Source organism: Mesorhizobium sp. ES1-4 (genome assembly GCF_020164745.1).
Classification (GTDB): domain Bacteria; phylum Pseudomonadota; class Alphaproteobacteria; order Rhizobiales; family Rhizobiaceae; genus Mesorhizobium.
Genome location: NZ_JAIUGV010000008.1, coordinates 57,672 through 114,431, shown reverse-complemented (window position 1 = coordinate 114,431; position 56,760 = coordinate 57,672). Strand labels below are relative to the sequence as shown.

Annotated in this window: 53 protein-coding genes (1 of these 53 cut by a window edge); 25 read left to right on the top strand and 28 right to left on the bottom strand. The window is 63.7% G+C overall.

Annotated elements, in window-relative coordinates; genetic code table 11:
- From LB556_RS16890 to LB556_RS16865, 6 genes are all read left to right on the top strand, one after another.
- A protein-coding gene (locus tag LB556_RS16890; protein ID WP_224569084.1) for an extracellular solute-binding protein crosses the window boundary here: on the top strand, window positions 1-584 show its 3' portion. 562 nt of this gene lie to the left of the window's left edge; 584 of the gene's 1,146 nt are visible here — the last part of the coding sequence; its start codon lies off the left edge, out of view; the stop codon is at window positions 582-584.
- Between the two features lie 26 nt (window positions 585-610).
- Entirely contained in the window at window positions 611-1,798 is a 1,188-nt protein-coding gene (locus tag LB556_RS16885) for an ABC transporter substrate-binding protein (protein ID WP_224568864.1), read from the top strand.
- A gap of 71 nt (window positions 1,799-1,869) precedes the next feature.
- Complete coding sequence (locus tag LB556_RS16880) at window positions 1,870-2,607, top strand: ATP-binding cassette domain-containing protein (RefSeq protein ID WP_224568863.1); 738 nt, start codon at window positions 1,870-1,872, stop codon at window positions 2,605-2,607.
- The gene (locus LB556_RS16875) at window positions 2,600-3,343 is read left to right on the top strand and encodes an ATP-binding cassette domain-containing protein (RefSeq protein WP_224568862.1); all 744 of its coding nucleotides are present in this window, start codon (window positions 2,600-2,602) and stop codon (window positions 3,341-3,343) included. The genes LB556_RS16880 and LB556_RS16875 overlap by 8 nt, the downstream gene beginning before the upstream one ends.
- 29 nt (window positions 3,344-3,372) lie before the next feature.
- Window positions 3,373-4,317, top strand: coding sequence for an ABC transporter permease (locus LB556_RS16870; protein WP_224569083.1), 945 nt, complete (start codon window positions 3,373-3,375; stop codon window positions 4,315-4,317).
- A 1-nt stretch (window position 4,318) separates the two neighbouring features.
- Window positions 4,319-5,287 (top strand): ABC transporter permease, encoded by a 969-nt coding sequence (locus tag LB556_RS16865; protein ID WP_224568861.1) that lies wholly within the window; start codon window positions 4,319-4,321, stop codon window positions 5,285-5,287.
- A 6-nt stretch (window positions 5,288-5,293) separates the two neighbouring features.
- Here the strand turns inward: LB556_RS16865 and LB556_RS16860 are convergent, their stop codons facing one another.
- Complete coding sequence (locus LB556_RS16860; RefSeq protein ID WP_224568860.1) at window positions 5,294-6,133, bottom strand: amidohydrolase family protein; 840 nt, start codon at window positions 6,131-6,133, stop codon at window positions 5,294-5,296.
- 65 nt (window positions 6,134-6,198) lie between these two features.
- Window positions 6,199-6,984: an IclR family transcriptional regulator gene (locus LB556_RS16855; RefSeq protein WP_224569082.1), complete on the bottom strand. Its 786-nt coding sequence runs from the start codon at window positions 6,982-6,984 to the stop codon at window positions 6,199-6,201.
- Between the two features lie 170 nt (window positions 6,985-7,154).
- On the opposite strand from LB556_RS16855, the gene LB556_RS16850 reads away from it, so the two are divergent.
- From LB556_RS16850 to LB556_RS16815, 8 genes are all read left to right on the top strand, one after another.
- A complete protein-coding gene (locus tag LB556_RS16850; RefSeq protein ID WP_224568859.1) occupies window positions 7,155-8,474 on the top strand; it encodes an ABC transporter substrate-binding protein in 1,320 nt (439 codons plus the stop codon).
- Between the two features lie 135 nt (window positions 8,475-8,609).
- The gene (locus LB556_RS16845; protein WP_224568858.1) at window positions 8,610-9,506 is read left to right on the top strand and encodes a carbohydrate ABC transporter permease; all 897 of its coding nucleotides are present in this window, start codon (window positions 8,610-8,612) and stop codon (window positions 9,504-9,506) included.
- 2 nt (window positions 9,507-9,508) lie between these two features.
- Window positions 9,509-10,375: a carbohydrate ABC transporter permease gene (locus LB556_RS16840; RefSeq protein ID WP_224568857.1), complete on the top strand. Its 867-nt coding sequence runs from the start codon at window positions 9,509-9,511 to the stop codon at window positions 10,373-10,375.
- A gap of 4 nt (window positions 10,376-10,379) precedes the next feature.
- Entirely contained in the window at window positions 10,380-11,477 is a 1,098-nt protein-coding gene (locus LB556_RS16835; protein WP_224568856.1) for an ABC transporter ATP-binding protein, read from the top strand.
- A gap of 5 nt (window positions 11,478-11,482) precedes the next feature.
- Window positions 11,483-12,604, top strand: a complete 1,122-nt coding sequence (locus LB556_RS16830; protein WP_224568855.1) for a mandelate racemase/muconate lactonizing enzyme family protein — start codon at window positions 11,483-11,485, stop codon at window positions 12,602-12,604.
- A gap of 1 nt (window position 12,605) precedes the next feature.
- Complete coding sequence (locus LB556_RS16825) at window positions 12,606-12,935, top strand: L-rhamnose mutarotase (protein ID WP_224568854.1); 330 nt, start codon at window positions 12,606-12,608, stop codon at window positions 12,933-12,935.
- On the top strand, window positions 12,928-14,004 hold the full coding sequence (locus LB556_RS16820; protein ID WP_224568853.1) for a Gfo/Idh/MocA family protein: 1,077 nt from the start codon (window positions 12,928-12,930) through the stop codon (window positions 14,002-14,004). The genes LB556_RS16825 and LB556_RS16820 overlap by 8 nt, the downstream gene beginning before the upstream one ends.
- Window positions 14,001-14,450 (top strand): MaoC/PaaZ C-terminal domain-containing protein, encoded by a 450-nt coding sequence (locus LB556_RS16815; RefSeq protein ID WP_224569081.1) that lies wholly within the window; start codon window positions 14,001-14,003, stop codon window positions 14,448-14,450. Before LB556_RS16820 ends, LB556_RS16815 begins: the two co-directional genes overlap by 4 nt.
- Window positions 14,451-14,461: 11 nt before the next feature.
- Here LB556_RS16815 and LB556_RS16810 read toward each other — a convergent pair whose 3' ends face one another.
- The 9 genes from LB556_RS16810 to LB556_RS16770 form a co-directional block, all read right to left on the bottom strand.
- Window positions 14,462-15,259, bottom strand: a complete 798-nt coding sequence (locus LB556_RS16810) for an ABC transporter permease subunit (protein ID WP_224568852.1) — start codon at window positions 15,257-15,259, stop codon at window positions 14,462-14,464.
- A 2-nt stretch (window positions 15,260-15,261) separates the two neighbouring features.
- Window positions 15,262-16,122: a 2-aminoethylphosphonate ABC transporter permease subunit gene (locus LB556_RS16805; RefSeq protein ID WP_224568851.1), complete on the bottom strand. Its 861-nt coding sequence runs from the start codon at window positions 16,120-16,122 to the stop codon at window positions 15,262-15,264.
- Window positions 16,115-17,260 carry an ABC transporter ATP-binding protein gene (locus LB556_RS16800; protein ID WP_224568850.1) on the bottom strand — a complete coding sequence of 382 codons (1,146 nt, stop codon included), beginning with the start codon at window positions 17,258-17,260 and terminating at the stop codon, window positions 16,115-16,117. Before LB556_RS16800 ends, LB556_RS16805 begins: the two co-directional genes overlap by 8 nt.
- Before the next feature lie 32 nt (window positions 17,261-17,292).
- On the bottom strand, window positions 17,293-18,324 hold the full coding sequence (locus LB556_RS16795) for a 2-aminoethylphosphonate ABC transporter substrate-binding protein (protein ID WP_224568849.1): 1,032 nt from the start codon (window positions 18,322-18,324) through the stop codon (window positions 17,293-17,295).
- A gap of 255 nt (window positions 18,325-18,579) precedes the next feature.
- The gene (locus tag LB556_RS16790; protein WP_224568848.1) at window positions 18,580-19,590 is read right to left on the bottom strand and encodes a 2-hydroxyacid dehydrogenase; all 1,011 of its coding nucleotides are present in this window, start codon (window positions 19,588-19,590) and stop codon (window positions 18,580-18,582) included.
- Between the two features lie 2 nt (window positions 19,591-19,592).
- Window positions 19,593-20,951 carry an aspartate aminotransferase family protein gene (locus LB556_RS16785; RefSeq protein ID WP_411908596.1) on the bottom strand — a complete coding sequence of 453 codons (1,359 nt, stop codon included), beginning with the start codon at window positions 20,949-20,951 and terminating at the stop codon, window positions 19,593-19,595.
- A gap of 73 nt (window positions 20,952-21,024) precedes the next feature.
- A complete protein-coding gene (gene phnY, locus LB556_RS16780) occupies window positions 21,025-22,482 on the bottom strand; it encodes a phosphonoacetaldehyde dehydrogenase (RefSeq protein WP_224568846.1) in 1,458 nt (485 codons plus the stop codon).
- Window positions 22,483-22,718: 236 nt separating this feature from the next.
- On the bottom strand, window positions 22,719-23,975 hold the full coding sequence (phnA, locus tag LB556_RS16775) for a phosphonoacetate hydrolase (protein ID WP_224568845.1): 1,257 nt from the start codon (window positions 23,973-23,975) through the stop codon (window positions 22,719-22,721).
- A 23-nt stretch (window positions 23,976-23,998) separates the two neighbouring features.
- Complete coding sequence (locus LB556_RS16770; RefSeq protein ID WP_224568844.1) at window positions 23,999-25,198, bottom strand: 2-aminoethylphosphonate--pyruvate transaminase; 1,200 nt, start codon at window positions 25,196-25,198, stop codon at window positions 23,999-24,001.
- 263 nt (window positions 25,199-25,461) lie between these two features.
- On the opposite strand from LB556_RS16770, the gene LB556_RS16765 reads away from it, so the two are divergent.
- Entirely contained in the window at window positions 25,462-26,331 is an 870-nt protein-coding gene (locus tag LB556_RS16765) for a LysR substrate-binding domain-containing protein (protein ID WP_224568843.1), read from the top strand.
- Between the two features lie 5 nt (window positions 26,332-26,336).
- Here LB556_RS16765 and LB556_RS16760 read toward each other — a convergent pair whose 3' ends face one another.
- From LB556_RS16760 to LB556_RS16700, 13 genes are all read right to left on the bottom strand, one after another.
- Window positions 26,337-28,814, bottom strand: coding sequence for an FAD-dependent oxidoreductase (locus tag LB556_RS16760; RefSeq protein ID WP_224568842.1), 2,478 nt, complete (start codon window positions 28,812-28,814; stop codon window positions 26,337-26,339).
- Between the two features lie 92 nt (window positions 28,815-28,906).
- Window positions 28,907-29,695: a DeoR/GlpR family DNA-binding transcription regulator gene (locus LB556_RS16755; protein WP_224568841.1), complete on the bottom strand. Its 789-nt coding sequence runs from the start codon at window positions 29,693-29,695 to the stop codon at window positions 28,907-28,909.
- Window positions 29,696-29,852: 157 nt separating this feature from the next.
- Entirely contained in the window at window positions 29,853-30,995 is a 1,143-nt protein-coding gene (locus tag LB556_RS16750; protein WP_224568840.1) for an acyltransferase family protein, read from the bottom strand.
- 281 nt (window positions 30,996-31,276) lie between these two features.
- The gene (gene doeB, locus LB556_RS16745; protein WP_224568839.1) at window positions 31,277-32,278 is read right to left on the bottom strand and encodes a N(2)-acetyl-L-2,4-diaminobutanoate deacetylase DoeB; all 1,002 of its coding nucleotides are present in this window, start codon (window positions 32,276-32,278) and stop codon (window positions 31,277-31,279) included.
- 5 nt (window positions 32,279-32,283) lie between these two features.
- On the bottom strand, window positions 32,284-33,462 hold the full coding sequence (gene doeA, locus LB556_RS16740) for an ectoine hydrolase DoeA (protein WP_224568838.1): 1,179 nt from the start codon (window positions 33,460-33,462) through the stop codon (window positions 32,284-32,286).
- 131 nt (window positions 33,463-33,593) lie between these two features.
- The gene (eutC, locus tag LB556_RS16735; protein WP_224568837.1) at window positions 33,594-34,586 is read right to left on the bottom strand and encodes an ectoine utilization protein EutC; all 993 of its coding nucleotides are present in this window, start codon (window positions 34,584-34,586) and stop codon (window positions 33,594-33,596) included.
- Window positions 34,583-35,575 carry a hydroxyectoine utilization dehydratase EutB gene (gene eutB / locus LB556_RS16730; protein ID WP_224568836.1) on the bottom strand — a complete coding sequence of 331 codons (993 nt, stop codon included), beginning with the start codon at window positions 35,573-35,575 and terminating at the stop codon, window positions 34,583-34,585. The genes eutC and eutB overlap by 4 nt, the downstream gene beginning before the upstream one ends.
- Window positions 35,576-35,580: 5 nt before the next feature.
- Entirely contained in the window at window positions 35,581-36,360 is a 780-nt protein-coding gene (gene eutA / locus LB556_RS16725; protein WP_224568835.1) for an ectoine utilization protein EutA, read from the bottom strand.
- Between the two features lie 3 nt (window positions 36,361-36,363).
- On the bottom strand, window positions 36,364-37,023 hold the full coding sequence (gene ehuD, locus LB556_RS16720; protein ID WP_224568834.1) for an ectoine/hydroxyectoine ABC transporter permease subunit EhuD: 660 nt from the start codon (window positions 37,021-37,023) through the stop codon (window positions 36,364-36,366).
- A 34-nt stretch (window positions 37,024-37,057) separates the two neighbouring features.
- Window positions 37,058-37,717, bottom strand: coding sequence for an ectoine/hydroxyectoine ABC transporter permease subunit EhuC (gene ehuC / locus LB556_RS16715; protein ID WP_224568833.1), 660 nt, complete (start codon window positions 37,715-37,717; stop codon window positions 37,058-37,060).
- 73 nt (window positions 37,718-37,790) lie between these two features.
- Window positions 37,791-38,642 (bottom strand): ectoine/hydroxyectoine ABC transporter substrate-binding protein EhuB, encoded by an 852-nt coding sequence (ehuB, locus tag LB556_RS16710; RefSeq protein WP_224568832.1) that lies wholly within the window; start codon window positions 38,640-38,642, stop codon window positions 37,791-37,793.
- A gap of 69 nt (window positions 38,643-38,711) precedes the next feature.
- Window positions 38,712-39,503 (bottom strand): ectoine/hydroxyectoine ABC transporter ATP-binding protein EhuA, encoded by a 792-nt coding sequence (gene ehuA / locus LB556_RS16705; RefSeq protein WP_263485315.1) that lies wholly within the window; start codon window positions 39,501-39,503, stop codon window positions 38,712-38,714.
- A 178-nt stretch (window positions 39,504-39,681) separates the two neighbouring features.
- Complete coding sequence (locus LB556_RS16700; RefSeq protein ID WP_224568831.1) at window positions 39,682-41,067, bottom strand: PLP-dependent aminotransferase family protein; 1,386 nt, start codon at window positions 41,065-41,067, stop codon at window positions 39,682-39,684.
- Between the two features lie 83 nt (window positions 41,068-41,150).
- Between LB556_RS16700 and LB556_RS16695 the strand changes: the two genes are divergently transcribed.
- From LB556_RS16695 to hutH, 5 genes are all read left to right on the top strand, one after another.
- Complete coding sequence (locus LB556_RS16695; protein WP_224568830.1) at window positions 41,151-41,642, top strand: Lrp/AsnC family transcriptional regulator; 492 nt, start codon at window positions 41,151-41,153, stop codon at window positions 41,640-41,642.
- 129 nt (window positions 41,643-41,771) lie between these two features.
- Complete coding sequence (locus LB556_RS16690) at window positions 41,772-43,265, top strand: NAD-dependent succinate-semialdehyde dehydrogenase (RefSeq protein WP_224568829.1); 1,494 nt, start codon at window positions 41,772-41,774, stop codon at window positions 43,263-43,265.
- Window positions 43,266-43,299: 34 nt separating this feature from the next.
- Window positions 43,300-44,679 carry an aspartate aminotransferase family protein gene (locus LB556_RS16685; RefSeq protein ID WP_224568828.1) on the top strand — a complete coding sequence of 460 codons (1,380 nt, stop codon included), beginning with the start codon at window positions 43,300-43,302 and terminating at the stop codon, window positions 44,677-44,679.
- A gap of 18 nt (window positions 44,680-44,697) precedes the next feature.
- Window positions 44,698-45,792 (top strand): alcohol dehydrogenase family protein, encoded by a 1,095-nt coding sequence (locus LB556_RS16680; RefSeq protein WP_224568827.1) that lies wholly within the window; start codon window positions 44,698-44,700, stop codon window positions 45,790-45,792.
- A 149-nt stretch (window positions 45,793-45,941) separates the two neighbouring features.
- Window positions 45,942-47,438, top strand: coding sequence for a histidine ammonia-lyase (hutH, locus tag LB556_RS16675; protein ID WP_224568826.1), 1,497 nt, complete (start codon window positions 45,942-45,944; stop codon window positions 47,436-47,438).
- Between the two features lie 10 nt (window positions 47,439-47,448).
- On the opposite strand, the gene LB556_RS16670 is transcribed toward hutH, so the two are convergent.
- The 4 genes from LB556_RS16670 to fghA form a co-directional block, all read right to left on the bottom strand.
- Window positions 47,449-48,891, bottom strand: a complete 1,443-nt coding sequence (locus LB556_RS16670) for an NAD(P)-dependent oxidoreductase (protein WP_224568825.1) — start codon at window positions 48,889-48,891, stop codon at window positions 47,449-47,451.
- Between the two features lie 56 nt (window positions 48,892-48,947).
- A complete protein-coding gene (locus LB556_RS16665) occupies window positions 48,948-49,097 on the bottom strand; it encodes a hypothetical protein (RefSeq protein WP_224568824.1) in 150 nt (49 codons plus the stop codon).
- A gap of 118 nt (window positions 49,098-49,215) precedes the next feature.
- Entirely contained in the window at window positions 49,216-50,661 is a 1,446-nt protein-coding gene (locus tag LB556_RS16660) for a DHA2 family efflux MFS transporter permease subunit (RefSeq protein ID WP_224568822.1), read from the bottom strand.
- Window positions 50,662-50,826: 165 nt separating this feature from the next.
- Window positions 50,827-51,678: an S-formylglutathione hydrolase gene (gene fghA, locus LB556_RS16655; protein ID WP_224568820.1), complete on the bottom strand. Its 852-nt coding sequence runs from the start codon at window positions 51,676-51,678 to the stop codon at window positions 50,827-50,829.
- A gap of 630 nt (window positions 51,679-52,308) precedes the next feature.
- Here fghA and LB556_RS16650 point away from each other — a divergent pair.
- The 5 genes from LB556_RS16650 (at window position 52,309) to LB556_RS16630 (ending at window position 56,454) form a co-directional block, all read left to right on the top strand.
- Window positions 52,309-53,277: an SDR family oxidoreductase gene (locus LB556_RS16650; protein WP_224568818.1), complete on the top strand. Its 969-nt coding sequence runs from the start codon at window positions 52,309-52,311 to the stop codon at window positions 53,275-53,277.
- 10 nt (window positions 53,278-53,287) lie between these two features.
- A complete protein-coding gene (locus LB556_RS16645) occupies window positions 53,288-55,000 on the top strand; it encodes an HAD-IIB family hydrolase (RefSeq protein WP_224568816.1) in 1,713 nt (570 codons plus the stop codon).
- Between the two features lie 102 nt (window positions 55,001-55,102).
- Window positions 55,103-55,420: a plasmid stabilization protein gene (locus tag LB556_RS16640; RefSeq protein WP_224568814.1), complete on the top strand. Its 318-nt coding sequence runs from the start codon at window positions 55,103-55,105 to the stop codon at window positions 55,418-55,420.
- A gap of 170 nt (window positions 55,421-55,590) precedes the next feature.
- Complete coding sequence (locus LB556_RS16635; protein ID WP_224568812.1) at window positions 55,591-56,109, top strand: ferritin-like domain-containing protein; 519 nt, start codon at window positions 55,591-55,593, stop codon at window positions 56,107-56,109.
- A 66-nt stretch (window positions 56,110-56,175) separates the two neighbouring features.
- Complete coding sequence (locus LB556_RS16630; RefSeq protein WP_224568810.1) at window positions 56,176-56,454, top strand: hypothetical protein; 279 nt, start codon at window positions 56,176-56,178, stop codon at window positions 56,452-56,454.
- The last annotated feature ends 306 nt before the right edge of the window (window positions 56,455-56,760 follow it).

The following is a 56,760-nucleotide window of genomic DNA, read 5'->3' as shown; positions in this document are numbered from 1 at the left end:
CCGCGCTGCTCGATCCGGCCTGTTTCGAGATGGATCCGATTGCCGTCTCCGAGCGCATGGCGGAAGCCGGCTCCCGGATTGTCTGCGCGCCGCTCATCTATGGTTACGTCTCCTATGCGATGGCCGGGTTTCGCCCAAATCGGCTGGCCTTTGCCGACATCCCGGTCATCGGGAATGCTGGCCCGGTCGGCTCGGCGCTCGGCGGTACCGGGATCGCGGTATCGGCGTTTTCGAAGGCCAGGAAAACCGCGATCGACTTCGCCTACTGGATCGCCAGCGGCGACGTGCAGCGCGGTCCTTATGCCGCTGCGGGTGGTCAACCCGGCCACGCCGCCGCATGGGAGGACCGGGCCGTCAACGAAGCGACCGGCAATTTCTACAGGGATACGCGGGCGACGCTCGAGGGCGCATGGGTGCGGCCGCGCCATGACGGCTACATGGCGTTCCAGCAGGCGGCATCCGACCGCATCAATTCCGGCATGACTTCAGGCCATCCGGCCCGCCAGGTCGTCGCCGATCTCATCAGCCTGTTCCGGGAAAGTAACCCGGTGCAGGTGTCCGGCACTGCCGGTGGAGGAGCCTGAACCAGAACCGAACGGAGGAGACAAGAATGAAAAACACGATCCGCGGCCTGCTGGCCGCAACCGCACTCGCCTCAGTTGCAACGACCGCCTTCGCCGAGGATGTCCAGGGTGTCATCGGCGGACTGCCGACCGAACTCAAGGCGCAGTACGATGGCGCGCCGCAGAAGGTGCTGCCTTCGGCGTGGGACAATTTCAACCCGCCGCCGAAGCCGTGGAAATGGTGCCACTCGGAGTCCTATCAGGGCAATCCCTGGCGGGTCACCGTCACCAAGGAGTTGAAGCGTCTGGTCGACGGCCTGATTGCCGACGGCACGGTATCCAGCTTCGAAGTCTCGGATTCCAACAACGACGCCAGCCAGCAGATCAACCAGATCCGCGCCTTCATCGACAAGAAGTGCTCGATCATCACCTCGATCCCGGGCTCGGCGACGGCGCTCGACGATGCCATTGACGCGGCTGCCAAGGCCGGCATCCCGTTCATCACGGCTGCTGGCTCCGTGACCAGCCCGAACGCGATCAATGTCGATTCCAACTATGCGCGCTGGGGTTATGACATGATGACGGCGATCGGCAAGGCCGAGCCGAACGGCGCCAGCATCCTCCTCGTCGAAGGCATTGCAGGCCACCCGATCGTCGTGCAGGAGCGGCAGGGCGCGGACAAGGCGCTTGCCGAAAATCCGAAGCTGAAGGTCTCGCGCACCGTCAACGGCAACTGGACGGCCAATGTCACCAAGACGGTCGTGCTGCAGGCGATCGCCACCAATCCCGCGCCGATCGATGCGGTGTGGACCACCGGCAGCGAAAGCCGCGTCGTCGCCGAGGCCTTCGCCGAAGCCGGCCGGCCGGCGCCGCTGATCACCGGTTCGATCACGGGTGACGCGCTCGGCTACTGGAAAGCCAATCCCGACAAGTACCGTTTCGAAGGCCACGCGGTGCTGCCGCACTGGACCGCCGAGACGCTGTTCCGGGTCGGCGAGCGTATGCTCGACGGCCAGAAGCCGAAGCTGAACACGCTGCTGATCCCGATCCCGCCGGTGCACAACGCCGATCTCGGTGCCTGGTACAAGGACTGCATGACGACGGATGCCGTCTCGATCTTCCCGATCCCGCCGAAGGACCCGATGCCGGAGGAATGGCTCGACGCCTATTTCTCGAACCCGGCGCCGACCAAGGGCTGGGATTATTCGAAGGTACCCGACGCCTGCGCAAAGTGACGCTTGCGACAGACAAACTCAACGAGCCGGCTCCTTCCAGGGGAGCCGGCTTGCCAGCTTTGAAACACGGCATGCTTGAAATCAGGAACATATCCAAACGCTATGGCGAGACGGTCGCGCTCGCGGAAGCTTCGATCGCATTCCGGGCGGGAACCATCCACACCATCCTGGGCGAGAACGGCTCGGGCAAGAGCACCATGGTCAAGCTCTTGTCCGGTATCGTCCAGCCGGACGGCGGTACGATCCTGCTGCAGGGCAAGCCGTTTTCGGGCAGCATCCCTTCGGCCTTCCGGGCACAAGGTTTCGCCACGGTCTTTCAGGAGGTGCTGATCGCACCGGATCGTAGCGTCACGGACAACATATTGCTCGGCCTTGACGGGCTGGTGCGGCGCACAGTGCCGCGCAGCGAACGCCGCGACAAGGCGGCAGCCGCGCTGAAACGCTTTGCCGTTACCGACGTGCCTCTCGACAAGCCAGCCGGCCTGTTGCCGCTCGCCGCGCAGCAACTCGTCGTTCTCGCCCGCGCGGTTGTGCGCAACCCCAAGATCCTGATCCTTGACGAAGTTACCGCCGCGCTGGACTTCGCCGACCGTGAATCCGTTTTCTCGCTGATGCGTACCTTGGCCGGTGAAGGCTGCCTCATCCTGTTCATCACCCATCGCATGGACGAGGTGATGTCGCTTTCGGATCGTATCTCGATCCTTCGCGGCGGCACCGTGGTGCGCACCGAGGAGCGCGGCGCCTCGACACCGGCGGAACTGTTGAAGGCCATGGCGCCACGCACGGCAGCGGAGCTGGCGCATGGCTGATCGCTCCGCCCTTACGGTCCGCGACCTCGTCATTGCGCCGGGTGCCAGCGCGGTCACGCAAACGATCGCTTCGGGCGAGATCGTCGGCCTTGCCGGCCTCGACGGTCATGGCCAGGAACTGTTCCTCAAGATGCTCGCTGGCCTCGCGCCGCCGCTCAGTGGCTCGATCGAGTCGGCCGTGCCCGGCTCGTCGCACAAGATCACAGGGTTCCGCGGGGCCGTCGCCAGCGGCATCGCCTATCTGCCACGCGACCGGCGCGCGAACGGCATTTTTCCCACGCAGTCGGTGCTTGACAATTTCGCGGTCTCGACGCTTTCGCGCGACACACGCTTCGGCCTGATCAGTCCAGCGGCGCGCAAGGCACGCTACGATGCCTATCGCGAGAAACTTTCGATCGTCGCGCCCCGTCCCGACGCGCCGATCACCACTTTGTCGGGCGGTAACCAGCAAAAGGTGCTACTGGCGCGAGCGCTGGCGTTGGAGCCCGCCATCCTGCTGCTCAACGACCCCACACGCGGCGTCGACGTGGCGACGCGGCATGTTCTCTATGATGTCTTTCGCGGGCTTGCCGCCGACGGCATGGGGCTCGTCATCCTGTCCAGCGAGATCGAGGAGATTCTTCTGCTTTGTCGTCGCGTGCTGGTGTTCAGGGAAAACGAGGTTGCGGCGGAAATCTCGGGGGAAGCGATGAATACCGATAGCGTGATAACGGCCATGTTCGGGCGCGCGGCATGAACCCGCGCCTTTTGGTTCGGGCGCGCGGCATGAACCCGCGCCTTTTGTCGCTTTCGCGAAGCGTCGGCTTCGCTGTCGTGCTGCTGGTGATCCTGCTTGCGGTCAATCTAATCCTCAGCCCGGCGCGATTCACGCCGGGATCATGGGGCGCGCTGGTCGGACTGGCCGCTCCGCTGATTGGCGCCGCAATCGCTTCGACACCGGTGATCCTCGCCGGCCGTGGCGGCATCGACATTTCGGTCGGGCCGCTGATGGGTTTCGTCAACGCTGTCGTGATCCAGGTGCTTTTCCTCAAGGCCGGCATTTCGTCGCCCCTGTTGCTGGTTCCGGCTGCCCTGCTTATCGGCGCGCTGGTCGGCGCGGCCAACGGTTTCCTGGCGACCGTCGTGCGCATCCAGCCGATCGTCGCCACGCTCGGCACCTATCTGATCCTCACCGGCGTGACGCTGACGATCCTGCCGGCGCCGATCGGCCCGGCGCCCGCCTGGCTCAAGGCGCTGGCTGGTCCCTGGTCAATACTGCCGCTGGCGGTGATGTTCCTCGTCTGGTGGCTGGTGCGACGGCTCCCCTACTATGACCAACTGATGGCGGTCGGCAGCGACGACCGCGCGGCCTACACCGCCGGCGTCGATGTCACGCGGGTGCGCTTCATCGCCTATGTCATAGCAGGCATCTTTGGCGGCTGCGCCGGGCTGATGCTGACCGCGCTGATCGGCTCCGCCGACCCCAATATCGGACCGACCTACACGCTGATCGCCATAGCCGCCGTCGCGCTTGGCGGCGTCAGCCTGGCCGGCGGCCGTGGCGGCGTCGCGGGTGCCGCGATCGGCGCCATCGACATCTTCCTGCTGCAGAGCGTGCTGACGACGTTCAACGTCTCGACCTTCGTGCTGCAGATCGCCTATGGCGCCATCCTGGTCCTCGCCGTGATGCTGACCGCGCTGCAGGAACGTCTAGCCATGAGGGCACGCTGACATGGCCGGCCGGAACCTGTTCGCGACAACCAATGCCCGCGTCATCGGCGCCTTTTGCGTTGCGACCCTCTTGCATCTTGCGGGTGCCGTTCTCATTCCAGGCTATTCCTCGCCATTTGCGGTGCGCGCCATGCTGGTGCTGGCGTCGCTGCTCGCGGTCGCCTCGATCGGACAGACACTGGTCGTCATCATGGGCGGCATCGACCTGTCCATTCCCTTCGTCATCGGCTTTGCCAACGTCGTGGCGGCGCAGCTCTATGGCGATGGCTGGAATTTTGTCCTCGTCTGCGGCCTCGTCGGCGTGCTGGCGCTCGTCATCGGCGGGCTGAACGGGTTGATCTCGCGCAGCCTCGACATCCAGCCGCTCATCGTCACGCTCGGTATCGGCATGGTCGTGCAGGGGCTGGTGCTGTTGTGGACGGCCGGTTTCCCGTCAGGCTCAGCACCTCAGGCTGTTTCCAGCTTCGTGTCGATCGGCGGCTCGGCCGGGCCGCTGCCGGTTCCGTGGCTGGTGCCAAGTCTTGTCGTGCTGTCGGCACTCGTCGTTCTGGTGCTGGAGCGGACGCCCTATGGACGGCGGCTCTACGCACTGGGCAGCAATCCTGGCGCGGCGCCGCTGGCGCTGATCGATCCCGTCCGCATGTGGATCGTAACTTATGCGGCGAGCGCCTTCTTCGCAGCCGTCGCGGGTGTGCTGCTGCTCGGCTTCACCGGCTCGGCCTATGGCGATGTCGGCCAACCCTATCTGTTCCAGACCATCGCCGCCGTGGTCGTCGGCGGCGCCGCGCTGGTCGGCGGGCGTGGCAGCTATCTCGGCACGATTGCCGGGGTGCTGGTGCTGACCGAAATCAACACACTGCTGATCGGGCTTGGCTTCCAGCCTTCGGCGGTGCAGGCAGCACTCGGCCTCATCATCGTGCTGCTGGTCTCGCTCTACGGCCGAGAGCGGCACGTCTCGACGACGATATAAGGGCGGCTACTGCAACCGCCACAGCTTGCGGGCATTCCCGGACAGCAAACCGTCCCGCTCCGCCGTGCTGCAGCCTGAAAGCAACGCATGGGTAGCCCCTACCCATGTGGAGAGGCCACCGCCGAGCGTGCACACCGGCCAATCGCTGCCCCAGACGACGCGATCCCAGCCGAACGAACCGATCGTGTGTTCGACATAGGGCCGCAGCGTCTCGACGGTCCAACTGCCGGGGTCGGCATAGGCGATGACGCCGGAAACCTTGGCCATGACGTTCGGGCGCCGCGCGATCTCGCTCATGTGTTCGCGCCAGGGATGCTCGGTCTTGCCTTTGATGTCGGGGACGCCGCAGTGGTCGAGCACGAACTGGACGTCGGGCGCCAGATCGGCAAGGGCAATCGCCCTGGGAATCTGATGCGGCAGCACGACGAGATCGAATGTCAGGCCAGTGCCGCCAAGCCGCTTGATGTTCTGGCGAAACAGCGCCCCTTCGGAGAGGTCGTCCGGCACGACATGGAGCACGCGGCGGAAGCCTTTGACGAAGCGATTTGCCTGCTGGCGTTCGAGATAGGCAGGGAAATCCGCCGCTTCGGGCCGGCAGGATGCGATCGCTCCGGTGAGCATGCTGCCGGCCTGCCGCGACAGGTCCTCGACGCGGGCGGTCTCCGCCTCGATGTCGGCGGGATCGACATCGACCTCCATATGCAGCACGCGTTCGACACCGACCCGCTGCGCCTCCGTGGCGTACTCCTCATAGGAAAAATCGCGGTCGAGCGTCGGCACGCCGGCAAGCCAGGGGTAGCGCAGGGCCGAGCGATCGATCAGATGCAGATGGGTGTCGACGATCATGGCGAACTTCCTCCGGTAGCTTTCTCAAATCATCTCACGGAGGAATTCTTCATTCAAATAAGAATTCACTCTGATGGACCGACGGCCGACCCGGCCAGATGCGACAGCTGTTCACAAGTTACCAGCAACAGCTCGATGGTCCGGGTGATATCGGGCGCCGACGGCGTGTTGATCACGGTGATATAGGGGATCGACAGCGCCGCAATGGCCTTGCCGTCGGAACCGCGCAGCGGGGCGGACAGATTGAAGACGCCGGCCGTCTGCATGGAAGCCATCATCTCGTAGCCGCGGCCGCGAATCTGGTCGAGGCGGGCGAAGAACTCGGGCGACTGCGCGGTCTTGTCGGTGCTGCGGACATGTTCGGAAATCATCATCCGCCGTTCTTCCGGCGAACGGAAGGCGAGCAGAACATGGCCTGAACCGGTGTCGAACAAACTGATGTGGGAACCGACCCGGATCGATATGCCCCAGTAATTCGGGGCCTCCTGCTGGGCGATCACCACGGCGGAACCGCGATCAAAAACAACGAGTTGGTTGGCCTGCTGCGAGGTCTCGGCCAGCTCGCGCATCAGCGGTGTCGCATAGGAAACCAACCTGCGCACCGGCGCATGTAACTGCGCTAGGCCGAACAGCTTTAGCGTCAGCGAATAGCGGTCACCGTCGAGCCGCGTGACATAGCCACGCCGCACCAGCCGGTCGAGCATGCGGTAGAATTCGTTGGGACTGCGGTCGAGCTTCTTGGCGATTTCGGCTTGAGTCAGGCCGCCATCGACGCCGGCCAGCAGTTCAAGGATGTCGAGCCCCTTGTCGAGCGCCGGCGCGCGATAACGCTCATCTTCGCTGTCGTCCATAAAGGCATCCCTCCAGTGAATTCGATTCTTCATATACGCAGGAACGCAGTCTACGGAAACAAATTTCGGCTTGACGTATGTGTGAATGTTTTGTTTGTATATGAATGTAGCACTTCTTGTCACGCGGACAAGTTGCGGTCGCGCCAAGGCGCACCCAGGGAGGAAACCAAATGAACAGACTGCTGTCCGGCGTATGCGCCGGTGCATTGGTGCTTGCGTCAGGTGCAGGCACTGCCCTTGCCGGCGACCTGCCCGGCAAGTTCGAAGGCGTGACCGTCGACGTGAAGCTGATCGGCGGCCAGCAATATGAAAAGCTCTACGAGCGGATCCCCGAATGGGAGAAGGCGACCGGAGCCAAGGTCAACATCCTGACCAAGAAGAACGGCTTCGATATCGACAAGGAGCTGAAGTCCGACATCGCCTCGGGCAGCACCAACTGGTGTGTCGGCTGGAACCATTCCTCGTTCGCGCCGCAATATACCGGCCTCTATACCGACCTCAGCAAGCTGTTGCCGAAGTCCGAGATCGACGCCTTCGTACCCTCGACGATCAAGGCGGCGACCATCGACGGTAAGCTGGAGATGCTGCCGCGCGCGCAGTTCGATGTCTCTGCGCTCTACTACCAGAAGAGCCTCTACGAGAACGTCGACAACAAGACCAAGTTCAAGGCCAAATATGGCTATGATCTGGTGCCGCCGGACACCTGGAAGGAAGTGACAGACCAGGCCGAGTTCTTCGCCAACCCGCCGAATTTCTACGGCACCCAGTTCGCCGGCAAGGAAGAGGCCATCAACGGCCGCTTCTACGAGATGGTTGTCGCCGAGGGCGGCGAATATCTCGACAAGGACGGCAAGCCCGTCTTCAATTCCGAAGCCGGCATCCGCGCGCTCGACTGGTTCGTCAACCTCTACAAGGCAAAGGCTGTGCCGGTCGGAACCACCAACTATCTCTGGGACGATCTCGGCCAAGGCTTTGCTTCGGGCACCGTCGCCATCAATTTGGACTGGCCGGGCTGGGCCGGTTTCTTCAACGATCCGAAGTCGTCGAAGGTGGCGGGCAATGTCGGCGTCAAGGTGGCGCCGAAAGGCTCCGCGGGAGTACGCACCGGCTGGTCGGGCTTCCATGGCTTCTCGGTGACGGAGAACTGCCCGAACAAGGAGGCAGCCGCATCGCTCGTGTGGTGGCTGACCAACGAGGACAGCCAGAAGCTCGAGGCAGCCGCCGGCCCGCTGCCGACCCGCACCGCGGTTTGGGACTGGGACCTGCAGCAGGCGGCGAACGATCCTTACAAGAAGGAGGTTCTGTCGGCTTTCCAGGAAGAAGCCAAGCACGCTTTTGCCGTGCCGCAGACGCCTGAATGGATCGAAATCTCGAACGCCGTCTATCCCGAGTTGCAGGCCGCGATCCTCGGCGACAAGACCTCCAAGCAGGCGCTGGATGAAGCCGCCGCCAAGGCGACGCAGATCCTGCAGGACGCCGGCAAATTCTAACAGCACTCCCAAGGCTGCCTCCCCCATCAGGAATGGGGGAGGCGATCGCGTCTTGAGTGGATGCGCCGCATTGTCCTCCGTCGCCGCGTTCGACAAGGACGCGGGCAACGAAAACAACATGTCATGGAATCCTGGATGAAGGGCTTCAAGCCATCCGCACCATTCCTGCTGTTGCTTCCGGCCATCATTGTGCTGGCGGCGGTCGTCGTGGTGCCGCTGATTCTGTCGCTCTATTCCAGCTTCACGCCCTTCCGCCTGACCAAGCCCGAAACATTCTTCGTCTTTATCGGCTTCCGGAACTATCTTTCGATCCTGTCCAATACCGATTTCTGGTGGGCCTTCGGGCGCACGGTTCTGCTTTTGACGATCGCGCTCAATCTTGAAATGTTGCTCGGCCTCGGCCTTGCCATGCTGGTCGAGAAGGCCACACGCGGCCAGCGCATCCTGCGCACGCTGATGATGTTTCCGATGATGTTCTCGCCGATCCTCGTCGGCTTCCAGTTCAAGTTCATGTTCAACGACAATATCGGCCTCGTGAACAATGCCTTGCAGTCACTCGGCATCACCAGGGAGGCCATACCGTGGCTGATCGAAGGTCACCTCGCCTTCATCGCCATTTCGGTTGCCGAGATCTGGTCGTCGACGGCGATCTTCGCCATCCTGATCCTCGCAGGGCTGCTCGCCATGCCCAAGGAGCCGATCGAGGCTGCGCGCGTCGATGGCTGCACACCGTGGCAGACATTCCGCTATGTGACCTGGCCGTTCGTCATGCCCTTCGCCTACATCGCCATGACCATCCGCTCGCTCGACGTCGCGCGCGCCTACGACATCGTCAAGATCATGACCGATGGCGGACCCGCCGGCCGCACCGAGCTGTTGTGGACGCTGGTGGCGCGCACCGCCTACAGCGACGGACGCATGGGCATGGCCAATGCCATGGCCTATTTCTCCATCCTGCTGTCGATCGCCTTCACCGTCTATTTCTTCAACAAGCTCGCCGCGGCGCGCACGCAGATCGGCGCGGAGTGGTGAAGATGGACGAGAATTCTTCCGCCCGCCTGAAGCGCCGGCTGCTTGATATCGTCTATCGCATCGGCCTGTTCCTGGCGATGCTGACGATCTGCCTGCCGGGCCTGTGGATCGTGCTGTCGTCGCTCAGGCCAACGGTCGAGATCATGGCCAAGCCGCCGGTGTGGATCCCGCAGGAGGTTTCGTTCGACGCCTATGTCGCGATGTTCTCAGGGATCGGCAAAGGCGGCATTCCGGTCATCGAATATTTCCGCAACTCGCTGATCATCTCGGTGACCTCGACGGTGATCGCGGTCGCCATCGGCATGGCCGGCGGCTATGCCTTCGCGCGCTACCGTTTCCGCGGCAAATCGGGCGTTTTCCTCGGCCTGATGCTGACGCGCACGGTGCCCGGAATCGCGCTGTCGCTGCCGCTGTTCTTCCTCTATGTGCGGCTGGGCGTCATCGATACGCATTTCGGGCTGATCCTCGCCTATATCGCGCTCAACGTGCCCTTCACCATCTGGCTGATCGACGGCTTCTTCCGCCAGGTGCCGAAGGACCTCGCCGAGGCGGCGCAAATCGACGGCTGCACGCGCTGGCAGGCCTTCTGGCAGGTCGAGTTCCCACTCGCCGGGCCAGGCATAGCCTCGGCAGCGATCTTCGCCTTCCTGACCTGTTGGAACGAGTTCGCGCTGGCCTCGCAGCTGACCCGCTCCGTCAGCGCCAAGACGCTGCCGGTCGGGCTGCTCGACTACACGGCCGAATTCACCATCGACTGGCGCGGCATGTGCGCGCTTGCCGTGGTGATGATCATCCCGGCGCTCACACTTACCTTTATCGTCCAGAAACACCTTGTCGGCGGCCTGACATCCGGCGCGGTGAAAGGCTGATCCCATGGCAACGGTTTCCCTCAAAAAGCTGACCAAGCGCTACGGCAACATCGAGATCGTGCATGGCATCGGCCTCGACATCGCCGACCGCGAATTCATCGCGCTGGTCGGGCCATCCGGCTGCGGCAAGTCGACCACGTTGCGCATGATCGCCGGGCTGGAGGAGATCAGCGCCGGTTCGATCGAGATTGGCGGGCACGTCGTCAACGATTTGCCGCCGCGCTCGCGCAACATCTCGATGGTTTTCCAGTCCTATGCGCTCTACCCTCACATGACGGTGCGCGAAAATCTCGGCTTCTCCCTGAAGATCGCGGGCGCAGCCAAGGAGGACATGGATCGCCGCGTCGCCGAGGCCTCGGCCATCCTCGGCCTCGACACGCTGCTCGACCGTCGGCCGTCGCAATTGTCCGGCGGGCAACGCCAGCGTGTCGCCATGGGCCGTGCCATCGTGCGCGATCCCGATGTCTTCCTGTTCGACGAACCGCTTTCCAATCTCGATGCCAAGCTGCGCACGCAGATGCGCACCGAGATCAAGAAGCTGCATGCCAAGGTGCGCTCGACGGTGATCTACGTCACCCACGACCAGGTCGAGGCGATGACGCTCGCCGACCGCATCGTCATCATGCGCGACGGCCATATCGAACAGGTCGGCACGCCGGACGAAGTCTTCCGGCGGCCGGCGACGCGCTTCGTTGCAGGGTTCATCGGCTCGCCGCCGATGAACCTGCACGAGGCGGTGATCGACGACGGCCAGCTGGTTTTCACCAGCGGCGCCAAGCTGCCTTTGCCCGGCCAGTTCAAGGCCAATGTCGCCGCCAGCGACAAGGTCGTGTTCGGGCTGCGGCCGGACGACATCTATCCGACCGGCCATGGCATCAGCTCCGGCGGTGCCGCCGAGGTGCACCAGATCGAACTGCCGATCACCGTCACCGAACCGCTCGGCAACGAGACTTTGGTGTTCGTCGAGTTCAACGGCAGCGACTGGGTCTCGCGCATGCTGAACCCCCGCCCGCTGCGGTCCGGGGAGCGCGTCGCCATGAGCCTGGACCTGTCGCAGGCGCATCTGTTTGCCACCGAGACCGGAAAGACATTGCGGAGCTGACCGACATGGCCAAGATCGAAAAGATAGAATTGCGGATGGTGGACCTTGTGCCCAAGGTCAAGCGCACCGACGCGATCCAGAGCTTCGTCAGCCAGGAAACCCCGATCGTCACCATCACCGATTCCGACGGCGCGGTCGGAACCGGTTACAGCTACACGATCGGCACCGGCGGTTCGTCGGTGATGCGGCTCTTGTCCGATCATCTGGCGCCGCGCCTGATCGGCCGCGATCCGGACATGATCGAGGCAATCTGGCACGACCTCGAGTTCGCCACGCACGCCACCACGATCGGCGCGATCACGGCCATCGCCATCGCGGCGGTCGACACGGCACTTTGGGATCTCCGGGCTAAAAAACAGAACCTGCCGCTATGGAAACTTGCCGGCGGCGCCAAGGACCGCTGCCCGCTCTACACGACCGAAGGCGGCTGGCTGCATATCGAGACGGCAGCGCTGGTCGACGATGCGCTGGCCGCCAAGGCCAAGGGGTTTCGCGGCTCGAAGGTCAAGATCGGCAGGCCGCATGGATCGGAGGACCTTGCGCGACTGTCGGCGGTGCGCAAGGCCGTCGGCGACGGCTATGAGATCATGACCGACGCCAATCAGGGATTCTCCGTCGACGAGGCGATCCGGCGTGCGGCGAGGTTGCGCGAACTCGACCTCGCCTGGATCGAGGAGCCGCTGCCGGCCGACGACATAGACGGGCATATCAGGTTGTCGAATTCGACGCCGACGCCGATCGCCATCGGCGAGTCGCTCTATTCGATGCGCCATTTCCGCGAATACATGCAGAAAGGAGCCTGCTCGATCGTGCAGGTCGATGTCGGCCGCATCGGCGGCATAACCCCCTGGCTCAAGATCGCCCATGCGGCGGAGGCCTTCGACATTCCGGTCTGCCCGCATTTCCTGATGGAACTGCATGTCAGCCTGACCTGTGCTGTTCAGAACGGCCGATATGTCGAGTACATTCCGCAACTCGACCAGTTGACCGGCAGGCATATGCGCATCGAGGATGGGCATGCGCTGGCGCCCGACGAGCCGGGTATCGGCATCGACTGGGATTGGGACGCGGTCAAGGCCATGAGCATCGCCGAATTCACCACGGCGATCACCAAACAGGGGAACTGACATGCAGCGGATGGGAATGATTCTGGGGCTGAAGCCGGAGAAGGTCGAGGAGTATGTCCGCCTCCACGCCGCCGTCTGGCCCGACGTGCTGGCCACGATCTCGGCCTGCAACATCAAGAACTACTCCATCTACCTGAAGCGGCCGGAGAACCTGCTGTTTTCCTATTTCGAGTATCACGGCACCGACTACGCGGCCGACATGGCCAAGATGGCGGCCGACCCGAAGACGCAGGAATGGTGGTCTGTCTGCATGCCCTGCCAGGAGCCCTTGGCGAGCCGAAAGGATGGTGAGTGGTGGGCTTCGATGGACGAGGTCTTCCATCATGACTGAGGCCGGTTTCGACCCTGCCTCGCTCGTTCAAACCTGGCCGAAACCCTCGATCCCCCGGCCGATCGTCACCTTCGGCGCCGGCTCGATCGTCGGCGACGCGCATTTTCCTGCCTACCGCAAGGCGGGATTTCCGATCGCGGGCCTCTACGATCCGGACCAGGCTAAGGCGCGGGCCCTGGCCGACAAATGGGGCGTGACGGCGTTCCGCTCGGTGGAAGAAGCCGCTGGCGTCAAGGACGCGATCTTCGATCTGGCAACGCCACCGGGGCGGCACGCCGAGATCTTGAAGGCTCTGCCCGACGATGCGTTCGCACTGATCCAGAAGCCGATGGGCAACTATCTCGGCGAGGCAACCGAAATCCTCGAAATCTGCCGTGCCAAGAAACTCAATGCAGCCGTGAATTTCCAGTTGCGCTTCGCGCCGATGATGCTGGCGCTCAAGGACGCCGTCGCCAGGGGCTGGCTCGGCGAGGTCGTCGATTTCGATGCCTGGCTGGCGCTGGCGACGCCGTGGCAACTGTGGGAATTCCTGCTCAAGGCGCCGCGTGTCGAGATCGCCATGCATTCGATCCATTATCTCGACCTGATAAGGCAATTGCTCGGCGATCCCAAAGGGGTGCATGCCAAGACACTCGGGCATCCCAACCACAAGGTGGCGCAGACGCGCACCAGCGCCATTCTCGACTATGGCGACACCGTGCGCTGCGCGCTGTCGATCAACCACGACCATAAATTCGGCCGCCGGCACCAGGCCTGCGAATTCCGTATCTGCGGCACCGAGGGTGCCGCGTACCTAAAGCTCGGTCTCAACCTCGACTACCCCAAAGGTGAACCGGACATCCTGGAGATCTATCCGAAAGGCGGGACTGATTGGATTGCGGTGCCTTTAGACGGTGAATGGTTTCCGGACGCCTTCGTCGGGCGCATGTCCAATGTCCAGCGCTTTGCATCTGGTGAAGACGACGAGCTCGTCAGCTCGGTCGAGGATGCCTGGAACACGATGGCGCTGGTGGAAGCCGCCTACAAATCGAGCGCGGCGCCGGCGACGCCGATCCCGGAAAGACCCTGATGGAACAGATCACCTATTTCGACGACTACGAGATCGGCTCGACGCGGCTGACCAGCGGCCGCACCATTACCGAAACCGACTTCATCGTGCATGCCGGCCACACCGGCGACTTCTTCCCGCACCACATGGACGCCGAGTACATGAAGACGACGCCGTTCGGCCAGCGCATCGCGCATGGCACGCTGGTGTTCTCGGTCGGCATCGGGCTCACGGCGAGCGTGGTGAACCCCGTCGCCTTCTCCTATGGCTATGACCGGCTGCGCTTCATCAAGCCGGTGTTCATCGGCGACACGATCCGCACACGCACCACCATCGCCGCCAAGGAGGACGACCCGAAGCGACCGGGTTCAGGGCGGGTGATCGAGCGCTGCGAGGTGATCAACCAGCGTGGCGAGGTTGTGCTGGCTGCCGACCATATCTACATCGTCGAACGCAAGCCGGTCTGAGGCAGTGTCCGTTATGCGCCGGTGGCGCGCTTGGTGACACGTTCGAGCCCGAGCAGCAGGATCAGCGTCGCCGCCACCAGGATCATGGTTAGTGCGGCTCCTGCAAAGATGTCGCCGCGATCGGTCAGGGAGAAAATCGACACCGGCAGCGTCACCCAGCCCGGCGGATAGACCATCACGGTCGCGCCGAGTTCACCCATGGAGAGCGCGAAGCTCAAGCCGAAGGCGGCGACCAGGTAAGGTGCAAGCAAGGGCAGCGTGACGTGCCAGAGCCGGTAGGCTGGCCGCGCGCCAAGGCTTGACGCGACCTGTTCGAAGTCGGGCGACAGCCGTGCCAACCCGGCCGAGACATTGCCGAAGGTGAAAGCCGAGATCAGCACGAAATGCGAGATCATGACGATTGCGATTGTGCCGTTGAGCAGCAGCGGCGGATGGCTGAACGCGACCAGTAGCCCGAGGCCGACGGATACCGAAGGCACCGCGCTGGGGATGAAGAACAGCAGGCCGAGCAGCCGCTTCAATGCAGGCCCTTGAAGACGAAGCGACAATGCCGCCCAGGTGCCGCTGACCAGCGCCAATGCGCTTGCCGCGAATCCGGTGATGAGGCTCGCCTTGACCGAATTCCATGCTGCGCCCCTAGCGACGTCGGCGTAATGCGCTGTCGTCAGCCCCCTGGGCAGCACGCCATTCCACTGGTCTGCGAGGCTGGACAGAAGGATGACCGCCAGCGGCGCCAGGAACAGCACGCCGAAGATCAGCGCGAAGAGCATCCACAGCACGATGCGACCAGGGCGCGACCAGACCAGCACGGCTAGGCTCCCAACCGGCCGGCGGCGAACCGGTACAGACCGAACAGACCGAGCGAGAGCGCGATGTTGACCACCGCGATGATGCAGGCGACCTGATAGGCCGATTCCTGGATCGCCTTGCCGTAGATCAGCAGCGGCAGCGTGATGACGCCCTTGGCGCCGATGAACAGCACGATGCCGAATTCGTTGACGGTGAGCAGCAGGCACAGGCTCCCGCCGGCGATCATCGCGGGAACGGCGGCAGGCAGGATGACCTGGCGGACGATGCGGAACGGCCGGGCGCCAAGCACGCTTGCGGTTTCGATCTGGCCCCGATCGACCAGCGAAAAGGCGGCGAGCAGCGGCCGCAGGATGAAGGGCGTGTAGACGGTAACCTCGGCCAGAACCACGCCCCAGGTCGAATAGAGGAAATCGACAGGCGGCAGCGGCAGCGAAAAGGCCTCCATCAGTCCGGAGTTGAGCATGCCGGCGGAACCGTAGAGGAAGGTGAAAGCCAGCGTCACCAGGAAGGTCGGCAGGGCGATGAAAGTGTCGATCAGCCTGGCGATGAAACCGCTGCCGGGGAACGGCACGAAGGCAAGGATCAGCGCCAGCACGAGGCCGACGATCAGGCATCCGGCGGTTGCCGCGACCGAGATCGTCACCGTGTTGACCAGCGCGTTGAGGAAGAAACGCGAATTGAGGACGCGGATGATCTCGGCGACATTGGCGACGCCGCTGTCGTCAAGGAAGGCTTGCCGAGCGATCAGCGCCAGCGGATAGAAGAACAGCAGCGCCAGCAGGGCCGCCGGCGGCACGATCCACAGTCGGCCCGGCTCTCGCTTCCTGACTGTCGGCGCACCAATGGCAAGCGCTTCAGACACCGGCGTCTTCCGGAAGAAGCGAGGTGTCGGTCGGCGCGAAGAACAGCGGCACCCTGGCGCCGGGTTCCGGCAACGCCGTGGGCAGTTTCGTTGCCGAGACGCGCACCGGCGTGCCGCCGACATCGAGCACCAGATGCGTGAGTTCACCCTGCCAGTGCACTTCCCTGAGCGTGCCGACGATGCGGTTGGTGTGCTCGCTGTCCGCTGTCAGGCTCAGATGCTGCGGCCTGATGCAGAGCAGGCTCTTGTCGCCGGCCCTCTCGTCGCGGCCGGCCCCGGTAAGCACGACGTCGCCATGCCTAGCCGTGGCGAAGCCCTTCGGCCCGGCCCCCTCGACGACCGTCACCGGCAGAAGATTGGCGCGGCCGAGGAACTCGGCGGTGAAGCGGTTTGGCGGACGGCGGTAGAGTTCCGTCGTCGGTCCGTGAGAACAGACCCTGCCGTCGCGCATGATGGCGATCTTGTCGGCAAGCGTCAGTGCTTCGGTCTGGTCATGGGTGACATAGAGGATGGTCAGGCCCGGCAGGCTGCGATGCAGCCGGGCGATCTCCTCGACCATGTTGCGGCGGATCTGCGCGTCGAGCGCCGAAAGCGGCTCGTCGAGCAGGAGCACGCGGGGCCGCACGGCAAGCGCCCGCGCAATCGCGACGCGCTGCTGCTGGCCGCCCGAAAGCTCGCGAGGATACCGCCGGGCAAACGTCGCCATGCCGACGGTGGCGAGCGCATCTTTCACCCGTTCGCCGATCAGCGGCTTGTCGGCGCCTTGTGCCCGCAGGCCAAAGGCGACGTTGTCCTCGACCCTCATATGCGGGAACAACGCGTAGTTCTGCACCACCATGCCGAGACCGCGCTCGTAAGGCGGCAGGTCGGTGACGTCGGTGGCACCGATGCGGATGCGGCCGCTCGCCGGCCGCACGAAACCGGCCACCGCCCGCAAGGCGGTGGTCTTGCCCGAACCTGAGGGGCCGATCATCGCCAGGATTTCGCCAGGAGCGATATCGAGCGTCAGCGGGTGCAGGACGACATGCGTGCCATACGCGACGCTGACCTTGTCGAAGTAGACGTTGGAACCGGCGCCGCGAACCTTCGCGGCGTCGATATCCATGACACTGTTACCCGTGAAGGTGACGGCCGACATGGCGTTGTCCTCCGGATCCTGTCCCTTGGGGATCAACTTCCGGTCGCTTCGTTCCACTTCTTGACGTAGGCGGGAAGCTTGGCCAGCGCGTCGTCCCAGTTCGGCGACCAGATGGTCAGGCCCTTCATCGCCGCCTGCAACTTGGCGAAATTGGCGTCGGACGGCGTCACGTCCTTGCGGGCGGGCATACCGATGGCAATCGAGCTTACGGTCGACTGGGCTTCCTTGGACAGCAGGAAGTCGATCAGCTTCTTGCCATTGTCGCCATTGGGCGCACCGGTGACCAGACCGATTTCATAAGGCAGCGCGAAGGTGGAGCGGGTGCCGTCGGGTCCCGCCGGCCAGAACACCTTGATGTTCGGGTTGTCGGCCATCTGCGACATGTTCATCTGCAGATCGCCATTGGCGACATGCAGTTCACCCTTGTTGACCAGAGCGGTCAGCTTGCCGGTCGAGGCGGACGGGCCGACATTGTTGTCCTGCAGCTTCTTCATGAAGGCGAAGCCCGCATCCTCGCCGCCGAAAGCATGAATGATCTGCAGCATCACGGCAGTGCCGTCGCCGGCCTGGCCGGGCGTCGAATACTGGATCTTGCCCTTGAACTTCGGATCGAGCAGGTCGTCGTAGGTCTTAGGTGCTTCCGACAGCACCTGGCTATTGTAGATGAAGTTCATGTAGTTGTTGACCAGCGGCCGGTACTTGTCGGTGCCGCCGTCAATCTGGGACGCGGCCTCCGGCTTGTAGTCCTGCAGCAGGCCGTCCGCGGCGGCGCGCTGGATGAAAGGCGGCAAGGTCACCAGCACGTCGGCCTGCGGGTTCGACTTCTCCTTCGCGACGCGCTCGACGACGCCGCCCGAGCCTGCCTCGATATACTGAACGGTGATGCCCGTGGCCTTGGTGAAGGCGGCGAATTCGGTCTCGTACCAGCTGCCGTTGCCGTCATGGAGGCCATCGGCGGAATATATGGTGACGACGCCGTCGGCGAGCGCCGGTCCGATAAGAGCCGACGAGGCCAGCAGCGATGCGGCAAAAGTCATGGCAATGGTTGCAGTTCGCGATTTCATAACGAGTTCCCCTTTTGATTGAAGGCACATTCTGCGATGCACTAGGACCAACCGGCCTTGGATCTCTGACGGACGTTGAGCCGGTTGGATGTCGTCGTTGTGACAACTCTGGGGATCGGCGATCGATAAGTAAAATCTATTTATTTTATGAGAGCCAAACTTCCTCTGATATTTGTCATGGAACTGTCGCATCCATGTCGTGGACGCGGCCGTGGCAGAACGCAGGCCGGCTATCCGCTTGAAGAATATTGGTTATCAGCGGAACGCAATGCCTGCCGTCTGTGCCCGCAATCGCGGATCATGCGAGCGGATGGTCACCGGGCGGCCCTCGAGTATCTCGAAACAGCGCGCGAGCGTATCGTCCTCAAGCCGGTGCATCGCCTCACGCGTGAAGAAAGTGAGATGCGGAAGAAGGATCACATTGTCGCGACCGAACAGCTCGCTCATCGGATGGCCCGACTTTGCCAGCGGCTCCACCGAATAGACATCGAGCCCGGCGCCACCGATGCGCCCGGCCACGATCGCCGCGACGAGCGCAGCCTCATCTATCAGCGCGCCGCGTGAGACATTGACGATGATCGCGGAAGGCTTGAGGCAAGCGAGCTCCGCCTCGCCGATCAGCCCGCGTGTCCTGTCGTTCAACACGCAATGGATGGAAACGAAATCACAGGCACGCAACATGGCATGGAGGTCGCCGGCTTTCTCGATGCCGGAGGCGTGCATCGCCGCGGCATCCACACCGGGGTCAAAGCCAAGGACGCGCGCGCGAAATCCCTGGCCTGCCATGCGGGCCATGCTGCGGCCGATCTTGCCGCAACCGACGAGCCCAAGCGTGGCCCCTGCTATATCGCGCCCCAGCCAGGTTTGCTCGGGCCAGATCCAGCCATCGCGCGACATTGCCCGTGTGATCGCCGGCAGCCGCTTGGCGAGCGCGATCATCAAAGCGAAGGCACCTTCGGCGACGGTCTCTTCGGCATAGTCGGGCACGTTGACCACGGGAATGCCGCGTCGCATCGCGGCGGGGATGTCGATGGCATCGATGCCGACGCCATATTTGACGATCCCCTTCAGCCTCGGCGCCGCGTCGATCACCCGCGCCGTGATCGGCGTGTAGCACATGAGCAGAAGATCCGCGTCGGCGACCGCATCGGCGAGATCGGCTTCGGGGATGCCGTCCGGAAGCGTCACCAGGTCGACGCCCCTCGCCCGCAAGCCGGCGTCAATACCCGGACATTCGAGTTCCCGGTCGGTACGGACGGCCTTCATGGTCAGGCCGCCAGCACCGCGGCTTCGACGATGTCGAGCGCGCGATCGAGATCGGCCTTCGAAATGACCAGCGGCGGCGAGAGCGTCAGCACGTTGCCTTGGCTGATCTTGAAGCTCAGGCCTTGCTCGAGACAGGCATAGAAGACACGCTCGGCAAGATCGCGCGCGGGTTGACGCGTGGCGCGATCCTCGACGAGTTCGACACCGACCATCAGCCCCCTGCCCCTGACGTCGCCGACATGGGGCGAGCGCGCCATCAGATCCTGCATGCGCCCCAGCATATGCCGACCGAGTTCGGCCGACCGTTCGACCAATCCCTCTTCCAAAATGATGTCGATCGTCGTCAGCGCGGCGCGCGTCGTTACCGGGTTCTTCTCGTGGGTGTAATGGCCGATGGCAAAGCCGCCCGTGACGTCGAGGTCGCGGCGCGCGATGACGGCGGCGATCGGCAAGATGCCGCCGCCGAGCGATTTGCCGAGGACGACGATGTCGGGCGTGACGCCGTCATGCTCATGGGCAAAGAATTTGCCGGTCTTGCCGAGGCCGGTCGGGATCTCGTCGAAGATCAGCAGCGTGCCATAGCGGTCGCAGGCCTCGCGCACCCGCTTCCAGAAACCGGGCGGCGGTGGATTGGGCGTCGCCCGCATCGGCTCGGCGACGACCGCCGCCACGTCCTGTTCGCGGCCGAGCACATAGGCGATCATGTTGACACAGGCGAGCCCCGATGCCTCCAGGGAATGGTGACCGTAAGGGCAGCGATAGCCGTCCCAGGGAGCGACGTGCTCGGTGCCGGTCATCATCGGGCCTGCGATATGCGAGCGGAACGTCGCCTCGCCGCCGACGCTGGCCGCGCCGAAGCCGGCACCGTGGAAAGCATCCCAGAACGACACGGTCTTGAAACGGCCGGTGGCGGCGCGCGCGATCTTCAGCGCGACCTCGATGGCATCGGAGCCGCCGGTGGTGAACAGCACCTTGCCGAGATCGCCTGGCGCGAGGGCCGCCAGTCTCTCCGCCAGTTCGACGGCAGGCTCGCAGGTGAAGCGGCGCGGCGCGAAGCAGAGGTCGTCGAGCTGCTTCTTGATCGCCGCCACCAGTTTTGGGTGGCCGTAGCCGAGGTGATGCACGCTGTTGCCGTGGAAGTCCATGAAACGGCGACCGGCGGTGTCCTCGATCCAGATGCCCTCGGCCTTGGCGATCGTCGAAAGGCAGGGGCTGGACAGGCTCTGGTGCATGAAGGCGGCCGCGTCGCGATCGAGCAGGCCGCGGATGCGGGGATCGTCCTGGCCGGCATCCCAGCGGCCGCGGGCCGCCGTGGTGTTGGAATCGCCCTCGGTATGCACAAGCTCGGTTATCGCGGCCATCATTGTCTCCGAAACGCGAATGAGGGAGCGCGAAACGCCCCCTCGATTTGTCCTGCCAGCCAGTGTGATCCGGTCAGGACCAGGGCAGCGAAAACGTCTTCACATTGGTGTAGCTCTTCATCGCCTCGATGACGCCTTCCTTGTAGCCATTGCCCGAATCCTTGATACCGCCGAAGGGCGACATCTCGATGCGGTAGCCCGGCACTTCCCAGATGTTGACCGTGCCGACCTGCAGGCCGGCGATGTATTTCTGCATGCGGGGAAACGAGTTGGTGCAGACGCCCGACGACAGTCCGAAGGCGGTCGAGTTGGACAACGCGATCAGCGCCTCGTCATCGTCGGGCGCGCGCACGATGGGGATGATCGGCCCGAAGGTCTCTTCCATCACCAGTTCGGATGTGTGCGGCACACGATCGACAACGATCGGCGGCAGCAGCGCGCCCTGGCGGCCGGGATTGTAGAGAATCTCGGCGCCCTGCTCGGCGGCCATGTGGACGCGGGTTTCGAACAGCGCCGCCGCCTTCTCGTGCACAACGGTGCCGAGATCGGTCGCGCGGTCCATCGGGTCGCCGAAGCGGATTTTCTTCGCCCGCTCCAGCACCAACGGCACGAAGCGATCGGCGACGCTCTCCTGGACCAGGATTCGCTTGACCGCGGTACAGCGCTGGCCGGAGTTTTTGGTCGCACCCGCCAGGGCGAGATCGGCGGCCTTGGCCAGATCCTCGTCGGAGAGATCGTTGAGAATGATCAGCGGATCGTTACCGCCGAGCTCCAGCACCTGACGCTTGTAGCCGGCGGTGCGCGCGATCATCTTGCCGACCGGCACGCCGCCGGTGAAGGTGATGAGATCGATGTTGTCGTTGGTGATCATCTCGTTGCCGATATCGGCCGGCCAGCCGGTCACCACCGAGAGCATTTCCGGCGGCAGGCCGGCTTCGTAAAGGATGTCGGCGAGCAGCAGTGCCGTCATAGGCGTCAACTCGGTCGGCTTCACCACAACGCAATTGTTGGTGGCGATCGCCGGGGCCACCTTGTGCGAGACCATGTTGAGCGGGTGGTTGAACGGCGTGATCGCCGATATCGCCTTCAGCGGCTCGCGCGTGGTGAAGATCTTGCGCGCCTTGCCGTGGGGGGTGAGATCGCACGAGAATATCTGGCCATCGTCCTGGATGCACATCTGCGCCGACAGCGTGAACACGTCATAGGCGCGGCCGACTTCGTAGAGCGAGTCCGTCTTGGAGATGCCGAGCTCGAGCGTGATCAGATCGGATATCTCCTCCCGGCGCGACGCCAGGGCTTCGGCGGTGCGAAACAGGATCTGCTGACGCTCGTAGCGGGTCAGCTTCGATTTGTAGCCGGCGGCAATCTCGAAGGCTTTTCGCGCATGCTCGGCGCGGCCGGCGGGAACGGTTCCGATGACGGTGTCGTTCCAGGGGTAACGCACCTCGACTATGCTGTCGGCATCGACTTTCTTGCCGGCAATGCGCATCGGCTCGTGGCGAACTTTGATGGCAGGGTCAAGTTTGGTCATGGGCTCTGCTCCAGCAGCTTCTTGGGTCCGTTGGGGCACAGGGTCGACCCCCACTCCGGCCCTCCGGGCCACCTCTCCCCCGATCGACGGGGGAGAGGAAGTTCGGCAACGTCAGCGCCCCATTGTTTCCCAACCAACACGCTGCGGGATCGGCTTGGCGCCTTTCCTCTCCCCCGTCGATCGGGGGAGAGGTGCCGAGCAAAGCGAGGCGGAGTGGGGGTCGACATTGGCTCAGCCTATGCCAGCGCGGCCGCCATGGTGGCGTAGTAAAATGCGTCGAAGTTCCTCAGCACGGGCTCGTTGGGCAGATCCGGCAGCACGCGGTTGACGATGAACGGCACTTCCTGCTCGGTCAGTCCGCCATGCGAGCGCAGCGGTTCGTTGAGGGCCGCGAGATCGTGGCGGTGTTCGCTGGTGCCGATCGTCTTGTTCTCGGTCGAGATCAGCACGATGTCGCCGATGCGGTCGGCCGGCAGTTCGAAGCGCTCGCACGCCGTCGGGCTGTCGACGACCAGCATGATGCCGTCGGTCGCGGCCAGCCGCGCCATGATGCCGGCCTGGTCGGCGCCGTCAGGCAGATAGGCGGTGGCGAAGGAACCCAGCGCGCCGTGATGCACCACATAGGGGTCGGTGATCGGCAGGATGACGCGGGCGGCGTCCTTGCCCAGCCATTCGTCGAGCAGGTCCTGGACGTAGACGACGTCGGGCGACCCGTCCGGCTTGTGCTTGGGCTTCATGCCATGGTCGGCGGTGACGACGATCGCGGCACCCAGCGCGTCGAGCTCTGTCAGGTACTTGTCGAACATTTCGTAGAAGGCGTTGGCCTGGGGCACGCCGGGCGCATATTTATGCTGCACATAGTCGGTGGTCGTCAGGTACATGATGTCAGGATGGAATTCCCTGAGCAGCTGGACGCCAGCGGCGAAGACGAATTCCGACAGTTCCGCCGAATAGACTTCCGGCACTGGAAGCCCAAAGTGCTTCGAGGCATTGTCGATGCCGTGCTCGGCGACCGTCGTGGTGTCCGATTTTTCCGCCGAAAAGCACAGCGCGCGACCCTCGTCGAAGGCAAGCGCCTTGCCGAGCAGCGCACGCAGCTTGTCCTTGGCGGTCACCACGGCGACCTTGGCACCGGCGTCGTAGAAGGCCTGAAAGATGGTCGGCGCGCGCAGGAAGCGCGGGTCGTTCATCATCACTTCCTTGCCGGTCTCACGCTCGTAGAGATAGTTGCCGCAGATGCCGTGCACCGACGGCGGCCGGCCGGTGGCGATCGACAGATTGTTGGGATTGGTGAAGCTCGGGATGACCGAGTGCGCCATGCGCACCGTGCCCTTCTGCTTGATCCTGACCAGGGCCGGCATCAGCCCGGCCTGAATAGCCTCGTCCAGATAGGCCGGCTCACAGCCGTCGAGGCAGATGGCGATCGCCGGCACGCGTGGCCAGGCGTAGGTGCGGCCGTTGACGGCGACGTTGACGGGAGACATCTGGTTCATGGAAATCCTCGAAATCTGCCGCTTCAGGCGGCGAGTTTGGCGCGCTCGGCGATTGCTGCGGCGGGTGGAGCGGCGGTGTCGACGCCCATTTCCTTCAGCGATTGCGCCGCCGCCTCGACGACGCGGCGCATGACATGTTCATCCATCTGGCCGATGCAGCCGACGCGGAAACTGTCCACGACAGTGAGCTTGCCTGGATAGATGATGAAGCCCTTCTCTTTCATCAGTTCATAGAAGCGGTCGAAAGCGAAGTTGGCATGGGCCGGGTTGAAGAAGGTGACGATGATCGGCGACAGCCAGCGATCCCTGAGCAGGGTTTCGAAGCCGAGTTCGCGCATGCCGGCCACCATGACGTCGCGATTCCTGCTGTAGCGGGCGCCGCGACCGGCGACGCCGCCTTCGGCTTCGTGCTGGCGCAGCGCCTCCAGAAAGGCGGCGACGACGTGTGTCGGCGGCGTGTAGCGCCACTGGCCGGTCTTGTTCATGTGCGCCCATTGCGCATGGACGTCGAGCGACAGCGAGTGGCTGCGGCCCTTGGCGGCTTCAAGCTCGCTCTTGCGCGCAATGATGAAGCCGAAACCCGGCACGCCCTCGATGCATTTGTTGGCCGACGAGACCATTGCCTCGTAACGGATCTCGTTGACGTCGAGCGCAACGGCGCCGAACGCACTCATGGAATCGACGAGCAGCTTGCGGCCCTTGGCATGGACGGCGTCGGCGATCTCGGCGACCGGGTTCAAAATGCCGGAGCTGGTCTCGCAGTGAATGGCGATGACATGCGTGATCGCGGGATCGGCCTCTAGAGCGGCCGCCACCTCGTCGCCGCGCGGCGGCAGGTAGTCACCCTTGTCGATCAGCGTATAGGCGCGGCCAAGGTATTGCATGGTCTGTGCGGCACGCAGGCCGTAGGCGCCGTTGGCCAGCACTAGGACCTTGCCGTCCTTCGGCACGAACGAGCCCAGCATCGCCTCGACACAGAAGGAGCCGCTGCCTTGCATCGGCACACAGTCGAACTCGCCTTTCGCGTCGCCGGTCAGCGCCAGCAGGCGGCGGCGCATGTCTGATGTCATGTCGCGGAAGTCGCCGTCCCAGGATCCCCAGTCGCGCAGCATCGCCTGCTTGACCGAATAGGCGGTGGTGAGCGGCCCGGGAGTCAAAAGATAGGGCTCACCCAGCGCCGGCCTGGCCAGCGGCTCCGCGGCAAATTTCGTCTCGGCGAGCATGGTGTCCTCCGACAGGTCTCTGCTTTTTGATGTGGCGCCATTGTTGGTCCGGACGATATATTTGTAAAATCGTTATTTTGTATCGATGTATCGATTATGGCGATAGTGCTAAGCCCATAGGACAGGCTGCATGTCGGTCATGACACGGCTGTGAACGTAGGTGGTTCATCCCCAAGCATCAGAGGAATCGTTCATTCCGGTCTTTTGACTAGCAAGGCTTATGATAAGGTGCCGTCGACTTCGCGACCCGAAAGGCACATAAAATGCGCTACGTTCAGCTGCGAGCTTTTCATCAGGTGGCGATCTCAGGCGGCTTCTCGCGTGCGGCCGAAGCACTGTTCCTGACCCAGCCGGCGATATCGGACCAGGTGCGCAAGCTCGAGGAAGAGTACGACGTGCTGTTGTTCAACCGGAACAAGAAGCAGGTCACGCTGACCCATTCGGGCCAGAAGCTGCTCGAAATAACCCACCGCATGTTCGATACCGAGCAACAGGCGCTGGAGCTCTTGACGGAGTCACGGGCTCTGCGTTCCGGTACGCTGCGCATCGTCGCCGACGCAGCGCACCATCTGCTTCACATCCTCGGCAGCTTCCGGGCCCGCTATCCCGGCGTGCAGGTTTCGGTGCGCTCCGGCAACACCGAAACGGTGATCAGCAGCCTCTACAGCTACGACGCCGACATCGGTGTGCTGGGCGAAGTGCCGGCCGGACGCGATTTCGAAGTGCTGAAACTGAACTCGACGCCGATCATCGCCTTCACCTCCATCGATCATCCACTGTCGGGAAAGAAATCGCTGACCCTCAAGCAGCTCGCGCAGGAATCGCTGGTCATGCGCGAGCGTGGCTCGAAGACGCGCCACAAGCTCGAAGAACTCGCCGCCGTCGCGAAGGTCGAATTGCGGCCGGCGATCGAGGCCGAGGGCCGCGAGGCCGTGCGCGAGATCGTCGCCTCGGGGGCCGGCATCGGCTTTGTCTCGGCGGCGGAATTCGGCCAGGATTCGCGGCTCGTCCCGATCACCATCGACGCGCCCGAGACCTTGATGGACGAGGCGTTGATCTGCCTGCGCGAACGCAGCGGCGGCAAGCTGGTGCGCGCCTTTCTCGACATGGCGCGCTCGATGTCGGCGGATTAAGTGTTCTACGCCGCCTCTCTCACTTCAACCGCATCCGCTTTGACCCGCTCGGACTTCGGGTCGTAAGGGGTGCGCAGATGCGGGGTAGCCGCATGGCGTATTCCAGCGAGTTCGATCTCGAAACGGCCGTCACGCAGGAATGAGGTGTCGACGCCCGTTTCATGCTCGATCAGCCCGAGCGCGACCGAGCGCCCGAGCGTATGGCCGTACGCGGCTGAGCGGACCTCGCCGACCGGTTTGCCGTCGCGCAGGATCAGCTCGCCGCCCCACAGCATCGGCTCGGCGTCGTCTGTTGTGAACAGCACGATGCGCTTGGTCAGTGCCGACGAGGATTTCGCAGCGGCGAGCGCATCATGCCCGATGAAACCGCCTGGCTTGTCCATCGCGACGGCAAAGCCAAGCCCCGCCTGCCAGGGGTTGATGTCAGGCGTCAGTTCGCGGCCCCAGGCGCGAAAGCCCTTTTCGATGCGCAAGGCATCGAGCGCGTAGTAGCCGGCGTCGGCCAAGCCGAATTCGCGGCCGGCATCATGCAGCGCCTCATAGACTCCAACAGCGAATTCGGTCGGCACGATCAGTTCCCAGCCGAGCTCACCGACATAGGTCATGCGGTTGGCATAGGCTGTGGCATAGCCGATGTCGATTTCGCGAATGGCGGCGAAGGGAAAGCCGCTGTTGGAAAAGTCCGCCGAGGACAGCTTGCCGAGCAGATCGCGCGAGCGCGGCCCCATCACAGCCAGCACGGCATAGGATGAGGTGACGTCGGTCAGGATGGCATGTGCATCGGCCGGAATATTCTTGACGATCCAGTCGGCATCGTGGACTGCCTGGGCGGAGCCGGTGACGATGAGGAATTTTTCCGCGCCGAGCCGCATCACCGTGAGATCGCTCTCGTAACCGCCGCGCGCATTGAGCACGCCCGTGTAGACCGACGTGCCCACCGGCACATCGATTTCGCCGGCGCAGATCCGGTTCAACGCCGCACAGGCATCGCGGCCCTGGACAAGAAGCTTGGCGAAGGAGGTCTGGTCGAAGATCGCCACAGCCTCACGCGTCGCCTTCATCTCGCGCCGCACCGCTTCGTGCCAGTTCTGGCGGTCGAAGGCATAGGCGTTTTCGGCCTTCTCTTCTGGACCGGCAAACCAGTTGGCGCGCTCCCAGCCCATTTTGGAGCCGAAGCAGGCTCCTTTGGCGGCAAGCCGGTCGTAAAGCGGTGATCGCCGGAAGGGCCGAGCAGTATCCAACTCGCGGTTCGGCCATGGCATGGCATAGTGCAGGCCGAGCGTCTCCTTGACGCGGTCATGCAGCCAGCGCGGATTGTTGTTGAACGAGGCGAAGCGCCTGATGTCGACCGGCCACAAATCCATGGTCGGCGCGCCGTTGACGATCCATTCGGCCAGCGCCCTGCCGGTGCCGCCGGCGCTGGCAATGCCCATCGAGTTGAGGCCGGCGCCGACATAGAAATTCTTCAGTTCGGGCGCCTCGCCGAGGAGGAAATTGTTGTCGGGCGTGAAGCTTTCTGGACCATTGTAGAATTTCTTGACCTCGGCCTGCGCCAACCGCGGCACGCGAACAAGCGCGTTTTCCATCAGGATCTCGAACTGGTCCCAGTCGTCCGGCAGCAGCGCGAATTCGAAATTTTCGGGGATGCCGTCCATGCCCCAAGGCTTGGCATGCGGCTCGAAGCCGCCCATGACCAGGCCACCGACCTCTTCCTTGAAATAGATGAAGCCGTCAGGGTCGCGCATGACGGGCAGGTCCGGATGCACGCCCTCGATCCGGCCGGTGACGATGTACATGTGCTCGGCCGAATGCAACGGCACCGACACGCCGCACATCAGCCCGACCTTGCGCGCCCATTGGCCGGCGCAGTTGACGACGATCTCGGCGGCAATGTCGCCATGGTCGGTCTCGACACCGCGCGCGACGCCGTTCCCGACGCTGATGCCTGACACCTTGACCCGCTCGAAGATTTTGGCGCCGCCATTGCGCGCGCCCTTGGCAAGCGATTGCGTGAGATCGGAGGGATTGGCCTTGCCGTCTCCGGGCAGCCAGACGGCGCCGGCGAGGTCGTCGACAGCCATGACCGGCCACAGCTCCGCGGCTTCTCGGGGCGAGATGACCTCGATCTCGACCCCTTGGGCGCGCGCCGACGCGGCCGTGCGTTTCAACACCGTCATGCGGTCCGCCGTACGCGCTAGGGACAGCGAACCACAATTCTTCCAGCCGGTGGCAAGACCGGTCTCGGCCTCCAGTTCGCTGTAAAGCTGCGTGGAATACCGGATCAGGCTGGTCATGTTGGAATGGCTACGCAACTGACCGACAAGACCGGCGGCATGCCAGGTGGTGCCGCCGCTGAGCTGCCCCTGTTCGAGCAGCACCACATCGCTCCAGCCCAGTTTGGTCAGATGATAGGCCACCGAACAGCCGATAATGCCGCCGCCGATAATGACCACGCGTGCCTGGGTGGGAAATTCATGTGCCATCAGCGTTCCGCCATTCAAGGAATGGCCGGCACACTAGCACAGCAACGCCAAACATCAACTCAAAAAGTCACAAAATATCACAAAATATCACATCAAGCTGCGACGATGAGTTCAGGCCCCTTTTGCGAAAGCGCTTCGACGAGCGCTGGTTCGGGATCAGCGTCGACGATCACACCGGCGGCCCGTTCGAAGTTCGGAATCCTGAGCGGCGTCAGCTTGCCGAACTTGCTGCGGTCGAGGACGAAATAGGCCTTGCCGGCGAGCCCGATCATCCGGCCACGCTGCTCGGCGCCGGCCCGCGTGAAATCGGTCACTTCGCCATCCGGCGACAGGGCGCCGCCACCGAGGAAGGCGATGTCGACGCGAAAGCGGGCCATCGCATCGAGCGTATCTATGCCGGAAGCCGCCTCTTCGCTCGGGTCGACTTCGCCGCCCAGCATGTGCACGCGCATGCCGGGGACATGGCAAAGGTGCAGCGCTATCTTCAGGCTGGCCGTGCAAATCGTCAGATCGCGCAGATCCGTGATGGCATGCGCGATGGCCAAAGTGGTGGTGCCGGAGTCGAGAAAGACCACCATGCCATCCCTGACCAGACCGGCGGCGGCCCTGCCGATCGCCGCCTTGCCACCGGCATTTTCCTGGCTGCGCAGGCTCATCGCCGGTTCGCTCGGCTCGAAGCGGGCAGCCCCACCATGCACGATGCCGAGCCTGCCCTGGTCCGAAAGCAGCTTCAGGTCGCGGCGGATGGTTTCGCGCGAGACTTCGAAGAACCCGGCCAGTTCGGCGACGCTGACGGAACCCTGGGCGCCTAGCCGCCGCAGGATCTCGTCATGGCGGCGCGGAGCAAGGGCGCGCGCCGGCAGGTGGCTGACGGGAGACATGGCGATCCTCGTGTCGAGCACTGATGTTGCAATATGTGGCAGCGAACCGGCCCGCTGGCAACAGCACCACAGTTGATCGCGGGCGGCCCTACCCCTTGGGCTTGGAATTTCGCGACAGGCCGCCGCCCTCTATCCCAGTGACCAGCGTGCCGCTTCCCTAGAGGGGGGTAGGTGCTCCGCTGCCGACGTGGCCAGCCGGTCCCTGGGCCGGGTTCAGATCAGCAATCCGCGGCACCGCATATCGCATGCGCATGCGCAAAAAAGGTGCTTCGATACAGGTATAACTGAGGTAACCGATCGGGATTGTCGCCAGAAAGCAAAAGGCGGACCAAAGGCAAGCGACGTAGAAATTGCTGATATTCATGATGTTTACGTCGATGAATGCCGCCAATTGCATGACGAAGAACAGGTGCAGGAGATAGATCGAATAACTGTAAGCTCCCGCTTTCTCCAGGATCTTGAACGGCAGGCTTGTCCGCTTTCTTGAAAAGCTGGTGTCGTAATAGGCGATGCCGAATGCGTAGGCCGCCGCCTCCAGGGTCGGCAATATGATCCATATCCAATGGGGCGACGGATAACCGCCAAGTTGGTAAAATCCGCCAGCGGCATCGAACCACCAAAAGAAGCTTGAAAATGCGATGAGAACGGCGAGCGCCAGCCAGTGCCGATCCATCGCATGAGCACGGAGATGAAAAGCAAGAATGCCAGCCACAAACTGGTCGGCATGGCCAATGATGGTTGTCGATGCCGCCAACTGCACCTCGCCGAGGTGCGTATAGGGTGCATATCTCAGCAAAATGGTTGCCGCGATGAACAGCAGAGGGGCGAACGGAAATCGCCTGGTCGCCATCAGCAGGAATGGAAGCAGAAGGTAGAAATGCGCTTCGACGGTTATGGACCAGCCCCCGTTCGGAAGGGTGGGAAAGATGATGCCCTTGCCGACGTCGGTGAAATACTCGTCCAGGGGTTGGCCAGCGAGATGCCTGCGACAGGCCTCGATGACGATCACGGCGAGCAGAAGTGGCAGCAACCTCAGCGCCCGGTTGGCAAAGAACGGCAAATAGTTGACCTGTCTTCCGTCAAGCAGCTTGGCAAAGAGATAGCCCGAGAGCGCCATGAACAGCGAAACGCCGGTGTGTCCTTCGTCCAGAAAGCTGAAGACAGGCAGAGCCGGTACGAAGCCATAGGGTACGGGACCATCGGGAGACTGGTGAAGGAAATGCCAGGTAAAGACCAGGAATGCCGCAAGGCCGCGAACATGGTCGAGCGCCGGATAATGTTCTCCAGTCGAAGACTTCATGATCAGACCAACCGCCCGCCCCTTTGACGACGGTTGCCGCGCTGCTTGGTCCGTCGCAGCATCAGCAACGGCACCGCAGCGAGGATAACTCGCCTACTTCTCCCAATTTGCCCGGCTTCTCGTTAATTTAGACCTTTGTTCATTGCAAAAATTTACTTCCGGCATGACCGGCGACCGGATAGCGTTCCGAGCGCAACCATCAGGGGAAAGGGAGACGAGCGGCTTCACGCGATGAGTGGAGCATCGACGTCTCTTTCCTGCCTGTGTACAAACTGCTTTGCTCAATCGACCTTCACGGCGATCACCGCGGCGCAGTCACCGGCCTTGACCAAGCCTGGAAAATGCCGCGCGGCCAGCATGCCCGACATTTTCGCCCGGATTTCGCGCGGAGCAGCGCCGGTGCGGCCGGTGGAATGGATGCGGGCCAACACGGCGCCTTCCTCGACGGGCTCGCCGAGATCGACCATGGTTTCGATCATGCCGTCGTCTTCGGCGAAGCAGAAGCAGTCCCCCGACGGCATGTCCAGCCACTGGGTCCTGCCCGTCTCGACCGCCCCGGCGACGATGCCGGCGTGGCGCAGCACGTTGAGGATGCCGCGCCGGGCGATCCGCACCGTCTCGGCTCGCGATGTGCCGCCGCCGCCGAGCTCCGTGGTGACGAACACCTTGCCCATCTCTTCGGCCGCGGTGTCATACATGCCGACCGCATCGATCTCGGTCATGCGCATCGAGAACGGTGCCGCGAATGCCGCCACGGCGGCAAAGGCTTTCTGCTCCTGTGCCTTGTCGGGCAAGGTGTGGGCGGCGCAGAACGGCACGAAATCCAGGGTTTTGCCACCGGAATGGAAGTCGAAGACTACATCCGCGCGGGGAAGCAACTCGCGTTGGAAATAGTCGGCGATCTTCTGCGTCACCGTGCCGTCGGGCCGGCCCGGAAAGCTGCGGTTCATATTGCCCTTGTCGATCGGCGAGGTGCGCGTGCCGGCTCGAAAAGCCGGATAGTTCATCGCCGGCACAATGATCACCGTGCCGCTGACCTGGCGGGGATCGAGCGTGCGGGCAAGTTCGTAGAGCGCCAGCGGCCCTTCGTACTCGTCGCCATGATTTCCGCCGGTCAGCAGCGCCGCCGGCCCCCTGCCGTTGCGGATGACGCAGATCGGGATCATCACCGAACCCCAGGCCGAGTCGTCGCGGCTATGGGGCAAGCGCAGGAAACCATGCTGGACGCCGTCCCGGTCGAAGTCGACGGTCGGCGCGACCGGCGACGGGCGAAGACTGGACATCGGGCTCAATCCTTCACCACCAGCTTGCGCGGCACATTGGCCAGGCACTCCACACCGGTTTCGGTGATCAGGATGGACTCGGTGATCTCCAGTCCCATCGTCTCCAGCCAGAGACCGGTCATGAAATGGAAAGTCATGCCGGGCTTGAGCTCGGTCCGATCGCCCGGACGCAGGCTCATCGTGCGTTCGCCCCAGTCCGGCGGATAGGAAAGCCCGATCGAATAGCCGGTGCGGTTGTCCTTGACGATGCCGTATTTCTTGAGCACGGCGAAGAAGGCATTGGCGATGTCCTCGCAGGCATTGCCTGGCTTCGCGGCTGCCAAGCCCGCCTCCATGCCTTCCAGCGTCGCCTTCTCGGCATCGAGGAATTCCTGCGTCGGCTTGCCGAGGAAGACGGTGCGCGACAGCGGACAATGATAACGGTTGTAGCAGCCGGCGATCTCGAAGAACGTGCCCTCGCCCCGCTTCATCGGCTTGTCGTCCCAGGTCAGATGCGGCGCCGAGGCATCCGCGCCTGACGGCAGCAGCGGCACGATCGCCGGGTAATCGCCGCCGATGCCGTCGACGCCGCGCGTGCCGGCATCGTAGATCTCGGCGACAAGATCGCATTTGCGCATGCCGACTTCGATCTTGTCGAAGATGCGCTGATGCATCGCCTCGACGATGCGGGCGGCATTGCGCATATAGCCGATCTCGGTCGGGCTCTTCACCGCGCGCTGCCAGTTGACCAGCGCGGTGGCATCGACGAAACGGGCGTTCGGCAAATGCTGCTGCAACGAGGCGAAGGCGGCGGCGGAGAACCAGTAATTGTCCATCTCGACGCCGACGGTGAGCTTGCCCCAGCCACGCTCGTTCAGCACGCTCGACAGGAAATCCATCGGATGGCGCTCGGTCGACTGGACATAGTGGTCGGCGTAGCCGACGATATTGTCGTGGGCGAGATAGGCGGTGCGCTTGGCGCCGTTGGCATCCTGGCCACGGCCATACCAGACCGGCTCGCCCGAAGGCGGCACGATGACCGCCTGGTGGACGTAGAACGACCAGCCGTCGTAACCCGTCAGCCAGGCCAGGTTGGAGGGATCGCTGACGACAAGGAGATCGACGCCCTTCGCCTCCATGGCTTTGCGCGTCTTGGCGAGGCGTTCGGCATATTCGCTTCGCGAGAATTTCAGGTTCGGCTGCATTTCATTCGTCCTCGTTTGTTGGAGCTTGAGCCATTTCAACTCCGTTGAATCCGGCTCCAGGTAATTTTTGGTTGGGCAGATCTCTGGGAAAACCGGTCGCCATTTTCCGGATCGTGCTCCCGCGGCCCGCATCAGCTTTCAAAAATCGTTCCGGCTTTCGCGGCCAGTGCGCGGTCGCGGGCAAGCGTGGCTATCGCCGTGTCCTGCACACCCGTGCCGGTAAGATCGGCGATGGTGATGTCGCTGGCCGAGCGCCGGCCGTGCGCCGCGCCGGCGATGATCTGGCCGATCTCGGCCACCTCCGCGTCTCCAGCCATCACGCCCGCCGCGATGGCATGGTGCAGTTCGCCCAGCCGCCGCGTCTGTTTCGCGCTGTCGGCGACATAGAGATCGGCCATGCGCAGGATCGCCGGCGCGATCTCGTTCTTGTGCTCGGCGTCCGAGCCCATGGCGGTGATGTGTTGGCCGGCCGAGACAAACCCGGCCTTGATCAATGGCTCGGTCGAAGGCGTGGTGGTGACGATGATGTCGGCGCCAGCAGCCGCGTTGGCCGCGTCGGCTTCGGCGCGCACATCGATGCCGAGCCTTTGGCGCAAGGCGGCCGCGGCCGTCCGCGCCTTGGCGGCGTCGCGCGCCCAGATGCGGGCCTGCGTGATCGGCCGCACCAGCATCAGCGCTTCCAGCTGCAGCCCGGCCTGGACGCCGGCACCGAAGATCGCGGCGGCGGATGAGTCCGGCCGTGACAGGTGCTTGGCCGCGACGGCTCCGGCGGCAGCAGTGCGGACGTCGGTGAGATAGCCATTGTCGAGCAGCAAGGCCTCGACCAGCCCTGTCTTCGACGACAGCAGCACCATCATGCCGTTGACGCTGGGCAGGCCGAGTTTCGGGTTGTCGAAGAAGCCCGGGCTGATCTTTATGGCGAAGCCATCGATACCAGGCACATAGGCGGTCTTCACATCAACCTCGCCGCGATGCTCGGGGATGTCGAGCCGCAGGATCGGCGGCATCGCCACCGGCAGCGTGGCAAGCGCGCGGAAGGCATTTTCGACGCAGGCGACGGCATCTAGATCGAGCGTCACGATCGTGCGCAGTTCAGCTTCGGTGAGAATCGTCATCTTGCTCACGCGGCGCCCTCCGAAATCGACGGTATGTCCCCGCAGACGATCTTCCTGTGCAGCCCCATGTCGATGTTGCGGCCTGAAAGCAGAACCACCACCGGCCCCTCCATTTTGACCTTGCCGGCGAGCAGCGCCGCGATGCCCACCGCACCCGCTCCTTCGACGATCTCGCGTTCCTGTTCATAGGCATGGCGAATGCCGGCGGCGATTTCGTCCTCACCGAGCAGGACGACATCGTCGAGCAGGTCGCGGCACATGGCGAAGGTCAGCCGGTTGTCGAGGCCGATGCCGCCACCGAGCGAATCCGCCAGCGTCGGCAACTCCTCGACCAGCACGGGGTGGCCGGCATCCAGGCTCGCCTTCATTGCCGCACCGCGTGTCATCGATACGCCGACGATTTTTGTGCTGGGGCTGACGCCCTTGATGGCCGCCGCCATGCCCGAGGCGAGCCCACCGCCCGAAAGCTGCACCAGCACCAGCGCGGCTTCGGGAACCTGCTCGATGATTTCCAGCCCGAGCGTGCCCTGGCCGGCAATGATGGCCGGATGGTCGAAGGGTGGCAGCATGACAAGCCCCTCTTCCGCCACCAGCCGCTCGACCTCCTGTTGGGCATCGTCCTGGCTGTTGCCGACAATACGGATTTCCGCACCGAGCCGGCGGATTTCGTCCAGCTTGTTCTCAGGGACCAAACGCGACATGCAGATCACCGCGCGCATGCCTTCCAGCTTCGCCGCATGCGCGAGCGCACGGCCATGATTGCCGGTCGATGCCGCGACGACGCCGCGCCCCTTGTGTTCGGCATCGAGCGAAGCGACGGCATTCGAAGCGCCACGCAGCTTGAAGCTGCCGGTAGTCTGGCGGTGCTCGAGCTTGAGATGAACGGGAACGCCCAGCCTTTCTGAGAGCCCCGTCGAAAGCACGATCGGCGTGCGCTCGACCTTGCCGGCAATTCGCTCGCGCGCGGCACGGATATCGCCAAGGTTTATGGGCACCATGATCGTCAGTCGCGCGGCAAGGGCAGCGTCATCAGACGGCCGAATTCGGGGTGGGCAGCCTCGTCGCCACAAAGGCGCAGACAATTCCAGGCGGTCGCCTGGTTGCTGGTCACCACCGGGCGACCGATCGCCTGTTCCATGCCGGTGACCGCGAGTGCCCCGCGCAGCGCCGTGCATGACACGAACAACGCATCGGCCTGCGGATGCATTGCCTGGCGCGCGAGGTCCACGAGCGTCGCCGGGGTAACGCGCGCCATCTCGCGATCATCCTCGAAGCCGAGGCAGGTGAAGCTCGCGATCTCGAAACCGCGTTCTGCGAAATAGGTCGCCATCGGCCTGGAGGTTTCGACCGTATAGGGCGTGAGGATGCTGATCCTGCGCACACTGAACGCATTCAGCCCGCGCACGCCAGCCTTTGGCGGTGTGACGACCGGCACGCCTGGCTTGGCGGCGTGGATCGCAGCCTCGATCTCTCCATCGCCAATCACCACCGAGGCCGACGTGCAGGAATAGCAGATGGCGTCGAGCGGCTCATCGGGCAGGATCAAGGCCGCGCCCGCCGTCAGCGCCGGCTGCATCTTGCGCAAGTTCTCAGGTGTCGTCGGATTGGCGTAGGGGATGCGCGCGACATACACGCCAATCCGTTCGCTCGCCACCATGCGGCGAAAATCCGGCTCGGTCGTGTGATCGGTGGCCAGGATGATCAGGCCAACACGCCGCGCGAGTGGGCGGTCATCGAGCGCGGGTCGGTTGGGGTAGACCTTGATCTCGGGCAAGGGCTTCATGCGTTATCTCTCGATCTTGCCATAGCGGCGTTCCAGCCAGCGCAGCAGCACGACGGAACAGAGGCTGATGGCGAGGAAGAACGCGCCGACCAGCGTGATCGGCTCAAGGTAGCGATAGTAGGTGTTGGCGACGCTCTTGGCCTGGTTCATCAGTTCCAGCACGGTGATCGCGGAGAGCAGCGGCGTCTCCTTGAACATGGCGATGAAATAGTTGGCCAGCGCCGGGATCATCGGCGGGATGGCTTGCGGAATGATGATGTAGGACCAGGTCTGCCGGGCGCTGAGATTACAGGCCTTGGCAGCCTCCCACTGACCACGCGGCACGTTGTCGATGCCGGCGCGGTAGACTTCAGCCGTGTAGGTGCCGTAGTGCAGCCCGAGCCCGATGACCCCGGCGACCAGCGGCGGCAGCAGGATGCCGATGTCGGGCAGCACGTAGAAGATGAAATAAAGCTGTACTAGGAGCGGTGTGCCGCGGATGAATTCGGCCACCCAACCGACCGTGCGCGACACCGCCTTGTTGGGCGAACGGCGCGCCAGGGCGATGCCCAAGCCGACGATCGCCGCCAGCGCCGAGCCAAGCAGCGTCGCCAGGATGGTGATCTTCACCCCCTGGATCAGGGTCGGCAGGATCTGCCGGACGAAATCCCAATCCCAATCCATCAGCGAGCCCAATTCATCAGGAATGCTCCGGCCATCAGACGCGCACTCCGTCGAGGCCGCGTGCCATGCGGCGTTCCAGCGAGCGGACACCCCACGAGATGAGCAGCGACAGGATGAAATAGACGATGAGAATGGTGGTGAACGGCACCATGGTGTTGCCGGTCTGGGCGCGCACCACCTGTGCCTGGAAGGTCAGATCCGCGAGCGAGATCAGCGAGACGACCGATGTCGCCTTGAGCAGTTCGATGGCATTGTTGCCGAAGGTCGGCAGCATTACCAGAAACGCTTGCGGCAGGATGACATGGCGCATGCCTTGCCATCGGCCAAGATTGAGCGCGATGCAGGCCTCATGCTGTTCGCGGCCGATCGACTGCACGGCGCCGCGAACCACCTCGGCGGCATAGGCCCCCACGTTAAGTCCCAGTGCCAACACCCCGGCCTGCAGCGGGGTCAGTTCAAGGCCCAGCAGCGGCAGCACGAAATAGGCGAAGAACAGCTGCACGAAGATCGAGGTGCCGCGGAAGAATTCGATATAGGCCGTTGCCAAGGCTCGCAGCACGAAGAAGCGCGACAGGCGTCCCATGCCGGCGAGAAAGGCCATGATCAGGGCAAGCACCGACCCCATCAGCGTGAGCTCGATGGTGACAAGCGCTCCCTGAAATATCAGGCCGAAATAGCCGGACCACTGGGTCATTCGATTAGAAGTTCCAACGTTCGCGATTTAGGTTCCTTCTCCCCGTTCAACGGGGAGAAGGAAGAAGAGCGCTCTACTTCGCCGAGCAGAGTTTTTCGCGCGTCGTCGACATCGCGGCCGCCGCCGAGAAGCCATAAGGCTCGATGATCTTTGCGAATTCGCCCGACTTCTTCATCTTGGCGAGCTCGACGTCGAAGGCATCGCGCAGCGCCTCGTCGCCCTTCTTGAAGGCGGCGCCGTCGCAATAGACCGGCGCGCCCTGCACCGGGGCAATCACTTCGAGGTTCGGATCATTGGCCTTTTTCATAAGGTCGTTGATCGACAGGACAGGCAGCGAATAGGCATCGATGCGGCCGTCCTGCACCATCTTCAGACCGCTCTGGCCATCCGGCACGACGATGACACGTTCGCGCGGCACGCCGGCGTTCAGCGCAAGCTTCTCCTCGGTGCCGCCGCCGGGGGCGCCGATGGTGGCGGAGGTGTCCTTGGCGACATCCTGGTAGCTCTTGAAGCCCTTTGGATTGCCCTTCTTCACCAGCATCGCCTCGGCGTCGCACAGGACCGGCTCGGAATAAGCGACCGCGGCGCAACGCTCCGGCTTCATGAACAGGCCGGCGGTGACGACGTCGAAGCGGCCGGCCTGCAGGCCGGGGATCATCGCGCCATATTCGGAGATCGAAGCGACGATATCGGCCACTCCGAGGCGTTTGAAAATCTCGCGCGCCACGTCGGGTGCGGCGCCCGAAACCTTGCCGTCGGCGGCGACCGCGGTATAGGGCGGCTCGTTGGCGATAGCGACGCGCGCGAACCCTTGCGCCTTCAGTTGTTCCAGCTTCTTGTCCGCGGCCGAGCCTACGCCCGAGGTCGCGAGAACCGCCGTAATCGCAAGGCCGGCGACGCCAGCCAGAATGCCAAGTTTCTTCATGTTCCCAACTCCTTGTTCTTGTCTTGGTTTGCGTGATTTCAGGACGGGCTAGCCGCCTTTGGCATGCGGTCAGACACGGTGTCCGGCCGCGATGATCTTCTTCAGGAACCCTTGCGTGCGTTCCTGTTTGGGATTGCGGAAAATCTCGTCGGGCTTGCCTTCCTCGACTATCCGACCGCGATCGAAGAACAGTATCCGGTCGGCAAAGTCGTGGGCGAACCCCATCTCATGCGTGACCAGCAGCATGGTCATGTCGGTCTCGGCGCAAAGCCGCCACAAGACGTTGAGCACTTCCTCGACCAACTCCGGGTCGAGCGCCGACGTCACCTCGTCGAACAGCATGATCTTCGGCTGCAAGGCGAGCGCGCGGGCGATCGCCACGCGCTGCTTCTGGCCGCCGGACAATTGGGCCGGCATCGCCTTCGCCTTGTCGGCCATGCCAACCATGTCGAGCAGTTCCATCGCCCGTTTCTCGGCGGCGGCGCGCGGCGTGCCCTTGGTCAGTATCGGCGCCAGCGTGACATTGTCGATGACGCTTTTGTGCGGAAACAGATTGAACAGCTGGAAGACCATGCCGGTCTTCTGACGCATCCGCGCCAGATGGCGCTCGTCGGCCGGCAGCAGCTGGCCGTTGCGTTCCATGTGATAGAGCTGCTCGCCGTCAATCTGGATGTGACCGCCGTCGATGCGCTCCAGCGTCATCAGGATACGCAGGATCGTCGTCTTGCCCGAGCCGGAGGGGCCTATCAACGCCAGCTTTTCGCGCGGCATGACCTGCATTGACAAGCCATCCAGCACCTTGAAGGCGCCGAAGCTTTTCGAGATGGCATCGACCTTGATGATGGGTGCGGATGCGGACAAATAATTTCCCCGTGCTGGAGAAGCCTGATGCCCTTCACGATGCGGAACGCGTCAAATCATGTCAATTGGGAAAATAATATCATGACAATTATTCTGATTGCGCACATTTTCCGGTCAAATCGCAGCTAGCTTTTTGGGCCGTTGTCCCAGAGCTGCCTGGCACCAGTGGGCGGCCTACTCAGATTGCGAGCAGCAAATGCTCCGGATCGCCAAGCAACAGCTTGGTGACAACGCCGAGACCGGCGCGCAGTTCCCCCTCGGTGGTCGAACCCAAGGAGATGCGCACCGCCGGATGCCAGGGCGCCTGCGAAATGCGGAAGGAGGTGCCGGGGGCGATGGCCACGCCTTGCAGCCGGGCCTGGGCGACAAAGCTCTCCTCCGAACGGTCGGCCGGCAGTTGCAGCCAGATATGCAATCCGTCGCGGCGGGCACGGTAGTCGACGCCGGCCAGTACCTCGCCGGCGATGTCCTGCCGCCGCCGCAGCGCCGCGCGTTGCCAGCGCACGAGTTCCATCGCGGTGCCGTCGGTCACCCATTTTGTGGCGATTTCGGCCACCATAGGTGTCGCCATCCAGTTCGAGACGAGATGCCGATTGGCGACTGCGGCAACGTAGCGGTCGGGCGCGGCGAGATAACCGATGCGCAGGCCGGGCACGGTGATCTTGGTGAAAGAGGTGACGTAGAGCGTCCGCTCCGGCGCGAAGGCGGCGACCGGCGGCGGCCGGTCCTCGACCAGCGGGCCCAGCACATCGTTTTCGATAATGGCGATGTCATGCTTGCGCGCCACCGCCGCGATCTGCTCGCGCCGGGCCGCGTCCATGAGCGTTGCCGTAGGATTGATCACCGACGGCTGGACGAACACGGCGCGGATGTCGGAAAGCCGGCAGGCCTCGTCCAACGCGTCCGGAATCAGTCCGTTTCCGTCGATCGGCAGGCCTTCGAGGTTGAAGCCGAGATAGCGGGCGAGCGGCACCAGCGTGTGGTGGCCGATCGCCTCGGTAGCAACGGTGGAGCCCGGCGGCGCCACGCTCATCAGCGCCACCGTCATGCCGGCGGTGGCGCCGTTGGTCAGGCTGATGTTCTGCGCGGAGGCATCGAGGCCGCACAGTTTCAGCCATTCGACCGCCACGGCGCGGTGGCGCGGGAACACCACGTTCGGCCGGAACGACAGCGCCGAACTCGACGGCAGGTTTTCGGCAAGCCAGCCCAGCGCCTGCTTCATCCGCTCCAGATGCATCGGCTCGCAGACCGGTTTCAGGATCGAGAGATCGATGACCTCCCCGAGGCGCTCGGGCAGATAGGGCGGCTCCGGCTCGCGGCGCTGCGTCTGGACGAAACTGCCGCGGCCGATCTCGCCCGAAATCAGGCCGCGCCGGATCAATTCCTCGTAGGCGCGGCTCACGGTCTGTACTGAAAGCTTGAGATCGTCGGCAAGCCTGCGATGCGTCGGCAGGCGCGCGCCATTGGCAAGGCGCCCGTCATGAATGGCACGCGCGAACTGGTCGGCGAGCGACTGATAGGCTGGCCGCCGGATGAGCGCGGGATCGGGTTGCCACAATGTCATGACTTATTAGAGATCGAAATCAGTGCAATTGACAATCGAAATAATGCGCCGTCATGGTACGGTGGACGAAAAAGTGGGCGCTGATGACTGCTGCGAAACTCGACGCGATCGACCTCAAGATCCTTGACGCCATCCAGCGCGATGGCCGCATAACCAAGCTGGCGCTGGCCGACCAGGTCGGGTTGTCGCCGACGCCGTGCTGGATGCGGCTGCGCAAGCTGGAAAAGGCCGGCGTCGTCTCGGGCTATCACGCCCGGATCGCGATGCGCGTCGTGGCGCCGGTCGCCACCGTGCTGATGGAAGTGACGCTGGCCAGCCACCGACAGGCCGATTTCGACCGCTTCGAGCGCGTCATCCGCGACATCCCCGAGATCGTCGCCTGCTGGTCGGTGGGCGGTGGCGTCGACTATGTGCTGAAGGTGATGGCGCGCGACATCGACGCCTATCAGCGGCTGGTCGACGGCCTGCTCGACCGCGAGATCGGCATCGACCGCTACTTCACCTACATCGTCATCAAGACGGTGAAGGATGAAATCGCGCTCCCCATAGCGGACCTGTTGCCGGCGTCGACATAGACCAGAGAGATCGACTGCCCTCCCGCCGCGATAGAGAGACTCTCTCTAAGCTCAGGCGTCCAAACAGCCTCTCTGTCTGCCGGTGACGGATAGTCTCCCCGCATCAGTCCGAACCGGGAGGCTTCGATCATGTCCGCGCATTTCGCCCGCTCGCATCGCCATGAGGCGCTCGACCGTCTTGTCGATCGCCGGCTGTTGCGCGAACTCGCTTATGTCGACGGGCACTGGATGGCGAGCGAGGCAGCCGAAAGCTTCGAAGTCACCGATCCGGCGACCGGCACCACCGTCGCTTTCGTCGCCGCGTTGGACGCGCAACAAACGACGAAGGCGATCGATGCCGCAGCGCGCGCCTTTCCGGCCTGGCGGTCGCTGTTGCCGCAGGAACGCGCAAGAATCCTGCGAAAATGGTTCGAGCTGATCATCGCGGCGAAAGACGACCTCGCTCTGCTGATGACATTGGAACAGGGCAAGCCGCTCAGCGAGTCGCTCGGCGAGATCGGCTATGCCGCCTCCTTCGTCGAATGGTATGCGGAGGAAGCGAAGCGTCTCAACGCCGAGAGCGTCACCAGCCATCTGCCGGACGCTGAAATGATGGTGCGGCGCGAGCCGCTGGGTGTGGTCGGCGTGGTCACGCCGTGGAACTTTCCCTCGGCCATGCTGACCCGCAAGGCAGCGGCGGCACTTGCCGCCGGCTGCACCATCGTCGCGCACCCCTCCTCGGAAACGCCGCTGTCGGCGCTGGCACTGGCCGAACTCGGCGAACGCGCCGGCCTGCCCGCCGGCGTTTTCAACATCGTCACCGGCAAGGCCGCGACGATCGTTGGTCGCATGTGCGAGGATCCGCGCGTCCGCGCCATGAGTTTTACCGGCTCCACCGAGATCGGCCGGCTGATCGCCGCGCAAAGTGCGCCGACGATGAAGCGGCTGGTGATGGAGCTTGGCGGCCACGCGCCGCTGATCGTCTTTGCCGATGCCGATCTCGGCAAAGCGGTGGCCATCGCCATCGACGCCAAATTCGCAACATCAGGACAGGATTGCCTCGCCGCCAATCGCATCTATGTCCAACGTCCGATTTATGACCGTTTCTGCGCCGCATTTGCAAAGCGCATCGAAGCGCTGCGGACCGGCAATGGACTTACCGATGAAACCGAGATCGGTCCGCTGATGCATGAGCGCGCGGTCAAGAAGGTGGAGGAACAGGTCGCCGACGCCGTAGCCCTCGGCGCGCGCTGCCTCGCCGGCGGCAAGCGCCATCAGGCCGGGCCGCTCTTCTACCAGCCGACACTGCTCGCCGATGTCGTCGACGACGCGTTGATCATGCGCGAGGAGACCTTTGGTCCGGTGGCCGCTGTCACGCCTTTCGACGATGAGGACGAGGTGATCGCACGCGCCAACGCCACCGAATATGGCCTGGTCGCCTATGTCGTGACCGAGAACGGCGCCCGCCAGCAGCGCATGGGCCGGGCGCTCGACTACGGCATGGTCGCCATCAACCGCGTGAAGATCACCGGCGCACCGATCCCCTTCGGCGGCGTCAAGCAGTCCGGGATCGGCCGAGAAGGCTCGCGCCACGGGCTGGAAGCTTTCACCGACCTCAAATACCTTTGCCTGGATGTGGCGTAGGCCCGCACCCGGACCTCTTTCAAGGAGTAAAAAGATGCTCGACCAGTCCAACGAACTCAACGCCTGGGACCGCGACCATTTCTTCCATCCCTCCACCCATATGGGCACGCACGCGCGCGGTGAATCGCCGACGCGCATCATGGCTGGTGGCGAAGGCGTCACCGTCTGGGACAACAATGGCAGGAAGAGCATCGATGCCTTCGCCGGCCTTTATTGCGTCAATGTCGGCTATGGCCGCCAGAAGATCGCCGATGCCATCGCCGCCCAGGCCAAGAACCTCGCCTATTACCACGCCTATGTCGGGCACGGCACCGAGGCTTCGATCACGCTGGCCAAGATGATCATCGACCGCGCGCCGAAGGGCATGTCGAGGGTCTATTTCGGCCTCTCGGGTTCGGACGCCAACGAAACCAACATCAAGCTGATCTGGTACTACAACAACGTTCTCGGCCGCCCGGAGAAGAAGAAGATCATCTCGCGCTGGCGCGGCTATCACGGCTCGGGCGTGATGACAGGATCGCTGACCGGGTTGGAGCTGTTCCACAACGCTTTCGACCTGCCGCGCGCGCCCATCCTGCACACCGAGGCGCCGTACTATTTCCGCCGCGCCGACCGCTCGATGAACGAGGAGCAGTTCTCGCAGCATTGCGCCGACAAGCTTGAGGAGATGATCCTCGCCGAAGGTCCCGACACGATTGCGGCCTTCATCGGCGAGCCGATCCTCGGCACTGGCGGCATCGTGCCGCCGCCCGCGGCCTACTGGGAAAAGATCCAGGCGGTGCTGAAGAAATATGACGTGCTCCTGGTCGCCGACGAGGTGGTGACGGGCTTCGGCCGGCTCGGCACCATGTTCGGCTCCGATCACTACGGCATCAAGCCCGACCTGATCACCATCGCCAAGGGCCTGACCTCGGCCTATGCGCCGCTGTCGGGCGTCATCGTCGCCGACAAGATGTGGCAGGTGCTGGTGCAAGGCTCCGACAAGCTCGGCTCGCTCGGCCATGGCTGGACCTATTCGGCGCATCCGATCTGTGTTGCCGCCGGCGTCGCCAATCTCGAGCTGATCGACGAGATGGACCTAGTGCGGAATGCCGGCGAGACCGGCGCTTATTTCCGTGCCGAACTGGCCAAGGCCGTCGGCGGTCACAAACACGTCGGCGAGGTGCGCGGCGACGGTATGATGGCGGCTGTCGAATTCGTGAAAGACCGCGACGACCGGGCCTTCTTCGACCCTTCGCTCAAGATCGGACCGCAAATCGCCACGGCCCTTGCGGCAAGCGGCGTCATCGGCCGCGCCATGCCGCAGGGCGACATCCTCGGCTTCGCGCCGCCGCTTTGCCTGACCCGCGAGGAAGCCGACATCGTGGTGGCCAAGACCGCCGATGCCGTGAACAACGTATTTGCCAATCTCTGAGGCCGACCCGTGAATGCCATGACCCAAACTCTTCCCGCCACCATGGCAGCCGTGCTGCTCACCGGGCACGGCGGACCGGAAAAGCTCGTATACCGCACCGACGTGAAAGTACCCGCCCCGGCTTCGGGTGAAGTGCTCATAAGGGTCAGCGCTTGCGGGATGAACAACACCGACGTCTGGGTGCGCCAGGGCGCCTATGGCACCGAGGAGGATGCGGGCGCGGTGTCGACCTGGCGAAGGCAAGGCAATACGCTCACCTTCCCGCGCATCCAGGGCACCGACACGGTCGGCGCCATCGTCGCCGTCGGCGAAGGCGTGTCGACTGACCGCATCGGCGAACGGGTGATGGTCGATTTTTCAATCTACAACCGCGACGACGATTCGCTCGCCGACATCGACTATATGGGCCACGGCCGCGATGGCGGTTATGCCGAATACCAAGCCGTGCCGGCGGAGAACGCGCATGTCGTCGACACGGCCTTGAGCGACGTCGAACTCGCCACCTTCTGCTGCGCCTACCTTACCGGCGAACAGATGCTGGAACGCGCAGCCCTCAAAGCCGGCGAGCGTGTGCTGGTCACCGGCGCCTCGGGCGGCGTCGGTTCTGGCATCGTGCAGCTGGCGCGAGCGCGTGGCGCCATTCCCTATGCCGTCGTCGGCAAAGGCAAGGAACGGGCGGTGCTCGATATCGGCGCCGAGGCGGTCATCACACGCGGCGTCGCCGACCTGCCGCAAGCCGTGACCGAGGCGACCGGCGGACAACCCATCGACGTGGTGGCGGATCTGGTTGGTGGCTCGATCTTCAACGACCTGCTGCGCATCCTGCGACCCGAGGGCCGTTACACCACCGCCGGCGCGATCGCCGGCCCGGTCGTCCAGCTCGACCTCAGGACCATGTATCTCAAGCAGTTGCAACTGCATGGTTCGAGCCAGGGCACGCGCGCCGATTTCCGCCGCATCGTTCGCTACATCGAGGAAGGCAAGATCCGGCCCGTGGTCGGCGGCGTCTACAAGCTCTCCGACTTCCATCAGGCGCAGGCCGATTTCGTAGCCAAGGATTTCGTCGGCAAGCTGATAGTGGTGCCCGATGCCGTCGCGGAGCGTCCCGCCTAGCACCGGAACCACAACCTTTCGCCCGAAACTCACTCCGCCTGCCGCTGCCATAATCGGAATGGCTTGCAGTCCGGCCAGCAAGCCGCCACAAACGGCGACGCCCGCCGCACCATCGGCCCGGGCATCCGGTCAGGGGACACAGGCGAGACATGACAGCCCGAATGATTGTGCTCGACGCCAAGCCGCTTGGCGCGGCTGACGTCGCCGAGATCGCGCGGCGCAACGCCCGGCTCATGCTGGGCGAGGAGGCGTTGCGACGCATCCGGGCGAGCCGCGCGCTGATCGAACAGCTGACGCAGCTCGGCAAACCGATGTACGGCGTCACCACGGGCCTGGGAGCCTGTGTCGACACGCCGCTGGCGCAGGCCGACCTGATCGCCTTCCAGCACAGCGTGCCGCTCAGCCACAGCATGGGTATCGGACCCGCTTTGCCCACCGAGGCGGTGCGGGCGCTGATGACCGCACGCGTCTCAGGCATGGCCGCCGGCGGCACCGGTACCTCCGAACGCGTGGTCATGGGTCTGGTGGCGGCACTCAATGCCGGCGTCCATCCGGTGATCCCGACGTGGGGATCGATCGGTGCGGCCGACCTTGCCCATCTCGGCCATATGGCGCGGGCGCTGCGCGGCGACGGCGAGGCGGAGTTCCAGGGCCGGATCATGCCGTCGGCCGAGGCGCTCGCGCTCGCCGGGCTCGAACCGCTCGATCTGCGCGAGAAAGACGGCCACGCCATTATCGTCGCCAACAGTCTATCCACCGGCACGGCGTGCCTGTGCCTCGAAGACGTCGTCCATCTCATCGACTGGGCGCTGGCTGCCGTGGCCCTCAATTACGAGGCGTTCCGCTCTTCCCTCACCGCGATCGACGCGGACGCCCTGGCCGCACGGCCGGCTTTCGGCCAGCGTGAGATCGGCGCGCGTTTGCGCATCGAGCTGGCGGGAAGCGGCCTGTGGAAGGACAAGGCGGCGCGGCGGCTTCAGGACCCGCTCAGCTATCGCTGCGTGCCTCAGGTCTGGGGCGGCCTGCTGCATGCGTTCGAACAAGCGACTCTGGCAACGGAAATCGAACTGACCCATTCGGGCGACAACCCGGTGATCCTGCCCGAGGACGGCCGCGTCGTCTCGAACGGCAATTTCGACCTCACGGCGATGACACTGGCCTGGGAGCAGCTTGGCCAGGCGCTCGCGCATTGCGCGGTGGGCACCGCCAACCGCTGCATGAAACTGATGTCGCCGACAATTGCGGAATTGCCGCGATTCCTGTCGGCCAGGGGCGGCAGCCGCCAGGGCTACGCTGAACTGCAAAAGCCGCTGGCCGCGCTGGAGGCGGAAATCCGGCATCTTGCCAACCCGATGTCGCTCAGCCCGCTTGCCGTATCGGATGGTATCGAGGACCAGTCGTCGATGGCGCCGCGCGTGGTGGCTAAGACTGGCGAGATCATCGAGCGCCTGCGCTATCTCGTGGCAATGGAATTGATCTTCGCGGCGACGGGCGTGGAGTTGCGCGGCGTCGTCGACAGCATGGGCGAAGGGCCGCGGCGCACCTTTGCCGCCGTCCGTGCGCTGGTCAGCCCGCTCGACGACGATCGTGAGATGAGCACCGATATGACGCGCGTCGCCCGCATGGTGGCGGGCCCCCGGGGCTGAGAGTTCCGCCCTATTGCTGGAACGGTCCTCTGAGATTGAGTTTCTCGGCCAGAAGGCAGAAGCGGTCGATCGAACGGACAAGGTCTTCGCCTTGCCCGGCGACGATCGCGCCACGCTCGGGAGGCAAGGTTTCGGAGAGAACCTTCCACAACCGGCTTTGCCGATCGCAGAGATCCGCCAGTTCGGAGCACTCACCGGCAGTCAGTTTCAGAAGGCGGTCCGCGGCCACCGGCCCAATCCCGGCGGGCGTGGTTGCGCCCAGCGAAAGGTAACCCGCCGGCACGGTGCCTTTTGCGTTCGTCACCGATTTTCGGCAGATGACATCGAATATCTGATCGACGGCCTGCTTGGCGCCGGCGACGCGTGAAGGATGGTCCGTATCGGCGGCGGCGTGCGGCAGAAGCTCGAGCCTGGCACCATGCCTCTCGACGAGATCGAGATAAGGCAGCATCGGCCCAGACAACGTACCAGTTGAGGCGTCCCTGAACAGATCGGCATCGATCGCGGCGTGGCGCACCTGCCCTGTATTCAGGGCGTCACCCAAGGCCGTAACGTCGACAAGCTCGCCGCGGTCGTAGTTGACCAGCACCGCGCCCTTATTCATGCGTGACAAGATTTCCGCGCCGATCAGCCCGGCATTGGCGTAGCGGCCGGTCCGCGCATCCTGCTTGCCCAGACCTACATGAACGCTGAGCACATCGGCGCCTTCAGCCGCGTCGGCGAGGTCCGCCGCATAGGCAAAGCCCTCGGCTTCTATCCACTCCCGATGCCGAGGCCGTGCGTGGATCACAACGCGCATGCAGAAGGCGCGGGCGAGCTTCGCCACCTCCCTGCCGATATTGCCGTAGCCGACGATCGCGATCGTCTTGCCTTCGAGCTTTTCAGTGGGGAAATCGCGCAGTTCCCTGCCGGTGTCGAAGGCGCCTCGCGCCACCCGCTCGTGAAGCATGTCGACCGGGAGATCCGGCAGCACTTTCAGGATCGCCTTCATCACCATCTGTGCGGTAGCGCGGCTGTTGATGCCGGGCGTGTTCATCAGCACGGCCGTGCCGCCCTCGCCGCCGCCGCCACCCCACGAGCGCGAGCCCATATTGCCGGTGCCGGCGCCGATCCGCACGCCGGCAAGCGGAAAGACGGTTTCGGCGGGCAGGAAGGTGGCGGCGGCGATGACGGCGTCATAGCGTCCGTCGCCGGCGGCTTCGATCAGTTCTTCGCGGGTGCTGAGATCCGGCTGATAGAAAAAATGCACGCGGCCACGTTCGAGAGCAGTCTTGTCGCCAAGTCCGGTCGCATGAAAACGGCCGCCCTTGGCTTCGATATGGGCGCGCACCTCCGAAGGGTCAGGCATTCCGTCAGCGTCGAAGCGCAGACCGATCAGGTCGCAGACCAGCACGGCATAGGCGTGTTGCGGATCGACTGGGTCGACTGGGCGGGTGTCGGCATTTGCGGTCACGTCGTTTCCCTCATGCTAGAACGGAGCGCCCTGCTTGTCCGGCAGGCCCTGGACCATCAGAACCTATCCGCCCGGAACGGCGCGGGATCGATCACCGGCGGCAGACCAGCGGCGAGTTGCGACACGATCTTGCCGGTGACCGCACCGCCGATCAGGCCCTGGTGGACGGCCGAGATGGCGACCAGCGGCCAGGCGCGGCAAATCATTTGCCGATGTGGAAGCCTCCTGGGGCAGCCCCTCGGTACCTTGCCCGGCATCTGCGCATGATGCTTCGTTATCCCTGGCGGGTTGACGGACGGATTGCCTGCTGCTTCCCGAGAGGACCTATTTGCGAGATCCCCTGACGTGACCGCTGACCTGGGCGCCGTCTTCGGCGCGCAGGTAGAGAAATCCGGGGATGGAGAGCAGGGGGATGATCGCGGTGAGCAGGAACACCTGGTGAAAGCGTTCCGGGGTCAACACGTGGCTCTCTCCCGCAATCAGGCCCAGCATCATGGCGGCGATCGAAACGCCGAGCGATACGCTGAGCTGTTGCAGCACACCGCCAAGGCTGGTGGCGCGGCTGAGCTTGTCGGCCGGCAGATCGGCATAGGACAGGGTGTTGGAGGTCATGAACTGCGCCGACCGGACGATACCGAACAGGAAGACATAGCAACCGATCAGCCAATGCGGCGTGTCGGGCCCCATCATGGCGAAGCCTGCCACGGAGGCTGAGCCGACGACCGCGCTGCCGATCAGCACGACACCGAAGCCGAAACGTCGCAGCAGTGGCGACAGCAGCGGCCGCATGAGCAGCGCCCCGAGACTGCCGAGGAATGTCAACGAGCCTGATGTGATCGGGCTCATACCGAAGCCGACCTGCAGCATCAGCGGCACCAGGAAGGGCACGCCGTTGAGGCCGACGCGGCACAGGCCGCCCGCCAGCGTGCCGACCCAGAAGGAGCGGAACCGAAACAGCGTCAGGTCGACGGCCGGCGCCGCGACGCGTCGCGCATAGCGTCCGAAGGCAAGCAGCAGCAGGAATGCCGCGGCCAGCACCAGCAATGTCGCCGACCCGGGAATGATGGGGCGGCCGATGTTCTCCAGCCCGAACTGCAGGAGCGCCACGCCGACTCCGACCATCAGGAATCCCGGGACATCGAAACGTTGCGCCGCCTCGCCATGGAAGTCGTCGACGAAGCGCAGCGCTGCCAGAATGCCAAGGCAGCCGAACGGAACATTGACGTAGAATATCCAGCGCCATGAAGCGTAGGTGGTCAGCAGGCCGCCGAGCAGCGGCCCGATGACCGGCCCCATGATGGCCGGCAGGGTGGTGTAGGTCATGGCGGTGATCAGGCCACTGCGCGGAAAGCTGCGCAGCAGGATCAGCCGGCCGACCGGCGTCATCATGGCGCCGCCAAGCCCCTGCAGGGCCCGCATCGCCAACAGCATTCCGAAACTGTCGGCCACGCCGCACAGCGCCGAGCCCAGTGTAAAGGTGAAAAGCGCCAGCGCGAACACCCTGCGCGCGCCGTACCTGTCGGCAAACCAGCCGCTGACGGGAATAAACACGGCGAGCGTCAGGATGTAGGTGGTGATCGCAAGGTTCAGCCTGACCGGCGTCGTGCCGAGGCTTTGGGCTATTGCCGGGATCGCGGTGGTGATGATGGTGGAATCGAGCTGTTCCATGAAAAAGGCGATGGCGACGATGATCGGGATGATGAGCCTCAGCCTCGGATCGCGCTCGGTGGCAAATTGAGGCTGTTCCAAGGCTCTGGCCAATTCCGTCATGCAGGTTGCCTTATACCGGCCAAAGTGGCGCGTCCCGGTTCAAAGGCAAGATCGCCCTGCCTTGTGCCTGCCGGGCGCGCACGCAGGCCGCTCATGGTCCGACAAATAGACGAGCGGTGGCGCTCGCTGCCCGGATTGCCAAAACCGGGCCGATGACGCAAGGTCCTATGGTCTGGCCTTAGCGTCAGACAATTTTTGGGCATGCCATCTCAGATGGTCGTCCATGAATGTCGAAATGAAGAAATACGAGTGATCGTAGCCGTCCTGCATGCGCAGCGTCAGCGCAATGCCGGCCTTGGCGCATGCCGCCTCCAGGAGCCAGGGCCTCAATCCATCGTCGAGAAATCCATCCGATGTCCCCTGGTCGACGAAAAACGCCGGGAAGTGGTGACCATCTTCGATGAGCAAGGTGGCATCGTACGCCCGCCATGATTTCTCGTCCGCACCGAGATACTTCTCGAAGGCCGGCTTCGACCAGCCGGCGGTGCTGGGTTGCACGATCGGCGCGAACGCCGAACAACTCTTGAAGCGTTCAGGATTCTTCAGCGCCATGGTCAGCGCGCCATGGCCGCCCATCGAGTGGCCGAAGATCGCCTGACGCGTCATGTCGGCCGGAAATTCCCGAGCGATCAGCGCGGGCAATTCCCCGGTGACGTAGGAATTCATGCGATAATTGCGGGCATAGGGCTCTTGCGTCGCATCGACGTAGAAGCCGCCGCCGCTGCCGAACTGCCAATTGTCCTTCTCGTCGGGGATGCCGTCACCGCGGGGACTGGTGTCGGGACAGACGACGATCAGACCGAGCTCGGCGGCCATGCGCCTGTACTCCCCCTTGTCCATAACGTTGGCGTGGGTGCAGGTAAGGCCGGAGAGATACCAAACGACAGGGCAAGGTTTTTCGAGGGCCTGCGGCGGCACGAAGACGGCAAAGGTCATGTCGCAGGCGCAGGTATCCGAAGCGTGCGAATAGACGCCCTGGACGCCGCCATGCGACCTGGCCGCGGAGATGATTTTCATCCGATCCGACATAATGTTTTTTCTCCGCCAATGTGATTTACCGCCGTTTCTCTACGGCATCGGCCGGGGCCGCGGCAACCTCGACGATTGGTCATTGGATACCGCGCAGGCCGCGGCCGTCACACGCGAATGCCAACGCGACCAGGGCGAAAATGGATGCTTGTTCGGAACCTGATCGGCCGGCGGTGGTTTTCCGCTCAGGCAAACACGGAGGAAGCCATGGCACGCGACAGGACCGAATATGAAACCGGCGCCCGGAAATATCCCGCGAGGACCGGCCCGGATCCGAGCGACGATTTCTCGCCCGACGCAGCGGGCAACACGCCGCCGGAAGGTGGGATGGGGCTTACGCGACCGCCGGGGCAGACAAATGAAGAGACACATCAGTCCGAAGGGCGGAATCCACCTCGCAAGGCAACGCCGAGCCCCGCTACCGAAAAGACATCCGGCGCGGGTCCGGCAATCTCCGAACGCTCGAAAGACGCGAAGTCTCCCAGATCGGGCCGCCAGGCCGGCGCCTATGTCAAGGACTGACGCGGACGGGAAGCGATAGGCTTCGACAAAGCCTTTGCGTCGCGCAAACCTTTTGGTCTGCCGCGCGTTGAACCGTCTTCAACCGAGGAGACAACCATGCAGATGAAATCGCCGACCGCCGATGAAGCCGCCAAGCAGCGGCACATCCAGCATCATATCGACGCCAAGGACAAATCGAAGCGCAACGGCAAGGAGCACGCCATGCAGGCAGGCGCGCGCACCTATCCCGAGCCGCCCTTCCCCAAGCAACATCAGGCCAAACCCGGGCATGAAGCCGCGATCGAGCCTGCTCCGCTCTACGATGCTCCCTATTATTTCGGATCGCAGAAACTCAAGGAAAAGGTGGCTCTCATCACAGGCGGCGATTCCGGCATCGGCCGCGCCGTGGCGGTGTTGTTCGCACGCGAAGGCGCCGATATCGCGATCGTCTACCTGGCCGAGGACAGGGACGCCGAAGAGACGAAGTCCGCCGTCGAAAGAGAAGGCCGACGCTGCATCCTCATAAAGGCGGACGTCAGTGACCGGCAGGATTGCCACGACGCCGTGGCGGCCGCAGTCGAAACATTCGGCCGCATCGACGTGCTCGTCAACAACGCCGCCTTCCAGATTCATTCCAGCGATTTCAGCGACCTGACCGAAGAACATTTCGACACGACGCTGAAAACCAATCTCTACGGCTATTTCCACATGGCGCAGGAAACGGTGCCGCACATGAAGCCGGGCTCGGCGATCGTCAACACCGGTTCGGTTACCGGCATAGACGGCTCGAAGCAACTGGTCGACTATTCGATGACCAAAGGCGGCATCCATGCCTTCACGCGCGCGCTTTCGGGCAACCTCATCGCGAAGGGCATCAGGGTGAACGCGGTCGCGCCCGGTCCGGTGTGGACGCCGCTCAATCCGTCCGACAAGGAAGCCGACGACGTCTCGAAATTCGGTGCGGACACGCCAATGAAACGGCCGGCACAACCGGAGGAACTGGCTCCGGCCTATGTGTTCCTCGCCTCTCCACACTGCTCGAGTTACATCACCGGCGAAATCCTGCCGATCGTCGGCGGCTACTAGGGTCATCGCAATGTATTTCATTGCCCTGGCGACCGACTATGACGGGACGCTCGCCCACGACGGGACTGTCTCCAAGACGACGCTCGCCGCGCTGGAGCGGTTCAAGAAAACTGGCCGCAAACTGCTTCTGGTCACCGGACGCGAACTGGCCGACCTCAAGCGCGTGTTTCCCGATGTCGGCCTGTTCGACAAGGTGGTCGCCGAGAATGGCGCCCTTATTTACACCCCGGCGAGCGAGGAGGAGCGGGTGATCTCGCCGCCGTCGGAGCCCAAATTCGTCGCCAGATTGAAAAAGCAGGGGGTAAAGCCGCTTTCGGTGGGACGGTCGATCGTCGCCACCTGGGAGCCACATCAGGCGACCGTGCTCGAGGTCATCAAGGAGATGGGGCTCGAGCTCGAGATCATCTTCAACAAGGGCGCGGTGATGGTCCTGCCGAGCGGCGTCAACAAAGCCACGGGGCTGGGGGCCGCACTCGAGGACCTTCATCTGTCGCCGCACAATGTGGTGGGTATCGGCGACGCGGAAAACGATCATGCCTTTCTGCAGGCCTGTGGTTGCAGCGTTGCGGTCGACAATGCCATTCCCGCGGTCAAAGGCACCGCAAACCTGGTCACGCGCGGCGCACGCGGCAAAGGTGTCGAGGAACTGATCGCCAAGCTGATCGAACGCGACCACGGGATCGTGCCGAAACGTCATGACGGCATTCTCATGGGATCATCCGGTGGCGACGATATCTATCTGTCGCCGACCGAAAGTGTGCTCATCGCCGGCAGTTCGGGCATCGGCAAATCCACCCTGGCCACCGCGCTGACGGAACGCCTGGTCGAGAACCGATTTCAATTTTGCGTCTTCGACCCGGAGGGTGACTATGACGGCCTCGAGGGCGCCGTTCGGCTGGGGGATGCGTCGAGCGCGCCGACAAAGGCACAGGTGCTGGATCTTATCGCCAAGGCCGACAACAATGTCGTCGTCAACGGACTGGCGCTGAGTGTCGACGAGCGGCCTGACTTCTTTGCCGACCTGCTGCCTGGCCTTGGCAGCTTCCGCCGCCGCACCGCACGACCGCATTGGCTGGTCATCGACGAAGCGCACCATCTTCTTCCGAAGCGGCGCGACGATACGCGCTCCGTGCTCTCCCTGGAACTGCCGGGCACGATCCTGATCACCGTCCATCCCGAAGCGATTTCGACCGACGCCCTGCGCCTGGTCACGGCCGTCATCGCCCTTGGCCCGAAGGCGAAGGACGTGGTGAAGGCCTTCTGCCACGAGACCGGCATTGAGCCGCCGAAGGACATTCCCAAGCCCAGGGGCGACCGGGTTCTGTTCTGGCGACCGCCGGCGCGCAAAAAACTCAAGACGGTCAAGATGATCGAACCTCGCCAGTCCCTCAGGCGCCACAGCCGCAAATATGCCGAAGGCCAGCTCGATGAGACCGGCAGCTTCTATTTCCGGGGTCCCGACGATGCGATGAACCTCAGAGCCCATAATCTGACGATCTTTGCCCAGATGGCCGAAGGCATAGACGACAAGACCTGGGAGTTCCATCTGCGCGCGGGCGATTATTCGAAATGGTTTCGCCATCAGATCAGGGACAACGACCTCGCCCGCGAAACCGCCGAGGCGGAACAGGACAGGAAGCTTTCGGCGGAAGAGAGCCGCAAACGGATTCTCGATGCCGTTAGGCGGCGCTACACAGCACCGGCGACGGCGCCTGAGGAATAGCAGCCAGGCCTCGGTCATGGGCGATGGAACGGCCGGTTCGCCAACCGCGATTGGAACCGGGGCGCCGAGTTGACGTTCAACCTCCGAGAAGGAGAAACGATCATGCCACGAGGCGACAAATCCAAATACACCGACAAGCAGGAACGCAAGGCCGACCATATTGCCGAAGGCTATGAGAAGCGTGGCGTCTCCGACAAGGAAGCCGAGCGACGCGCATGGGCGACCGTCAACAAGGACGACGGCGGCGGCAAGAAAGAAGGCGGCTCCGGGCGTGGCAAGCACACCGGTCATCCAGCGGCCCACAAGGGCGGCAAAACCGGCGGAAAGGCGTCCGCATCCCGATCAGCCGCGAGCCGGTCCGAATCGGCGAAGAAAGCGGCGGCAACCCGCAAACGGAATGCCGAGCATCACGCCCACTGACCGGCCACAAGGATCGGAACGCCGGCATCAACCGGACCTGGTGGTCCGGGTTTTGCGATGCCCAACGCACCGGCCGCTTCTCCGCGAGATGGCTGGAACAACCGCCCTGATGGCAAGTTGTGCCCGAGCTACACCGCTGGTGGGCTTCACGACAATTGGAGATGACAATCATGGCGACTGCTAAGAAAGCGGCAACGAAGGGCCTTGAGGCCCTGTTCCTCGACGGGCTGAAGGACATCTATTATGCCGAGAAGAAAATCCTGAAGGCACTGCCCAAAATGGCGAAGGGCGCCGAATCCGAAGATGTTTCGGCAGCCTTCGAGAAGCATCTGCAGGAGACCGAGGGCCAGGTCGACCGGCTCGAACAGATCTTCGAGCTTCTCGACAAGCCGGCCCGAGGCAAGACCTGTCCGGCCATCGACGGCATCCTCGAGGAGGGTTCGGAAATCCTCCAGGAATACAAGGGCGACCCCGGGCTGGACGCTGGGCTGGTCGGGGCGGCGCAGGCCGTCGAACATTACGAGATCGCACGCTACGGCACGTTGATCGCCTGGGCCGAACAGCTCGGCAAGAGCGACGTGGTCAAACTCCTGAACGAGACCCTCGAGGAAGAGACGGCGACCGACGAGGCACTCACCAGCCTCGGCGAGAGCGGCGTCAACGAGCGTGCCCTGCAACAGGCCGCATAGCTGGCGAGCCGTTGCCCCTGGCAAGCGCCCGGGGGCAACTCCCCAGGATTTTGTTGGAGAACGACGATGGATCCCCGCAAAACGAAGCAACCCGCGGCGCAGGCGCAAGACCCGGCCGAAACCGATGGCCCCGCGATCGAGCAACAGGATTGGAGCGCGCTCGAAGGCGGGGAAATCCTTCCCGGCAGCGTCGCGGTGGAAGACGACGAGCCCGAGGGCGACTTGCCCGAGGAGGATGACGACAATGCCTACCAGGAAAGCGACGAGGCATTGCCAGACGATCTCGAGGAAGCGGTCATTTCACGCGATCCTTCTAGGGAAGGCGGCCGCTTCGACGAGGAGTAGGCCGGCAATGTCCTGATCAGCCGGCCGCATGCATCGGGCGCTCTTCATTTTCGTCGGGGTTGGGCAACGGCGCCTCATCGGGTAGTTCGTCCGGCTCCGGTTCGCCGATCGGCTCTGGCTTCCAAGTCGGAGCCGGCATGGGGACGTCGCGGTTGGGGTCAGGTTCTCTTGGGTGGGGCATCAAATCTGTCTCTCTTCCGGTGGGCAAGGTTGGCTTTGGCCGTAACGCCGACCGCGTCTGGAGCGCTCTCTCGAAAGTCCGAGGCGTCGGTTGCGTCGAGGGTCAAAGAAACCGGAGGCGCGGAC

Excerpts from the sequence above, each read along its gene's own strand:
- LB556_RS16885 (WP_224568864.1), top strand. The coding sequence starts at position 611 with ATGAAAAACACGATCCGCGGCCTGCTGGCCGCAACCGCACTCGCCTCA.
- LB556_RS16880 (WP_224568863.1), top strand. The coding sequence starts at position 1,870 with ATGCTTGAAATCAGGAACATATCCAAACGCTATGGCGAGACGGTCGCG.
- LB556_RS16875 (WP_224568862.1), top strand. The coding sequence starts at position 2,600 with ATGGCTGATCGCTCCGCCCTTACGGTCCGCGACCTCGTCATTGCGCCG.
- LB556_RS16870 (WP_224569083.1), top strand. The coding sequence starts at position 3,373 with ATGAACCCGCGCCTTTTGTCGCTTTCGCGAAGCGTCGGCTTCGCTGTC.
- LB556_RS16865 (WP_224568861.1), top strand. The coding sequence starts at position 4,319 with ATGGCCGGCCGGAACCTGTTCGCGACAACCAATGCCCGCGTCATCGGC.
- LB556_RS16860 (WP_224568860.1), bottom strand. The coding sequence starts at position 6,133 with ATGATCGTCGACACCCATCTGCATCTGATCGATCGCTCGGCCCTGCGC.
- LB556_RS16855 (WP_224569082.1), bottom strand. The coding sequence starts at position 6,984 with ATGGACGACAGCGAAGATGAGCGTTATCGCGCGCCGGCGCTCGACAAG.
- LB556_RS16850 (WP_224568859.1), top strand. The coding sequence starts at position 7,155 with ATGAACAGACTGCTGTCCGGCGTATGCGCCGGTGCATTGGTGCTTGCG.
- LB556_RS16845 (WP_224568858.1), top strand. The coding sequence starts at position 8,610 with ATGAAGGGCTTCAAGCCATCCGCACCATTCCTGCTGTTGCTTCCGGCC.
- LB556_RS16840 (WP_224568857.1), top strand. The coding sequence starts at position 9,509 with ATGGACGAGAATTCTTCCGCCCGCCTGAAGCGCCGGCTGCTTGATATC.
- LB556_RS16835 (WP_224568856.1), top strand. The coding sequence starts at position 10,380 with ATGGCAACGGTTTCCCTCAAAAAGCTGACCAAGCGCTACGGCAACATC.
- LB556_RS16830 (WP_224568855.1), top strand. The coding sequence starts at position 11,483 with ATGGCCAAGATCGAAAAGATAGAATTGCGGATGGTGGACCTTGTGCCC.
- LB556_RS16825 (WP_224568854.1), top strand. The coding sequence starts at position 12,606 with ATGCAGCGGATGGGAATGATTCTGGGGCTGAAGCCGGAGAAGGTCGAG.
- LB556_RS16820 (WP_224568853.1), top strand. The coding sequence starts at position 12,928 with ATGACTGAGGCCGGTTTCGACCCTGCCTCGCTCGTTCAAACCTGGCCG.
- LB556_RS16800 (WP_224568850.1), bottom strand. The coding sequence starts at position 17,260 with ATGTCGGCCGTCACCTTCACGGGTAACAGTGTCATGGATATCGACGCC.
- LB556_RS16795 (WP_224568849.1), bottom strand. The coding sequence starts at position 18,324 with ATGAAATCGCGAACTGCAACCATTGCCATGACTTTTGCCGCATCGCTG.
- LB556_RS16790 (WP_224568848.1), bottom strand. The coding sequence starts at position 19,590 with ATGAAGGCCGTCCGTACCGACCGGGAACTCGAATGTCCGGGTATTGAC.
- LB556_RS16785 (WP_411908596.1), bottom strand. The coding sequence starts at position 20,951 with ATGGCCGCGATAACCGAGCTTGTGCATACCGAGGGCGATTCCAACACC.
- phnY (WP_224568846.1), bottom strand. The coding sequence starts at position 22,482 with ATGACCAAACTTGACCCTGCCATCAAAGTTCGCCACGAGCCGATGCGC.
- phnA (WP_224568845.1), bottom strand. The coding sequence starts at position 23,975 with ATGAACCAGATGTCTCCCGTCAACGTCGCCGTCAACGGCCGCACCTAC.
- LB556_RS16770 (WP_224568844.1), bottom strand. The coding sequence starts at position 25,198 with ATGCTCGCCGAGACGAAATTTGCCGCGGAGCCGCTGGCCAGGCCGGCG.
- LB556_RS16765 (WP_224568843.1), top strand. The coding sequence starts at position 25,462 with ATGCGCTACGTTCAGCTGCGAGCTTTTCATCAGGTGGCGATCTCAGGC.
- LB556_RS16760 (WP_224568842.1), bottom strand. The coding sequence starts at position 28,814 with ATGGCACATGAATTTCCCACCCAGGCACGCGTGGTCATTATCGGCGGC.
- LB556_RS16755 (WP_224568841.1), bottom strand. The coding sequence starts at position 29,695 with ATGTCTCCCGTCAGCCACCTGCCGGCGCGCGCCCTTGCTCCGCGCCGC.
- LB556_RS16750 (WP_224568840.1), bottom strand. The coding sequence starts at position 30,995 with ATGAAGTCTTCGACTGGAGAACATTATCCGGCGCTCGACCATGTTCGC.
- doeB (WP_224568839.1), bottom strand. The coding sequence starts at position 32,278 with ATGTCCAGTCTTCGCCCGTCGCCGGTCGCGCCGACCGTCGACTTCGAC.
- doeA (WP_224568838.1), bottom strand. The coding sequence starts at position 33,462 with ATGCAGCCGAACCTGAAATTCTCGCGAAGCGAATATGCCGAACGCCTC.
- eutB (WP_224568836.1), bottom strand. The coding sequence starts at position 35,575 with ATGGTGCCCATAAACCTTGGCGATATCCGTGCCGCGCGCGAGCGAATT.
- eutA (WP_224568835.1), bottom strand. The coding sequence starts at position 36,360 with ATGAAGCCCTTGCCCGAGATCAAGGTCTACCCCAACCGACCCGCGCTC.
- ehuD (WP_224568834.1), bottom strand. The coding sequence starts at position 37,023 with ATGGATTGGGATTGGGATTTCGTCCGGCAGATCCTGCCGACCCTGATC.
- ehuC (WP_224568833.1), bottom strand. The coding sequence starts at position 37,717 with ATGACCCAGTGGTCCGGCTATTTCGGCCTGATATTTCAGGGAGCGCTT.
- ehuB (WP_224568832.1), bottom strand. The coding sequence starts at position 38,642 with ATGAAGAAACTTGGCATTCTGGCTGGCGTCGCCGGCCTTGCGATTACG.
- LB556_RS16700 (WP_224568831.1), bottom strand. The coding sequence starts at position 41,067 with ATGACATTGTGGCAACCCGATCCCGCGCTCATCCGGCGGCCAGCCTAT.
- LB556_RS16695 (WP_224568830.1), top strand. The coding sequence starts at position 41,151 with ATGACTGCTGCGAAACTCGACGCGATCGACCTCAAGATCCTTGACGCC.
- LB556_RS16690 (WP_224568829.1), top strand. The coding sequence starts at position 41,772 with ATGTCCGCGCATTTCGCCCGCTCGCATCGCCATGAGGCGCTCGACCGT.
- LB556_RS16685 (WP_224568828.1), top strand. The coding sequence starts at position 43,300 with ATGCTCGACCAGTCCAACGAACTCAACGCCTGGGACCGCGACCATTTC.
- LB556_RS16680 (WP_224568827.1), top strand. The coding sequence starts at position 44,698 with ATGACCCAAACTCTTCCCGCCACCATGGCAGCCGTGCTGCTCACCGGG.
- hutH (WP_224568826.1), top strand. The coding sequence starts at position 45,942 with ATGACAGCCCGAATGATTGTGCTCGACGCCAAGCCGCTTGGCGCGGCT.
- LB556_RS16665 (WP_224568824.1), bottom strand. The coding sequence starts at position 49,097 with ATGATTTGCCGCGCCTGGCCGCTGGTCGCCATCTCGGCCGTCCACCAG.
- LB556_RS16660 (WP_224568822.1), bottom strand. The coding sequence starts at position 50,661 with ATGACGGAATTGGCCAGAGCCTTGGAACAGCCTCAATTTGCCACCGAG.
- fghA (WP_224568820.1), bottom strand. The coding sequence starts at position 51,678 with ATGAAAATCATCTCCGCGGCCAGGTCGCATGGCGGCGTCCAGGGCGTC.
- LB556_RS16650 (WP_224568818.1), top strand. The coding sequence starts at position 52,309 with ATGCAGATGAAATCGCCGACCGCCGATGAAGCCGCCAAGCAGCGGCAC.
- LB556_RS16645 (WP_224568816.1), top strand. The coding sequence starts at position 53,288 with ATGTATTTCATTGCCCTGGCGACCGACTATGACGGGACGCTCGCCCAC.
- LB556_RS16640 (WP_224568814.1), top strand. The coding sequence starts at position 55,103 with ATGCCACGAGGCGACAAATCCAAATACACCGACAAGCAGGAACGCAAG.
- LB556_RS16635 (WP_224568812.1), top strand. The coding sequence starts at position 55,591 with ATGGCGACTGCTAAGAAAGCGGCAACGAAGGGCCTTGAGGCCCTGTTC.
- LB556_RS16630 (WP_224568810.1), top strand. The coding sequence starts at position 56,176 with ATGGATCCCCGCAAAACGAAGCAACCCGCGGCGCAGGCGCAAGACCCG.